The sequence below is a fragment of the Peribacillus alkalitolerans genome (assembly GCF_010882125.1).
Lineage (GTDB): Bacteria > Bacillota > Bacilli > Bacillales > DSM-1321 > Bacillus_BN > Bacillus_BN alkalitolerans.
The window spans coordinates 57,672-115,342 of sequence record NZ_JAAGVZ010000003.1; the positions used below are offsets into that span (position 1 = coordinate 57,672).

The window sequence follows — 57,671 nt, forward strand, 5'->3', positions numbered from 1 at the left end:
CCTTCCACCAAACGAGTGGAAATAAACAGACAATCGCAATCCCCCACCTTAAAGTAGTCAAAGTCATTGGTGAAGCATGTGCTACAAGAGATTTTCCAACTACAAAATTCCCACCCCATAAAAAACTCGTCAATATCAGCAACAACATATAAAAAATCGGCATATTCAAAAACTCCCATTCCAATTTCACTGCTGTTGATTTTGTGAAATTCAAGTATTGTTATATAAATTTTAACACCCACCTTTATTTCACCATATATTATTTTGTATAATATAATTAATTCAAAATAATCAAAAGGAAAATACATAAATCAAGGAATTTTATTCATCCCACCCGCCAAAATCATCTCATTTACCGAATAATCGAAAGGGAGTATATGCTATGGAATCTATAGGAAGCAAAATTTTAGACGAGGTCGATCTTCAAATATTGGATACTCTGCAAAAAGATGCCCAATTAAGCAATGCAGAGCTTGCAAGGAGTGTGAACCTATCCCCTCCAGCTACACATGCCAGGGTTAAACGTCTTGAAATCGAAGGCTATATCGATCGGCAAGTCGCGATCCTGAATCAAGAGAAGCTTGGTTTTGACTTGCTTTGTTTTATATTTATCAACACTAATATCCACCAATCGGACATGCTTGAGGTATTGGAGAAGGCATTAATGGAAATGCCGGAAGTTTTGGAGTGTCACTTGCTGACCGGAGAGTATGACTACCTTTTAAAAGTCGCCAATAAAGATCGTAAGGAATTAGAGAATTTTATTCGAAAGTTAAACCAGCTTGGCATCTCACGAATTCAGACGAGTTTAGCATTAAGAGAAATAAAATACTCAACTGCACTTCCCCTATGAAAAAAATAACCATCTTAATGTTGAGTAAACATTAAAATGGTTTTTTCTCAATAGGAAAATAACTCATGGACCCGTTTTCTAAAGGTCGTATAATTATGTACGGCATCCTCAATAACTAAAAACCTTGTATTTGGAACCTTCTCTTTCAAAATCTCATATACGGCTTGATTGGAAGCTAAAAATTCTCGGTTCACTTCCTCGTTATTTACGGCTTCCTTAGTGCCAGAGTCCATATAAAAACTTTCAATTAAGGACAAATCGGAATTCTGCAATAGTTGTTCGATTTCCTCCTGGTTTCGCCAAAAAGCGGAAGATAGGACAATAATGTTTTTGAAAATGTGTGGATACTGGCAAGCAGCATAAGTAGAAATCAGTCCCCCTAAGGAGATTCCCGCCATGGAGGTCCGGTCCACAATAGTTGGGTACTTATTATCAATAAGTGGCTTCAATTCAGAAACTATAAAGTCTACGTACTGCTTTCCTTTCCCACCAACTGTACTGACTTCACCCAAAATCCTTTTACTGTATTCACCCTGGACCCACGGACAATACTCATTGATTCTTTCCTCACTGTTTTGGTCAATGGCCACCACGATCACTTCCAACTCATTTTGATCCAGGTAGTTCTCTAGATTCAAAGAGACTCCACCAATTGCCCCTTCGTCTTGAAAAACATTTTGACCATCGTGCATATATAAAACGGGATATCTCTTCTCAGTCATTTCATAGTTTTTAGGCAAATAGACTCGAATCATCCGTTCTTTTTTAAATGATGTCATATTGACAGTGAAAATTTCTAACACTTTAATCCCTCCATCTTTTTTAAAAAAATATTACCATAAATTTCATAATAGTTGTTTCGGTAAATTCTGATTCTATAGATAATTACTTCTATGAATTTTAATAGGTAGTTCCGATAAACAATAAAATCAACGCTCAGATTAATAATCTGAGCGTTGATTTATTAATAGATATCCAAGTGTTATTTAATTCGTTCTTTTAGTTTTCCTCTTTATTATCGGAACTATTTAGAATTTCGAGCATCCATTGTTTTATTTATCTTGCAATCTTTTCAAAATGGTAGTGAGAGTTTGGTCCAAGGATCTTAATTCTTCAAGACTCATCGTCATGTTCTCTAATAAATTGGAAGGAATGCATTCCGCTTTATGCTTCATTTCTTCCCCTTTTTTAGTAAGAGTGATGATGACATTTCTTTCATCTTCAGCTGATCTTTTACGCTCAACAAGATGATTGGCTTCCATTCTTTTTAACATAGGTGTTAAAGTGCCCGAATCTAGAAATAACCTCTGACCTAGCTCTTTAACCGTCGCTGAATTTTTCTCCCAAAGGACTAGTAGCACTAAGTATTGAGGATATGTAACATCTAATTCCTCAAGCAATCCTCTATACAATTTCGTGATTTCCCGTTCGGCTGTATAGATTTTAAAACAAATTTGATTTTCGAGTTTTAATTTGTCCATGTCTATTTCCTTTCAACCATTATGTTTCTCCATTATATAACAAGAATCTAGAATTCCAAAAACACAATTCAATTGTACTCAATTTAATTGTTGACTTACAATACACTCTATTGTACCATTCGATTGTACACGATTTAATTTTATAAAATATAAAAAGGGAGAGATATAACATGGAAAAATTATTTACAGCTCGCGCTACAGCACAAGGTGGAAGATTAGGAACGGTTAAAAGTGATGATGGAACTATTGATCTTGCTCTGTCCATGCCAAAATCTTTAGGTGGGCAAGGCTTAGATAATGCAACCAATCCTGAACAACTATTTGCGGCTGGGTATGCATCATGTTTTGATAGTGCTTTAAATTTAGTAGCAAGACAATCAAGAAAGAGAATTGAATCAAAAGTTACGGCAGAAGTTTCCCTTGGAAAAGATACGGATGGAGGTTTCGGATTAGCTGTAGTTTTAAATGTTGCTGTTGATGGAGTTTCATTGGAAGAAGCTGAAGAATTGATCAAACTAGCACATGGTGTTTGCCCATATTCTAAGGCAATAAGAGGAAACATTGAAGTAGAATTGAAAACTAGCTTAATATAATTTGCTTCAACCACTCTTTCAAAGGGTGGTTTTCTTTTTTCGAGTTATTATTTTACGGAATTTCCCTATTGTTATACAATATAGAAAATCAAATCTATTATTTGCAGTATTTACCTTTTTCTACTCTTTTATTTTTAACTAATCAAAAAGGTGAGTGATGAAATGAGTATGGTCTATAATCAAGGCATCGATCTTAAAGAGTATTTTTCAAAAAATAAGCATGATTTTGAAGAGAGGCTTTTGTCAGAGGCTATAACGGTAAGAGAAAAGATTAAAGAGATTCAGCAAATTGGGAACATTAATCTCATAGAGAATGCACACAAATTAGTACTTTACGTCATAAATCAAAATGAAGAAGATTTGGTTTCATTTGCTGCTAACGAAGGCATCGTTTGGGCCAAATATCAAATGACATTATCTTTTAAACTCGAGTGGGTACAGGCGATAAGACGTACTCTTTGGCATTTTCTATATAGTTTTGATAATTTAAGTGAAGTACCTACCAATCGGGAAGAATTTTTCTCAACTGAGAAAACGATCAATCAATATTTCGATCTATTCTTAAACTGCTTTTTTATTAGTTATTCCAAATTTAAAGATGAATTGCTTGATGCGCAGAGAGAATTAGTCGCAAACCTTTCAGTCCCTATTATTCCTATTTCTCCAACAATCTGTATCTTACCGCTAATAGGTGCAATTGATTCTTATCGTTCAACTTCGATTGAAGAAAAAGTTTTGACTGAAATAGGCAAATTACATATCCAAACCTTAATTTTAGACCTTTCCGGAATAGCACAAATGGAAGCGATTGTTATCAATCACTTAAGTAAACTTATTGATGGGGTTTCAATGATGGGCTGCAAAGCAATCATTACAGGATTACGCCCTGAAATCGTAAGAAATATGATTAAACAAGGCTTTTCATTTGAGCAAAAAGCAGAAACGAAAGGCTCATTGCAACAAGCTTTAAAGGAATATGTTACGTTTAATTAAATAACTCGCCCATTGCGATCAAAAGAGTGCTGATGCACTATTACAATTTTCTTTAAATTGGCATTACTGTTAAAAAGGAGGCTGGCATGATTTCTATGCCAGCCTCCTTATCATTTATTTTAAACTCGCCCATTCTTTTTCGAAATTTGTAAATGGGTCATTTTTTCCGATCATATCTGGTTTAGACCATTTTTTATAGACGACATAAAGCGCATAGGCAGCCACTAAACCAATGATAGATGGAACATTCGAAATTGCTGCGATTAACATGATGATCCCGACAGTTGCCCACAGAATTTTCTTCATCGTACTCTCCTTTTTCAAAAACCCCTTTAACGCATAATATGCGATTGCTAATGAAATCACTAATCCAACAATAGGACCAAAGTTTGCCAACAACACAATTGCTGAAATTCCTCCAACAAGCAATAAACCCAATTTCTTCATAAGTTTCGCCCTCCTTTGTTATATTTCTATTTTATCTCGAAGATTGGCTGGCCATAATCGACCTCGGCTATATTTTGTGGTAAGACTGGAGACGTATTTATTGATTTTTTTTTCATAATAAAAAATCAAATGAATAAGGAGCTTTTAGATCAACATTAACATCATCAGAAATTTGTGCCTTGTGGGAACATTAAATGGTTTTTTATCCCATTATAGACAGATGTAATTAAAACTCAATATGTTTTTGAATTAGTCTAATAAAGTCTTCGAAGCATATATTATAGAGAGATGTGGCAAAGCCACCCCTCCTCCCTGACACCTTTACCAACATGAGGTACTGGTAACTTGGTTGCTATTTTCCAAAGGCCACCCCTGTATTATAGGGTGGTTTCTTTGTGTTTTTAAAAAGTTTCAAGATAATACTTTATATAAAATCCTAGTTATCTTATACTCTAACTAACCAACTTTTACCATTTTATACCACGAGGTGATGATTGAATGAATTATGTTAAAGTGACTTCGCTTCTTTTGTTGTCTATTTTACCTTTCTCGTTAATCGGTTATTGGTTTGCGGTAGATCATGAACATCTATTTTTCCTTTATGAAGGGGCACTTCTTTTCATCATACTTGCTACATTCTTCTTTGCAATAAAAGGAGTATCCAAGGATAAGAAAAACAAGTGGACTCTTATTTCCACATTAGGTTTTACTTTTCAAATGGCGATTCTCTTCCTTTTCCTTGGGCCATTTACACACTATGTTTTCATCCTCATCTATTATGTTGCCACAATAGTTGCCGCAATTATGATGATTATGTCCTTAAAAAAGATGCATAAAAATCGTTATTTGCCGATAACTTTTCTTGTCATATCGATTATTTCAACTTTATATGTGATTTTATTAAATAATCTCTGGGGGAGTAATTTAAGTTTTATCTTGTTTTAACCTGTTTTCAAGAAAAATCAAGTAGCTTTCACAAACTATTTAATCCAATGGATTGCCTGATGACCAATCAGAGGCTTTAGTGTCTTAAATATGAAAAGGAGAGTCCCTTTTTCAATAAAATGGGACACTCCTTTTTGGTGCCAGGCACCATCCAAAATATATAAGTAAACCATTCGGGCGAAGGTGACTAATAATGTTGTACATATTGGTAATGCTCTATAGGCAGTTCAAATATTTTTACCGTTCATTCCCTCTCTTGAAGTTCCCGGTCACTTTCGCCAAAATCAATTGTTCCTCTAGTTGATTTGTTGCGCGACCCATGCGTTCAATGAACTTGTCAGCTTCCTTACCTTTCAAGATCTTAATCTGTTTACCATTCCATTCGATGAAGACAGTATTATCTTTTGAAACTCTATAAGTAAAAACCTCATCATTAAACCGGTTTCGTTTATCTATTGGGCTCATGATTCACCTCTTAATTTTGAGTGATTCGAAATAAACCGTGTGGTGACAGGCGCTCCCTTAAGTTTTCAATAATCTCTTGGTTTGTCTGTTTCAATTCATCAGGGAAGTCCTGTAGCACGGAGCGTATGCCGAAATACGCTTTTACTTCTTTGTCCAAGAATAGATGATGGCGTAAAGTGGCATCTTGATTCATTTTCAATAGTTCTTCTATGAATTCAGCATGCGTGATCATATCTTCAGAGGCTAAATGAAAAATGCCTTTTAAATCATTTTCCATAATATAGCGAAGTTGCTTTGCAAGCATCGTATCCATGAGATTATTGAGTTCTAAATTGGTGTACACATCAACAGAATCTTTATTCGCTAGGCTTTCCTTCAGATGATTCAATCGTGGTGAATCAGTTCCCCACATCATGGGAATCCTGATGATTATTGCACGCTCTTGTAATGTGGATTGCAATATTTCTTCACATGCTATTTTGAATTTCCCATAATCCGATTGTGCGACAGGTTGGTCTTTTTCGGTGTGATGCTTCGAATAATCTCCATCGTATACATTGGCCGTAGAGAAGTAATAGACGCGGGATTGAAGGTCCTTCAGTTCATCCGCCAGAACTCTATGAAATTCTAATTGCTCATTAAAGTCGCCTCTTAAACATGAAATCACATAATTGGGTTTAATATTTTGAATCAATTCTTTGATCTTTTCGGTATCTTTCACTTCTAATTGAAACTGCTTATTTTCCGGTAGCGTTGACCCTTTGGAAAAATATGTCCCATATAATTCAAACACATCGCTGCATTCGTTGATAAATGCCTTACCGACTAAACCACTTGCACCTAAAATCAGTACTTTTTTCATACGACGACCTCCTTCTTATGTCCTGCTATCAAAAGAATTCGATATGGAAGCTGTGATTCCTTTTTTATCATCTTTAACTTAATTTATAAATGCCCATACTCCTAATATAATAATGAGTAATCCAGCCAATTTATTCACGAGGGTTAGATGTGGAGTAATTCTACTTCTAAACAAACTTACACCAAAACTTAATATCATCCACCAGCTTGCCCCCCCTAAAAACACTCCACCAACCATTGTTAAAGCCGTTATTCCAGATTGTGAACTGTGGTCAAATCCTAATCCAGCAAACATCGCTACAAAATTTAAAATGGTCACTGGATTGGTAATCATCAAGAAGAACGTGGAAAAATACATAGAAAGTAAACTCTCCCCTTCTAATTTAGCAGCTTGATTAGAAGGTTTTTTCAAAAAAGCTTTAACTCCGATGTAGAATAAAAAGATCCCACCTACTATTCTTAATATGAATTGCTGCTCTAATAAGAAAGCTGATACTACTGAAAAGCCAAATGCTGCAATACTTGCGTAAATCATATTCGCCGATACAGCTCCTAGACCGGTAAGAAAACCTGCTGATTTTCCTCGTGCCAAAGTCCTTTGGATGCACAACAACCCAATCGGACCAACTGGAGCAGAAACGGAAAACCCTAGAATAAAACTCTTAAGCAATAACATGAAACAAATCCCTTTCATGAGAATTTATCGTAACCCATAAAGTGCAAGTACACCAAAAATAACAATAATGAAGCCTGATAGACGATTAATGATTGTTAGGTTTGTGGAATGGATTCGTTTATTAAACCAATGAACACCACTGCTTAACGTCAACCACCACAAAGTAGATCCAATAAACACACCAACTACTAATACCATCGCTGAAACTATATTGGCCTCGGGATTTGAAATTCCTAACCCCGCAAAAATAGCTACAAATGATAGGATGGTCATGGGATTGGTGATGGTAAGTAAAAAAACGGATGAATACGCACCTAGCAAACTCTTCCCCTTACTTTCTGAGGGAGAATAATTCGCTTTTGACAGCAAGGTTCTGACCCCTAAGTAACAAAGAAACAATCCACCAATTAGTTGCAGCCATAACTGTTGTCCAATCAAGAAGTCCGAAACAGCTGTCAATCCAAATCCAGCAACAAGTCCATACATGGCATCAGCGGTCGCAGCCCCAAGCCCTGATGCCATTCCTACCAATCGCCCTTGTGTCAATGTCCTCCTGATGCATAGGACTCCAATCGGACCAACTGGAGCCGCAATTGAAATTCCTATTAGTAAACCCTTTAAAAAGAAAGACAGCATCATAAAACCACTTCCTTATTGTGAAGAAAATTTATCTTGGTTTATGGGAATTTGAAATGTTTCTTTTGAGGTATCCATCACGATGGTGGTCTTTGTCCGTATAACCCCACTTAAACTTTTTATATGATAACTAATGACCCTGTCTAAGTCTTTTGTGTTCCGGCATCGAACCTTTAAAAGATAATCATCTTCCCCGGCGATATGATGGCATTCCTGTACTTCATCTAAATCATTGATCAATTGTAAAAATGGAGATCTGTGCTCTGGCCGTTCCAATGATACCGCTACAAACGCCGTTAATTCACTCCCTACTTTTTCCGCATCTATCAATGCTCCGAAGCTTTTAATCACCCCTTGCTCGACCAATCGATTGACACGTTCTGCGGTCGCAGGTGCAGATAATCCAATCTCTACCGCTAAATCCGCCCATTTAACCCTCGAATTATTCATAATCACTTTAATAATCTTCGAATCGAAAGCATCCACACTACCACACCTTTGTTAATTAAGTATAAATTGATAATAACTTAAGTTAATAAAGTTCATCAACATATTATTCGACAAAAAACGGGTGGTGACAGGCACCCATAAAAAAACAGCGCGATTCTCATTGAACCACACTGCCATTCTTTACTCTATTTAATTTTTTCATATGTTTCTTTATCACAGATTACAAATAGTTTTGTATGATTTGGAATGTTTTCATTCGGCCTTCTGGCAATATCCAGGTTGTTTCCGTCTGATATCAAGATAGCACCCTGTTCAAACAATTCAATCGAGGCATCTTTATAAGTGTTCCACTGAGGCTTTTTCTTTATTTCATATAGGTTTTCGCCGTCCGCTTTGCTTAGCAGCTGTTTGAATAGTTTACTAGATCCCGGATGAATCGCAGCTTGTGCCATCAGTCTAGATACCGATTCGTTGGATAAAATAAATTCATCGACCTTCGCATGCTCGAATAAGGAGATATGTTTTTCCTTCATGATCTCTACGATTGTATAAATGCTTTTATCGTATTTTTTTGAAATGTATTCAACCCTAGAGGCAATCAACAGCGTTTTTCCGTCTGTATATTCAGAAAGAGTAATACTTTCATCCCCGAATACAGATACTGAATTGGATTCAAGGATATTCGCTTTTAACAGCACTTCTTCTTCAGAAGGATCACCACTGATAAAATGGACTCTTTCGTGTTGGATGGGACACTGATTGGAGTTGTCAATAATGACAATTTCACACTTACTTTCATTTGCAATCAGTTCTTCCACGACATTGACTAATTTATCTTTCGAGGAACCAATCAAAATATAATGGCCTTTACCCGAGAATTTCAATTTCCCTTCCTCCTTTAACTTTCGGTACAGACTGAAGCTTTCAAAGATTTTACCGATGATAATTCCCATGACTCCAATTCCTAATGTGTAAAGAAGCAACATCGTAAAGATTCGGCCGAGGTCACTTTTCGGATAAAAATCACCATACCCGACCGTTACCACTGTCGTCATTGTCCACCACAATGCATCTAAATATCGAGGGAATGTCTCTGGCTCCAGCCTGTGCATCGAATAACTACTTAATAGGAGAATAAACATCGTCATTAAGATGACTTGCCATAATTTAATCGTAATGAATTTAGAAAAAAGCCTTTGGAATATCCACATTATGGTCCCTCCTTTTGAATGCCGATGGGCAAATAATAAGAGAGATTATTCGTTATACGATCTCCTACCCTATATCCAAATGCGCCAGGTTTTCCATTCAATAAAAAACTACCAATCAATTGAAAACCTTCTTGTACTCCTTTTTCGCTTTGGAAAGTCACCAGGGGCAATTCTACATATTGCTGGTACACTTGCAAATAGTCACTATAGGATTCTTGTGAATCCTTTAATGTCAATTGGCCAGATTGATTATAGATTTCTACCGTATCTCCTTCTCGGCCAAAGGCAGGCTTCTTCACGAAAGGCAATCCTTTTTCTATGAAAACATCAGGCTCTAAATAAGTAGGTAAAAAATATTCCTCTATCCATTCATGTTCTTTTTCCGAAAAAAAAGGATGATCTTCCTCATGGAGTGACCATATTACTGCCTGAATCGCTTTATTTTGTAGCAAAAAGGCAGAAGGTGGGTTGATGATTGCCAATTGTTTAGATTGCACCAATTCTAGCAGCCAGATCCCTATGTCATTGCCTTGTTCATCCGCATCCAAAAGCAGCGTTTCAATCGGGAATGTTTGGCGGTAAAGTATATCAATCCTTTGCCCCTGGTCATCAAATAACCCTTCTCCCCTTTTAATTTCAAGCTTGTGTAAAGGCACAAACTGTGAAGAGTACCCAGATAATTCCTTTAGATATAAAACCGTGTTTCGGTCTTCCACATGGTCTTCATGGGCAGTGAATACGAGATAAGGATGGTCTTTTCCCAACCACTTTTTGGCTTGTAAAATACTCGTCCTTACCGCATCACCAAGCTTTTTTTCGACCCCTTCATTAGGATCGTTCGCTTGGAACTCTTGTACAACAAGTCGGTTGATCGAGAAAAGCTCCTTTATAAAAGTGGGCGTATCTGCATTGATCTCGATGCATTTATACGTGCTACCGTCATGTACTAAGTCCAGTCGGGAAATTACGCTTTCAACTGGCAACGTTTTTAATCGTAAAAAAGAAAGGGTCTCACTAGGAAACCCCATTTCTAATAACGTACTATCTGGCACCTTTCGCATTAAGCTGCACACTTTGAAAAATACTTGGCCGATTCGATCAGTAGCTTGATGAATGTCTTCAATTTCTTTCCGTGTTGCCATTGAAAGATCGAACAACGCATACTCCTCACCATATAAATCATGCCAGAAATCAGGAATGGCTTCGTAAAATCGTTTTCGACGTTCATGATAAGTTGAAGTATTCATCAAATCCCCTCCTAATCTTCCTCATCTAAATTTTTCACATAAAGTACATACACGCCACGATCTTCATCGATTTCTGTTGATGTGACTGATAGGTTGCCAACACCTGGCACTTCCACTACATCCTTTAACAAGTAACGAATCACTTCAAAATGTGTTTGGCAAGGAATCGCTGTTAAACGTCTGCCCTCTTCTTTATATAGGCGTATTTCAACGTGGATTCCCCTTCCCCTAAAATCGACTTCGTTTGGATAAGGGACATTTTCACCACAATCCTTTAAGACAAGAATTTCTTCATCCTTTACACACTCATTCGAAATCAGTTCATATTGTCGACCCTTCATGATAAAGTACGTACAAAGCTGACGTGCATAAAACTCATCCACTCCAACATGAGGGATGGAATATTCATAAAAAGGTTCGTATTGATCATTTCCTTTATCAATGTAATACGTAAGTGTTTTAATCATTTTGTACTACCTCTTAATATGTTAGACATTTCGCTACAACCCATCCAACTGATAATGACAAACTTAATAGCATGAAGCCAACAGCACGATTATCTTCTTCAATCGCCTGTTGAATGCTAAAACGGATGGTAACCACTTCAGCTAAAATGAAGATAATGATCTGAGCAAGAATACCGATGATTCCCCAAATCACCATATCAAGTAGAGAAACCGAATACTCCGCAGCAGCACCTAATACTATGGCTAGACCAATCATTTTTCCACCTAGAGAAAGCGAGGCCGTAAGATTTTTTTCTGCAATCAACTTAAATTCCTTTATGTTTCTAGTACTGATTTCAAATAAGAATAATCCTAAAATTAATAAGACCACAGCTACTCCTAAATAAGAAGCAAAATTAAAGTATAAATTCAAGTTAGTCCCTCCCTTTTTATTTTTTATCCACCGAAGCTCTTAGATCCACTGCCAAATCCAGAGCTTCCCCCTGATGATGTACCTTGATCCCTTTGCTTGGCAATCACATTATTTTTATAGGATTTATATCCAGGAGCTTTGATCAAACTCGATTTATTGTTGAAGTACTTACCCGCGAAGAAAAGATACCCAAAATAAGGAGACCGGCTATCATCACATTCCCACACTGCATCATCCTCATCCCATTCCCAGTCTGTACAGTTTTGATCATCAGGTACAGGTGTATCTGGAGTCGTTGAATATTCCTCGGTACCACATGCCGCTAAACCAATTAACATAGCAGTTGACGTAACACCTGCCATTACTTTTTTTGTTTTACTCATTGTCTGCTCACCTCCGATATTGCTTATAAAGTACATACGATTAATGAAAGAAAAAGGAGTCAAAAAACAGTAAACTTTTTACTCATTAGCTCTGTTAAACAGTGTTGTTGATTTCCGTTCCACTCCAATCAACTTAGTGGAAAAATCAACAATAAGCTTTAACAGAGCTTACTCTTTAAAAACTCCTTATTAAGTATACACTTACCTATGAACATTTCGAACTTCAATTTACCTACTATAGCAGTTCCGGTTTGAGTCGCATTGCCAACAATCTGCTTGCTTGTTTGGGCTCAATATCAAATATAAGCAATTCCTCTACATTGGGAAGAGCTTTACATAGCCGCTCACCTGATGGGGAAATCAAGGCGGACGTACTATTTTGGTTCTCTAATGAATAATTCACACTGGCAAAGTAAATATTGTTTTCCACACTCCTACAAACCATCGCTGCATCATAGAATTCAGGATTCTCTACCTCTCCTGTGAATTGAGGATGGAATACGATGCTTGCTCCTTGACGTGCTGCCCATCTTACCGTTTCAGGATATCTCCATCCTTCATGGCAGATTACGATTCCAAAATTAACGTCATCAATTTTAAAAATCTGTCTTCCTGTTCCAGGTTGGTAACCGAATTGGTCTTCATCAAGATCGATTTGATTTTTCGTTTGGTACCCTAATATAACTCCTTCTTTTGAAATCACAAAAGCGACTAACTGCATGCCTACTTCATCTTTCCATTCCATTGGTAAAATAACCCCAATATGATTCATTCTTGCTAGTAAGCATACATTTTCCAATGCATGTTCCTGAAACTCATGATTATAAGCTTCCACCTCATATCCAACACCCCTTAAGCCTGGGAGGATGGACTCAGGGAAACAAATGATATCGCAATTTTTTTCAGAAGCTTCCATTATCATTTTCTTAACACTAATTATCCCTTCTGAATGAGTTGCTGGGAATCTTGTCTGAGCTAATCCAATTCTCATTGTAGTTCTCCTTAATTATGAAATTATTCAAATTATAAAGGAAAACAATGGCTATGTAGTCAGAGAATCAAAAAATATTTATTTTGTGTACAAGTAAAAGAAAGTTATATTGGTCACTACAGCCATTATTTTACGATTAGTTATAATAACTCTTAATTTTCTTTTTCGCAGATAGTTAAGTACTTATAACTTATCTATTACTACAGATGACCTCTCTTAAACTCATACATTAATGATAATACGGAAAAAATTAAAACGCCTTCCACAATATTGATGTGCAAGGCATTTTGAATTTGGTTTTATATATTATTGTATAGATACAACATCAATACTCCTCTTCTAGTATTAGATTTTCATACATTTGCCTAATCTTTCATTGGCTACATCCCCTAACAAGGAGCATGATGGATAATGAATCATCCATTTCTGTTTTATGTAATGTTGCCCCTATTGGGGAGCAACTTCTTTATCTACATATCAAATCAATAGTACGGATAACCATAAGGATAGTATGGATCTTGATAGTATGAATATGCTGGGTAACCATAACCATAGCCAGGATAAAGCAAGGTACTGGCTAATAAGCCTCCTGCTAGACCGCCCAAGAATGGACGTCCAAAGCCGAACGGTCTTCCAAAGCTACCGAATGGACGTACAAAGCCTCCTATTCTACCTATCCTACCAAAGCCACCTATTCTTATTCTCTCTTCTGTTTGCATCATTGGACCTCCACGATATTCTTTTTATAATACTATTAAGAATATGCTAATACCCAAATGTTGTTATGTACAAATGACCTAGATTGAGTAATTTATCCAATCATGAATAAGCCCTTTTTCTTTGACTAAATGGCAGGAAAAAACCTACGATTTCCTACATATATTCATGCATAAAATTTTGTTAGAACTTTCAGCAACTTCACAATTCCCAAAATAACCCTATTACCTTTATAATAAACTTAGTTATTTGGGAGGTCCTACCATGGTTAAGATTCTGTTTTTTGAGAATGAAAGAGAAATAGATATAGATAATCAAAAAAACGCCATCACAACTCTAAGAAAAAACATGCCCTTGATGTTGCCACAGGGCATGTATTATTACAACCGGTTAAAACTTGAAAAAACGATATTGAGAATCTATTTAACTAAATTCGCTGATTGAAAAACTGCCGAGCTTATTTGTCTCGGCAGTTTTTGCATACTTTTATGATTTGCTTTGTTTCCGTTTTATGTGGATATAATAATTTGATTCCTGTTTTGCCGCATAAAGGACATACTCCACGTCCTCTTGAAGGAAGATTTAATAATGTTTTCCCTCGATTTCTTTTAGCCATTCCCCATCCATCCTATTCATGTTCGTCCTACTCTTATATAATGATGAACTACGTAAAAGATTGTTGGGTTAATTCACTATTTTTCACCTTAAAATTAAAAGTTGTTCTTAATGAGTTCTAGGTCCGCATTAATATTTTTCCCTATAGTTGGTTCATATACTGAGAGGTCGTCGGTTATACTATTTTAATGGAAGAAATGGTGTAGATGAGAGTACCAGAAAGGTTTAATCGTGATGGTTTCACCTTTCTCCATTTCTTCGAGTTGGTTAAAGAAATTTCCATACCTGCGGCTTCGATGGCCTGCCAGAACCATGTTTTCTTCCTCATCAGGCATGCTTGTGGATTCCATCCAACTGACTGCATTCTTGATTCTTTACTCATTTACTCCCGGAACAATAACAAGGTCAATTCAGGCATGACAATTCCCCCTACCACCCCTTAATGTTTATACAAGATTTGATTGAATAAAAGGGAAAGTTACTTAATTTTATAACCGCCTGATTGGTGGTTTTGTCGAAAAATCGGTAAATCTCGATTTTCGAAAGTATTTATGAAGTTTTCGAATGTATTTTTTAAGTTTCGAATGTATTTTTAAAGTTTCAAAAGTAATTTTCATTTTTCGAAAATAAAAATTTGAAATTATTTTGAAAATCACTCTTATTGTCTAAGAAGTATTGAAGATCAAGCAAGATAGATGGTCGTAAATACTAAAACTCTTTTCCTTTTTCAAAAATAGTTGAAAATTCCAAGTGGACAGCCTATTTACATACTTCACTGTGGACTGGTTTATAAAATTGGATATGGATTTCTTGTGAAGCTGACTAAATTCCAATTGTCACTACTATTTTTAGTCAAATCATTTTTAATGTATAGTTTTCAAGTCTTATATGAAAAAGCTTTTCCAAACAATAGCATAAAACAATTAAATTAAAGAAAGTGAAGGATTACGTTCCTTCACTTTTTTGTCCTCATTTAATTTTTCTAAAATTTCGTATTGCGAAATAAATTCAAAGTATTTAAACTAAAACAAAAACCTCATATTTTTAGGGAGAGCTATGAATCGTAAATTTTTCTTATATGTTAAGGCTTTTTCAGATTTAGGGACGTTTATGGATTTAATTGCAATCAATGTGTTAATGTACGTTGCCACAGGAAGCTCGGCTTGGTTAGCGGCTACGATGGCGTTTCGTACGTTGGGTGGAGTATTATCCAGTTTATTCTCTGGAGTTCTGGCCGATCGATTTGATCGCCGGAAAATCATGATTTACACAGATATTTTTCGTGCCGTCATCATCCTGATGTTAATCCCCTTTCCAAATCCAATTATGATTGTTATTGTGTGCTTCTTAATCGGTTTGACCAGTAGCTTCTTTGCGGTTAGCTATAGTGCTGAAATACCACAAATTTTTGGTGAAGATAATGTGTTGGAAACGAACGCATTGATCTCTAGATTAACCTCGATTAGTTTGGTGTTTGGATTCCTTGGAGCTGGGGTGATTACGGATTTTCTCGGATATCAAGTAACCTTGATCATTGATGCAGCTACGTATCTTATATCTGCCATCGTATTATTAAAAATGAAATGGCCATCTACTATTCCTTTGGGAAGTATGGCTCTATCCAATGGATTTAAAGAGAAACTAATTTCAATTGGAAGGGATTTAAAAGAAGTTTACTCCTATATCTTGTTTGCACCAATGCTTCTCATGGTTAATATCGTTTTCTTAGTTGGTGCTTTCGCTGGTGCTTCACATAATTTAGGGATTCCTTTGTTAGCAGAGCATATTGATGCTACCAAGCAAAGCTTTTATTACGGCTTGATTTGGGGGGTCTGGGGAATTGGTTCCGTGTTAGCCTCTATCATTATTCCAAGGTTGAAACTGCTACAAGGAAGAAGTCTATATTATGCCTGTTTTATTTCTGCGATGCTTATGTCAGTTGGATTCATCACGTTTTTGTCCAATATGAACCTTTGGATTGTACTACCTTTTGCCTTTATCACTGGTATTTTCGATGCCTGTTTTACCACCTTGCATGCTACGATTCTGCAAAAGACTGACAATCAAATCAGAGGAAGGATCTTTGGAGTAGGTATGCTATTAAAATCGTTAGGATTTGCACTCGGATTTGTGGTAGCCCCTATCTTATTAGAGGCTTTATCATTACCGAAGATGGTATGGATATTCCACGGCACCTTAATTACGACTAGTATTTTAATCATGTTATATTCCAGTAGGACCGGAAAAAAGATCCGAGAAATTAATCAAAGTGCGTAATGAATGAGCCCAGCTTGTGCTGGGCTTTTTCGTACTACATACATGAGCTTACCATGTTAGTTAATATACTCGGTCCTAACCTTTGTGTTTTTGAATTTGAAAGACGAACTTGCACTTCCGCATTATCCATTTCAGCTGTAATTAAATCGAATCTTCCAGCCCAAGTTGGAGGATTTTCTTTTGAAGGAAACAGCTTGAATCTCCAACTTATTACATTGGGAATGAATGAAAACCCTTCATAGCTATCATATTCTCCATATGACGATGGCTCAGGAAGGTGAACCGCAAGAATACTTACATTCGTTCGCGCAAAACTAGGAGGATTTAATTGTACTTTATAGATTAATGCTGAACCCTTAGCGTTTCTCAAATCTTTATTGATGGGTTCCAAGGTCATAGTGCATGGCATGGAAAACGCCTTGATTTGGGATGGACTCACTAGAAAAGTTAAAAATAAAATAACCAAAATGAACTTTTTCATAATACACCCCTTGAAAGTTCTTTAGGTTAATTTACCCGACTTATAGACAAAATTATTAGAGATTTTCCACTAGATAAGTTTTGTTCATTTTCAAATTTCAAGCTTTTGAACTTGGGTCGAATCATTTTGGGATTGAACCAACTTTCTTCTAGATAGCTTTTTTTCCCGTACGCCACCCAATTTAAATACAATCACGCCAGCTACTATAATTAGGACACCTAACAACTGCTTAAATGTAAAAGGAATTTGCTCTAGACCTAACCAGCCTAGAGAATCGAACAATAAAGCAAACGTGAGCTGTGATGTCATTACAATTGCAATGGCATACGTTGGTCCGAGGAGCCTTATCCCCTGCACTAGACAAGTTACTACCCCCACACCAATCACTCCACTCACCCAGTACCACGGCTGCATATTTTGTAAGATAAATAATTTTTTGCCTTCAAAAATTAGTCCGATACCTAGAGAAGCTAGGAATCCCATCCCTAAAACTACTGTAGTTGTAGCCCAGGATCCCGCGTGTTCATTTACTTTACTATTGAATATATTTTGCAAGCTAACCAGTGTTCCTGCAATTAGTGCCATGATGAGTCCAAGAATCATTCTCTATACTCTCCCATTTACTCAATTTTCCAGCAGTAAATATGTTTTTACTCATAGATATTATGACCTGCCAATGAGCTTAAACCATCCTTGTCCCTCACAAGAATGAATCCTTTCTGACGTTCAATCAGTCCATCCTGACAAAACTGTTGTAGGACCCGATTTAAATGTCTGTAACTGGTTCCAATCAGGTTCGCTGCATCCTTTAGGCTGGTTGTGCTAATTTGGCCTAAAAATAATGAATTAGATTCATCAAAAGAAACAGACAATAGATAGCTTGCCAATCGCATTTCCACTGGATGCATTAAATTAAAGCTCATTGAATTGGATTTTAAATAAAACTTTTGTGTAATGAGTTCTAGTAAAAATTTCAGAAAAGGAGGATATTCACTACAGTATTTTTTCAACCAACGATGATGAATTCTGATCATCATAACAGGAGAAACGGCCTCAACTGTATTAATAAAATCAATGCCACGAACGTATTCAATATCCCCGATAACGTCTAGTGGATGCTTAAATGATAGGATTAGGGTTTTCCCTTCAACGGAGGTAGTATAGATTTTAACCTTACCCTTGACAAGAATGTACAGATACTGAGAAGGTTCTCCCTGGGAGCAAATAAGTTCTCCTTGATCAAAGCTGACCAATGTTAAATGTTGTTTCAAGGTTTCAGTAAAGATAGAATCTAGTTGAAATTCCTGTAAATAAGATTGTAATGGCTCTTGATCCGTTAATACTTTCATAATTTCCCCACTCCCTTAGGGCACTAATTATCATAAATCATATCATTACCTCATGATCACCACACCTGCTACCATCATCCCGATTCCGATGAAATGTGGCAGCTTCATCTTCTGCTTCGCTACACCAAACCATCCGTTACCATCGACAATGAAGGTCAAACTTAGTTGGGCAATCAGTATAGCGGCTATAGAAAGGGTCACACCAATGTATTGAATGGCTGTGACATTGCTGTAAATAACGACAGCCCCAAAGGCTCCTCCAGTCAAATACAACGGTTTTACTTTAGTAAGCCTTTTCCATTTCCCATCCCGGACGAACATCAGGATGAATAAAGCTGTAACAAATCCGGTTAACTGAGTTATAGTCGCCGCTTGCCAAGTGCCAATGTCCTGGCTAATGCGAGAATTGGCTACGCCTTGCAATGTAATAAAGGCTCCGCCTAATAATGCAAATATACTTCCTTTCATATGTTCACATCCCCATGTTGATCTCTTTTTTATTAAAAGATATCACTCGGTATTTTGGGAAGGACATATGTCCTCAAAATAGGTTTCTATCATATTGGATGGTAATAAATTTATATAATATCCTTTTTTATGGTATAGCACTAGATTCAGACTTGTGTTATCTTATCCTTTGGGAATGAATAATTCTAGCGGAGGATGAAGATGATTTTCTTGTTTCTGACGATAATCCTTCTCGGTCTGATTTATTTGGGAATGAAAATACCTTATGCATCATTTGAGGCTGAAGAAGTGAATTTAAATGAAGTGAATGCATTTATTAATCGACACGGAGGTAATCATGTCTCCCATTTAACCTTTAATAAGGATAAACACGTATTTTGGACTTCAAAGAAACAGGCGATCATCCCTTATCAAAAGGTTGGGAATAAACTCGTTGTTTTAGGAGATCCAATTGGGAAAGAAGAACATATAAAAGATGCGATTCAAGAATTCATTGAATATAGCCATACACAGCAACTTAAGCCAGTATTCTATCAAGTCACGCCTAATTTCTTGCCTGCGTATCTTGAATCAGGCTATCAATTATTCAAATTAGGAGAAGAAGCGAGAGTGCCTTTATCCGACTTTTCTCTAGCAGGAAAAAAAGGGGCTAAACTTCGTACGAGAAAAAATAAGTTTGAAAGAAATGGGTTTGAATTTAAAGTAGTTCAGCCTCCATATACAGAAGAGTTCGTAGGGCAAATTAAAAGGATTTCTGATTCTTGGTTAGATGGTCGTAAGGAAAAAGGGTTTTCAGTAGGTTTTTTCTGTGAACAATATGTTTCCCGCTTTCCACTTGCTCTTCTCATCAACCCAGAAGGTCTGCCTATTGCCTTTGCCACACTTGCCTGTGATGCAAATTCAGAGAATAGGACGATGACCATTGACTTAATGAGATATGTTAAAGAAAGTCCTCATGGAACCATGGACATGCTGTTCATCTCCATTTTTAATTGGTGCAAAGAGAACGGGTACTCTTGGAGTAGTATGGGAATGGCCCCTTTATCGAATCTAGAAACTGATAATAAATCTGGTTACCTTGAAAAAATCGCTCAATTAACGTTCCATCATGGAAATGCCTTTTATAATTTCAAAGGATTATTTGAATACAAAAACAAATTTTTCCCACTTTGGGAACCACGATATTTAGCGTATCCAAAAGGATCACTAGCCATCATACTGATTCAAATTATGTATTTGATTCATAGGAAGAACTTCCGCTCTACAAGAGTAAAAGAAACGACTATTTATAGAAGACTAAGAAAAGTTGGATAATAGTAAAGGGAGGCTTCATATGATGCCTCCCTTATTTATGCTTGTTTGCCCTGTTTTTTTATGATGATTGTGCTTCCCCATATTAAACCTTGTGAGTATTCCTAAATTTCATTTATAAGTAACAATTGGCATTTCTCAGGAAACGGAATCTCATTTACCATATCGTAGGCACATACATAGATGGTATTACTAAAATTATCAATCATATGTTTCGTTTGATTTCTCTTTTTGAAAATAGAGTCATCGATTTGTTAATAGAAAAGTGAAACTCAAGTAAGTACATTTTATTTTCCCTACACGACAGAAATGAATAGTAATAGGAAAAGTAAAAGGCATACACCTATTACAGACCCAAAGGTGTATGCCTTTTAACAATATATATAGATCACTAAAACAAAAGGTTATTCTTTCACTAGACTTGCCCTTAATTTAGTAACACCAAACTCCAAATAACCCTTTAAACAACTCAACATATAAACCCAGCCTTCTTTATTATCGATCAATTTGGCTATTAAATCACCATCATCTTCGTTAAAACCGTCTTCTTTAACTTCAATAATTGTAATCGAGTTATCGACTTCTTTTAGTGTAATCGTAACAATATGAACTTCCTCTGGTGCACCCCACTGGAACACAATTTTCTTATTATCTACGACTTCCAGTACTTCAATATCCCCTTCTGCATTGTACTCTTCATATCTCAAGGTAATCGTCTTACCTTGTTCCCATCTTTCAGAGCTTGATGAAAACCAAAAATTCCCGATTTTAGAAGGATCTACGAAGGCCTCAAATACTTCATTCGCTGGCTTAAATATTTTAAATTTCGTTAAGTTAATCATTCCTTAAATCTTCCCTTTCTTTTTGGTTTGGCTCTGTTATCTATCCTGTTGATTGCAGCGAGAGGCACTCGCTTTCCGTGGGCGGTTCGGGAGCCTCCTCTGCGCATTGCGCACCTGTGGGGTCTCACTTGACCCACTTTTCTAGCAGGAGTCTCGCGCCTTCCGCTCAATCAACATCGTACCTTATCAAATATGAGCATTAACATAACCTTTTGTTTAATAAATAATTGAATCCTATTAAGAGGACCTCATTAATTCTTTTCTCGAATTCAATAACAAATTCCTTTATTTTGATTTAAATAAAGGAATTTGAGTTCCAATCCTTGCATGTATGGTATGGTCAATTCTTTAATTTCATAAACATAAATTGGAAATTTAAAGAGGCGTAAATGTATTTACCAATTTATAAAAATTATATCAATGGGACCCCTTCGGACCTTAATCATGCTTATGTTTCCCTTTCCCTTTTTCTTTTCCTGATTTCTTTTTCTCTTTTCCATGTTTATCTCTACCTTTATTTTCCTTAAAGTCATGTGCCGGTTTTTCTTTGTTACGTCTTGGTTTTGGTGGTACTTCTGCAGAATCGACACCTTTTATATATAGTTCATTATTCACTCTGTAGACACTTTTTGGTTGCTGGAAACTGGATGAATCTGTTCCAAATGTTTGCAGCATCTCTTTAAACATGAGTTGAGCGATTTTTGTCGTATCGCCAATCATATAGTTACCCTGTCCGTTTTGTGTATACCCGGTCCAGACAGCCATTGTGAATTGTGGTGTGTATCCAGCAAACCAGCTATCATTTGTGGCAGTGTCAGGGTATCCATATTTTGCACTGGTTTTTTCATCAAAATTGGTTGTCCCTGTTTTTCCAGCAACATCCAGGCTAGGCACATTTGCTTTTATTCCTGTTCCCTCATCTACAACTGTGCGTAACATATCAGTCACCATATAGGCCGTGTAATCCTTCATAACTCTTTTTGGTTTTGGGACAAAGCTCACATCTTTACCGTCAGGGAAAACAACTTTTTCGACAAAATGCGGTTTATTGTATTCGCCATTATTCCCAAAAGCACTGAAGGCTCCTGCCATCGATAAAGGGTTTACGGTATTGCTTCCAATCGAATAGGATTCATATACTTTGTTATTTTTAAAAGTAATACCTAGTTGTTCTGCAAACTTCTGTGATTTGTCCATCCCTACCTCTCTCATTGTGAGTAGAGCAGGGATATTGTAAGAGTATTGCAGGGCTGTCCGTATCGTTAACATTCCATGGTATCTATGATCCCAATTTGAAATGGGTTGGCCAGTTGAATACGTGGTCTCTTTATCATTGATTAAATGAGCAGTAGACCATTTTAAATGTTCAATCGCAGGACCGTAATCAAAAATGGGCTTAAATGTGGAACCAGGTTGTCGATGCATATCTATCGCAAAGTTGTTACCAAGAAACTGTGCTTTATAATCGTTTCTCCCGCTTCCAATCGCCCTGACTGCACCAGTTTTTGTATCTAAAAAGACGAAAGCCCCTTGGAAATTTGAATTTGGAAAGGCAATGATTTCATTTGTATTCAGCATTTTGTCTGCATAGTCCTGAGCTTTTGGATCCAAGGTAGTATAAATGGATAAACCATCCTTGCTAATATCTACATCCTTAAAACTTCTCTTTACCTCTTTTACAGCTGCATCCAAAAATGCTTCATAAGGCATACTTTGTTGAGAATTTTTTACAATGCCTTCTGTAACTGGAACCTTTGACGCTTCCTGCATTTGTTTTTCCGTAATAAAACCGTGTCTAAGCATCAAGCTTAAGACAAGATTACGACGCTTGGTGGCTGCTTCTTTGTTTTCTGGTTTGGAAGGATCGAAATTATTCGGACTCTGTGGCAAACCTGCTAACATGGCTGCTTGTGCAAGAGTCATTTTTTTTAAATCCTTTTCTTCAATCCCATAATAGTTCTTCGCTGCAGCTGCCACCCCGTAGGAACGGTTGCCAAGGAAGATTTTGTTTAAATACATCATTAAAATATCCTGTTTGGAATACTCTTGTTCCAACTGATACGCCAAGTTCCATTCTTGCACTTTTCGCTTTAACGTTTTTTCAGGAGTCAAAAATGAATTTTTAATAACTTGTTGTGTAATAGTACTACCTCCCTGAGATCCGAAATCTCCAGTTAGGTTCACAAAAATTGCCTTGGTAGTCCTTTTTATGTCGATACCACTATGTTCATAAAATCGGGAATCTTCCGTAGCAATAAACGCTTGTTCCAACACTTTTGGAAGTTGATTATACTCAATTTTTGTCCGCTTTTCCTTCCCGTATTCATAAATGAAGTTTCCGTTTATATCATAAAATTTTGTAGAAAGCGGATCTACCAGTTTAGAAGAATCCAATTTAGGTGCATCCTTGATCATTGAAGCGAACGTAATGGCTCCTGCTCCAGTTGATACAAGCCCAAACACCAAAAAGACAATTAGGATTTTTTTTAACAATGATCCTTTTTGGGGGACTTTATTACTTCTTTGTTGATTTTGTCTAGTTTTTTCAGCTTGTTTTCGTTCCTGACGAGATTTATACGATTCTTCTGTCATTCATCTTCTCTCCCATGTTAAGTTACTCAAAGTTGATTTAATAGTAAGAAGCTATTATCTGTTTTTTTTGCTCCAAAAGCTAACCATTGTACTTTACTTTATAAACATTCGTTAGGAATCTTATATTTATGAGGGACTATGACTTAAATATTCCTCTTCTATTAAGCTACTTTTCGAACATAGAAAAAATAAAAAGAGCTGCCTTAGCAACTCAATAATCATTAATACATCCCATCGTGAGGTGTAATAGGCGGGTCAAGGTAAAACTTTTTGTTAAGGTGTATCTTTGAAATGACATTGGAATAGGTTACTAATCTTTTGATTTCAATGGCTGGTAAATCCATTGAGACACCATTTAAGGATTGTTTATATTTGTGTTTTACAAAAAAGGGGACATTGTTCTGAGCTAATAACACTTGAAGTTCCTTTTGAAATGCAGCATGACTCTCTTCTACTCTTTCTTTTGCTTCCTCTAATGATAAAGAAATTCCTTTCGCTTTGGCTTCTAATACCGCCACTTTAGCTGGTTTTGTTTTGAATTCAATGATAATCGAGACTATATTTTGACTTGAAAGGTCTATGGCAGGATCTAAAAATACAAAAGGGCTCATCAAACTTTCACCACCGTTCTTAGGGTTGCTTACAAAAAGAATCCTTTACAACTTTTAGCAGGTCATTTAAGCATTCCTTAACTAAGCTGAAACTTTTCTTTAATGATATTTGCTACATCTTCAGCACTTAAATGAGTATCGTCGATATAAAGGTAATTCTCCCGAGTGATTTCTTAAACGGAATTTTCCCATCGTCTTTTGCATGTTTCGTTGAGACCATTCGATATTTCTTTTCGTCGGCTTAGCTCTAGCCTATGAGGGGTCTTGTTCTGCACAAGTCGTTCAACAATTCCTTTTAGTATCACAGAAGTATTCTATTGGAAAAAGAGGTTTTTTAGAATCGAAACCGATGTTATAGTTATTAACATCAGTTTATATTAATTTTCCATATTGTATATATATTTAGCACACTAGAACAAACTAACTTACAATCGTATTGAAGAAAAAATCATGTCATTATTTATTAAAAAGGAAGCGCGAAAAAATGATACATACTTATGTGATAACTAAGACACATAATCTACTAACAAATATACCAATAGAAGAAATAAAAAATCATCCGTATAAGTGGTTTTGGATTGATTTCGATAGTCCTTCAGATCCTGAAATTGAAAAACTAACCACCCCACTTAATTTTCATCCACTTGCAATTGAAGATTGTATGCACACTCTACAGAGGCCAAAATTAGATTATTATGATGACTATTCTTTTCTTGTTACTCAAGCTATAAATTGTAGTAACCTAGAAAAGGAAGAAATTAACTTTTTTATTGGTGAAAATTTCATTGTGACATTTCACCATAATCCTTCTGTTGAGATATCTAATGTGCGGGAAAGACTGGGGAAAACTAATAAACTTATAAAATGGGACCATAACCTAGTTCTTTATCATGTATTGGATAATGTAGTGGACAATTATTTTCCTTTAATTTATAGCATGGAAGACACTTTGAATGAGATCGAAGAAAATTCATCTCTCAAATCTGGTGAGGATTTACTAAGAGACTTGTTTGATACCCGGCATAAATTATTATCATTAAGGCATACGGTTACTCCTATGAAAGATTTGTTATACAGAATGCTAAATTCTCAAAGGCTTACTGTATTATTAAGAAAAAAAGAATACTTTGCAGATATTTATGACCACTTATTAAAATTAGCAGAAAAGATTGATACGAATAGAGAAATAACAAATGATTTAAGAGATAGTTACTTATCGATAAACGCTCATCAAACAAATAAAGTAATGAAAGTATTAACGGTCATAACAACTATCTTTATGCCTTTAACATTTATTGCAGGTATATATGGGATGAACTTTGAATATATGCCTGAATTAAAATGGAAATTTGGCTACTTTTTCACTTTATTTCTTATGTTTACTATAGGATGTGGGATGACTTTTTGGTTCTTTAGGAAAGGCTGGTTTAAATAAGTGCCCTCTTGAAGCTGTAGTGAACAATTTGATTCTACTTAGCTACAGAATATACACAGGAAATTAAATTTCACAATAAAAAAGATCAGCCTGCAATGGATGATCTTTTTTCAAGACTGAAAAACGCGGTTTTCGGTTACTTACTCAATTATAGTATCATTTAATAATTTCAACATATCCGCCATATCAAATGGTGCCTCTTGTTTCACGTTTTCGGCAAATTGGGAAACGATGCGCAATGTTTCAATACTTTCAATCGGATGTTCACCTGATGCACTTTCTGCTGAAAGCATAACAGCATTTGTGCCATCCAGAACAGCTTGAAAAACATCCGTCACCTCAGCTCTTGTAGGAATCGTATGGTCAACCATGGATTGAAGCATCTGCGTTGCGGTAATCACATATGTATTGGTACGACTGCACTCATGAATCATCGCTTTTTGCAAAAGTGGAATCCAGTGGTATGGTAATTCTACTCCGAGATCCCCCCTGGCAATCATAATGCCATCAGCTTCCTTACATATAGACTGGAAATTCTGAAGTGCCTCCATTGTTTCAATCTTAGCAATTAATTTGGGTGGAATGAATTGTTTTTGTTGGATAAAGCTGCGAATTTCTCCAATATGAGAAGGTTTACGAACAAATGAACAGGCAATAAAATCAGCTTTCTCTTGTAAAAGAAACTGGATATCCGCTTTATCCTTTTCAGTAATAGCAGGCAAACTTACGGTTGCTCCTGGTAAATTCACTCCTTTACGAGAAGAAATAGTACCTCCTGTTTTGACGACCGTTTCGATTTTTTCATCATCAACTTTTTCAACTGTTAATTCCACTTGGCCATCATTTATGAGAATTCTATTCCCTGCTTTTACATCATGAACTATCCCTGCATAATCTACGTTAGCACTATTTTTGTCTCCTACTATTGGAGTAATATGCAAAGTAAAGTTGTTTCCTGCTTGGAGGGTTATTTCTTTTCCTTCGATTTCACCCAGTCGTATCTTTGGTCCCTGTAAATCACCTAGAATTTTGATGGATCCATCCAAGGATCTCACTAAATCAATTACTTCCTTGTGGCTTTCGTGTGTTCCGTGTGACAGATTAAGCCGGACAATCGTCATTCCGTTTTTTATTAGCTTCGATAATGTATCTTTATTATTACTGGCTGGCCCAATCGTACAAATTCGATTTATTGACATAATTATCACCTTCCATTCCTATAGTACCCATTTAAAATGGAAAAATAATAACTTTCATTCAACTTGTCCTATATAGATTTAGAGTAATTATTAGAATCTTAATACACTTGTAAAATGTGCTTTATATTAATCTAACAAAATTTTGCTATGGTCATAATAAGAATAAATATTGACCATAACAGGTGAGTAAAAATGAATGATGTTAAAAACAGGTATATCGTGAACGCAATCGGTAAAAACGGAGAAACTTACCTAACCCAATGCCAGGATAAGCAAACATTAAAGAAATGGATTTCAGACAATAAGGAAAAATTAATAATGGATGAATTGAAAATCGTCGATAAGAAAAAGCATCCATTATTGAAATTTTTCTCACTTTTTCAGCTGAAACAGCATTAGACGCCAAGAAATGAATGGTGTCTTTTTTTTAGGAAAAGGAATCCTAAGAAAATTGTTCAGTTCCTCTTTATATACTTTTCCATTTTTTAGTATAATCATAATTGAAATAAATTTGAAGGAACATTCTTTTCGATGAATAGAAGATCGGATTAAGAAAGATTTACTCGTCACCTGCTTAATGCACAAAAACATCGAAACTCCCTTCCACTCTTCAAACAAAGGTGTAACTTTTTACTACTGAGGGGAACACAGTTTTTAAGGAATTTGTGGATTATATCTGTAAAATTATAATAAAATTACCTATATAAAAATTCCAATATCCTAATACTAATATTTAGATACTTACATTGAATGGTTCTTCAAAACTTTTCATAAGGAGCACAAAATGAAAAAAGTAACCTTTTTAGACCCACCCAAAATCCTTGTATTAGGATTTAGTGCGATTATTCTTATCGGGGCTTTTATGTTAACCCTCCCCCAATCAACGGTGGATGGGAAAGGGCTGAATTTTTTAAATGCGTTATTTACTTCTACTTCAGCGACGTGCGTAACAGGTCTCGTAGTGGTAGATACAGGAAGTACCTTCACTAAATTTGGCCAAATAGTCATACTATCCCTGATACAAGTTGGTGGTTTAGGGTTTATGACTTTTGCAACCTTTATCGCTTTTTTATTAGGGAAAAGAATATCCTTAAGGGAAAGATTGGTCTTAAGAGAGTCTTTAAATAACATAGACATTGAAGGGATCGTAAGGTTGGCAAAAAGGATATTAATTTTCACAGCTGTTATCGAACTGTTAGGAGCCATTCTTTTATCTTTTCGTTTTGCTTTTGATATGCCACTTGGGAAAGCTATTTATTTTGGAATATTCCATTCCGTTTCGAATTTCAATAACGCTGGATTTGATTTAATGGGAGAGTTTAGAAGCTTAACCCCTTATGTAGATGACCCCATTGTAAGCCTAACCGTCTCTGCCCTTATCATTTTAGGTGGTATTGGTTTTATTGTAATGAACGAAATCTTTGAGTACCGTAAAATAAAGCGACTGTCCATGCATACAAAAGTAGTATTAGTAACAAGTTTCTTGCTAGTCATAATTGGAACCGTTTTAACCCTAATATTTGAATATGGGAACCAAAAAACAATGCAACCTTTATCTTATACAGGTAAAGTATTGGCAGCCTTGTATCAATCCATCACTCCTAGGACTGCAGGGTCTAACACATTGAATATTCCTGATTTAACACAACCAACCTTATTTTTGACTATCATCTTAATGTTTATTGGGGCTTCCCCAGGCTCAACTGGAGGAGGAATAAAAACCACTACCTTTGCAACCTTACTAGGGGCTGTTTGGACACAAATCAAAGGGAAAGAGGATGTCGTCTTTTTTCGTAACAGAGTAACTTTAGAAACGATTCTAAAAGCACTAACTGTCACAGTTAGTGGATTATTCCTTGTTATTACCATTACTATGCTTTTGACTATCACTGAGCCTGGGAAAGAGTTTCTAATGATATTCTTTGAAGCAACTTCTGCATTTGCGACTGTTGGTTTATCAATGGGGTTAACCCCTGAACTTTCCCCTATTGGTCGATTACTAATCATTTTTACGATGTTCGCAGGAAGAGTTGGCCCTTTGACCATTGCTATTGCCATCGCTATGAGAAGAAAAACAGATCCTTATCGTTATCCGAAGGGAAAAATAATGATTGGCTAGGTTGAGGAAATCAAACTCCCTTTAGATTTATGAACAGTTATTATTGGTAGTAAAGAGAATTTAACAAATCTTTGTTTTCATAAAAAATAAACCTAATCTGTCCTGATTAGGTTTATTTTGATGCTTCATTTCAAATTAGACTCTTTATTTCATATCAACAATAATTTTTTCTGCTTCATGGAGAATTTTATCGTTTTCATTCATGACATCACTAGTTTGAATGGTGATTTTTTTTAGATTCTCAGCTTCGCCTTCTTCAAGAATAAATCCAAGGCTCCCTTTTTTATGACCATTAGCATTCAAATCCCCATGTAATTCTTCCAAGTAAATATCCTTTTCCCAATCCGCTTGAAATCCAGTATTGGTTTCTAATAATGAAACCGGGACGAATTTAACAGGTTGATCACCCTGATTTTTGATTTCCACGCTTACTTTAATAAAATCAAATTCTTCGTCATGTGTTTGTGCATGGAAAAAGTCAATCATGCTGTAATCCGGTCTATAATGCAACACCTTTACTTCTTTAATATAGTAATCTACAGTGTCCAGTTTAAAATGCTGGTCTATTTTTTTGAATTCTTTTAACGTGATTTCACCTTTGCGGTCTGAATACGTTTGACCTGGTTTTTCTAACCCAGCATCACTTGTGACCTGTGGACTCTCATAAAAGTCATATAGTACATGCGGTTTTGGTTCAGATTGGGTAGTCTTTGTTTCTCTTGTTTCTTTTGTTTCTTTTGTTTCGTTTTTCACTTCCGAATTCGTTTGAGCATTTGCAGTACAGCCTGCCAATATAATTGAGAAAATTATCATTATAAGTGCATTTTTCAAAGGATTTCCCTCCATTTATAAAAATAATGCTATTTATGGACAATGAATTGGTTAGAACAACTTTACTCAAAATTGAATATTTCAGATATTATCGAACTAGTCCCATTTATGGATCTAGGTCAAGAAAACGGACACTTTGAATTGGTAATATTTTTTGAAAAACATCTACCGCGCTTCGCTTAGTGGCCTGAAGGACTGGTGAGGATTCTATCAAATCCTCACCAGTCCTTCAGGAAAAGGTAATGAAATGGTATATGATCAATTGTTTAGTTTGCCATTGCTTCCATCTCTACTGGAGTCGCATACCCGATACCAGAATGAATCCTTTTGGTGTTATAAAAACAAGTAATGTATTCAAATATACTCATGTATGAATGTTCTCTTGTCGGATAATCTTCTTGATAAATGAGCTCCTTCTTAAGGATACTGTGAAAGGATTCAATACTAGCATTGTCGTAACAGTTTCCTTTTCGACTCATACTTGGCGTTATGTCATACTTCTTTAGTAACTCTTGATATTCGTTTGAAGCATATTGACTTCCCTGGTCAGAATGATGGATTAACCCAGCTCTAGGGGGCTGATTCATGATTGCTCTTTCTAATGCGAGGATAACTAGATCCTTTGTCATTCGATTACTTATATGAAAACCTATAATCCTTCTAGAATATAAATCCATAATAGAAGCTAAGTACACCCATCCTTCTTTCGTATCAATGTAAGTGATGTCAGCTACCCAAACTTCCCCAGGTCCCTGGGTTGTAAATTGTTGATTAAGGATATTAGGATAGACCGGTAGCTTATGGTTTGAATTCGTTGTAGCCTTGAATTTCCTTACGGTTATGGAGACTATACCATTCTCATTCATAATCCGGGCCACCGTTTTCTGTGATACCACGTTCCCCATTTTTTTGAGACTCTCTGTGATTTTTGGACTACCGTACGTTTTTCGAGATTCGTTGTACACCTTTTTAATTTCTTGGGTAAGTGATTCTCTTTTTAGTGCCTGTTTACTTTTGGATCGTCTAAGCCAATCATAAAAACCACTACTTGAAACACCAAGAACTTCACACATCTTCACTACACGAAATTCGTGTTGGTGTTTCTTTATGAAACCATAGATTACTTCTGGTTTCTGGCGAAGATGCCCATAGCTTTTTTTAATATGGCAATCTCTTCTTCAAGCTCTTTGATTCGTTTGTCTTTCTCAGTTAAAGGTAGCTTTTCTGGAGGTGTATAGCCACTTCCTACAAAAGCATCCTCTTTAGAATCTTTATATGCACGAATCCATTTATTCAAGGTACTGTAGGGGACGCCGATGTCTTTAGCCACATCCACTCCTTTATATCCTTCTTCAACGACTAATTTCGCAGCATGCATTTTAAAATGTTTATCATAATGTGCAGCCATACAAACACACCCTCTCGATAGTTCCTATTAGTATATATTCTAACGGAATTACCATTTCAGTGTGTCCGTAATTTAGACTAGCATCATTTATTATCAAAATGAGTCTATATATTATCAAATTGAACCAACTTATTATCAAAACAAGGTACTTTATTATCAAACCAAAAATCACCCATTAAAAAAATCTTCCCGTTGTTATAGAAAACAACGGGACCATTACATTATTTATCGTTAATTACAGTTTTCTTTTTGGAACGCTTTTCAATAATATCAAAGATAATTTTAGCATTGTCTGTATTGTTAATATGGCCTGCAAATCTTGAGCTTTGAGGTCCGTATGCATATACGTTTACATCTTCACCTGTGTGGCCGCCTGTCGTCCAGCCTGTGAAAGTGCGTGCGTCAAAGATTTGTTCAATTGCATTATCAATTTCCTCGACTTTCTTCGTTTCCGTTGCTTTTTGTACAGATTGAATTTCTTCAGCCGTTAAATCCAAGGATATGTACTTCTTCAACGTCACTTCTACGTTCGCCCCGTTCACGATTTCTTGTGCCATGAAGTCTGGTGTACGTTTCGCTGCTTTGATTGGTGCACTGAACCAATTGTATTCACCTTTTGCACCGATGGAAAAGCCACCTGTAGAGTGGTCAGCAGTCGCCACGACCAACGTGTGCTTATCTTTTTTAGCGAATTCAATCGCCGCTTTAAACGCTCTATCAAAGTCTTCCATTTCACTCATCGCACCAACGATATCATTGTCATGTCCTGCCCAATCAACTTGGCTACCTTCAACCATAAGGAAAAATCCGTCTTTATCTGTTTTCAAGCGGTCGATAGCTGATACTGTCATTTGCTCTAATGAAGGTAAATCAGACGTACGGTCAATCATTTTCGGCATTCCGCCTTTTGCGAATAACCCTAGTACTTTTCCATTTTTATCTTTCTTTAAATCATTTACGTTAGTGACATAGCTATAACCAGCTTTTTGGAATTCTTTAGTTAGGTCACGGTCCTTACGAATGAATAAATCAGAACCTCCACCAAGAAGAACATCTACTTTCTGTTTTCCGTTAACCTTCTCATCAAAATAATCATCAGCGATCGCATTCATATTTTTTCTGCTAATATCATGTGCACCAAATGAAGCAGGAGTTGCATGAGTGATTTCAGACGTTGCAACAAGACCCGTTGATTTCCCTTGTTCTTTGGCTGCTTCTAATACCGTTTTTACATTGGATTGATCATTGTCTACAGCTATGGCTGAATTATATGTTTTGACACCTGCTGACATGGCTGTACCAGCAGAAGCAGAGTCCGTAATATTTTGTTTAGTATCTTCCGCGTAAGTCATTTGCTGACCAACTAGATACTGATCTAATACAGAGCGTTCTACTTCTTTTGTATTTGGATTATCCTTCATCATTCTATGTGCAGATGTATAGGAACCTCCCATTCCATCCCCTATTAAAAAGATCACATTCTTGATTTCCGGTGATGCCAGAGGAATAGATTTATGTATTTCTTTTGCCTCTACCTTTGGTAATGCCCCCGCTAGTGCACCAAAAGCAAGTGACGAAACTACTGCAAATGGGATAATTTTCTTACTAAGAGTTTTTTTGATCATTTTACTACCTCCAGAATCGTTTTTCATTACGTTTCCAAGTATAGGTTGGGAATGTTAAGGAACTATCAATCTATCATAAAGATAATGTTAATCAATATTACAATTGTAAAAACAAGAGATTTAACCTAGCTCTTATGGGGCATTCTTTTCCTTAAATCATGCTTGGAGAGGCTATATAAATGAACCAACATAAACAAAAAGGATGGACCATCCAATGGGAAGGACATCATGAGAAAAACTAGAAAGAAAATAAATTTGTCTTAATCGAAAACGAAATGAATCAATTTTTGGTCAACATTTCATTTACTGGTAGTAAGATTGAATATTAAACGATGGTCTCTGAAAATATTGAACTAGATTTTGAAAACAAAATCATTACCGTTAATAGTATCCATGAACCAGATTATGATTTTGAAGAATGATTTATTTTTTGGGGTTTACAAATTACATACCGTAGGGGTAGAATGAAATCCATAAATAAAATATCGGCCTAATCTCAAGACATTGAGAACGGAGGAACCATTTTTATTGGGGTTAATTCTGCACATGTAGAAAGGATGAGAAACTCTTTCGCCATCCTACCCGTCAGCTAACTTCGTCGGCTAAAGCGAAGGAGGTTTAAAGACCACCTTAACAAGGCGTCTTTTTGTGCTTTTTTAGGCAAAAAGAGCAAACGATTTTGGGATGTAGGTCTTTTTATTATGCAATTTTTTTATTTAATAAGGAAAATGGAATGTGTCTTAATGGAGGAAAATAGAAAAACGCTGTAACTTATTCTTTGGTACAACATAACTTATTATTATTCTAGTATAAAGCGACAGAATTAAAATGACTAAGGTGAAAATATGGGGAATTCAAATAATAGATATCTAGTTCAAGCTATAGGGAAAAATGGAGAAACTTTTTTAACACATTGTAAAGATAAACAATCTCTTGATAAGTGGATTGAAGAACACGAGGAAAATTTGGTCATGAATGAATTAAAAATCGTAGATAGAAATAGGCATCCTTTATTAAGATTCTTTTCTTTTAGAAAGTGACCCTTTTCAGGCATCATTCTCATTGGAATGATGTCTTTTTCATGGAAGGAATGGGCAAAGCTAAGCAAAACTAACGATGAGCCCTACTCTACAAAAGCAAGAAAAATCCACCCGAAATAGATTCTAATAAATAAGTTGATAAAATTTGAGGGTAGGTTGATAATAAATAAGCCTATCTTAGGTATTTTCTTAAAATGACTGAAAAAGAGACGAGGATATCAAATGACAGATGGTAGATATAGAAAGAACGTGCAAGCAGGAATCCAGGTGGATATCGTTTTAAAGAAGGATCAGAGAACGGGAATCACAACGCGGGGTGTCGTAAAGGATTTGCTAACGAATTCACAGTTTCATCCACACGGCATCAAAGTCCGTCTTCAAGATGGACAAGTCGGAAGAGTTCATGCGATTGTTGAAAAATAGAGAGACGGGCAAAAAAGATTGCCTGTCTCTCTATTTGTACTTTTAGAATCAGTAAGTTTTCTAATAATACTTCTTTAAAAAGCTTACCATATCTCTATTTACTTGTTCTAATACCATTTCAGAAGAAAAGTGGCCACTCCCGTACAGCTTACTTTCCACTAAATTTGGAATGATTTGATTTGCACGGTGGATGAGCTTTTCTCCTGGAAAGAAGATATCCTTCTCTCCTCCGATAATCATGGTCGGTGCCTTAAAGTTTTGTAACTCCTTCTCCTTCACCAACTTCGGCATATCCTGCTCTAATTTTACACTCCGAAAAACTTCACCCGTTATCTCCGCATCTATGTTTTTCATATAGCCATCAGACATCACTTCTGCTATTTTGACTAATTGCTTTTGTGATCCATTAAACTTCAAAATCAATAAAGGCACTAAGATCTTTTTGATCATTTCCACTTTCGAGCCAAGGATGATTCCTGCAGGTGCAAAAAGGATGGCACTGGCAATTCGTTCAGGGAAATAACTTGCCAATCGAAGGATAATTCCCCCTCCAAATGACGCACCCGCAAAGGCAGCCTTCTCGATTTGAAAGTGATTCATTAAATCAACAATCCAATTCGCAAAACTATCATCCTGTGCAGAAACCCTTGTTTCTGTGCTATATCCAGGATGACCAATTGTATCCGGCGCATAAACTCGATACTCACCCAAGAGTGACGAAAACCAGGATACTGTCATCGGATTGATGCAATTTCCTCCTTGTAAAATAAGCAGGGGCTTACCCTCTTTCGGTCCAGTCACTAATACATGGGTCTTACCGAATCTAGTATCGATATATTTTCTTTCAAAAGGTACGTTCAAAGTTTTTAAGTACGACTCATAATGGTCTTGAAGCCTTTTCTTTCCTGCTTCATTAATATAAATAGTCATCGTTACCTCACGTCAAAATGGATCGTTTGCAAGTAATCCTCTAATTTAGCCTTCATTGAATCCCATTCTTTATCAATTACACTAAAATAGGCACTATCTCGATTGTACCCATTAGGCATGATTCGATCCTGCCTTAAAACCCCTTCAAAGGTCGCACCAATCCTCTGGATTGCCGTTTTTGAGCGCTCATTACGATTATCCGCTTTAAATTGGACACGGACTGTTTCTAGATGTTCCATGCAGTACTTTAATAATAAATACTTGGATTCCGTGTTGACTCTTGTTCTCCATACATCCTTGGAATACCAGGTCCAGCCGATTTCAAGACTACGATTCCCCTTTGAAATATTAAGGAAACGTGTGCTTCCAACAACACTATCACTCTCATTATCTATGACTACAAATGGAAATTCCAAACCTTTTTCCTTTGCTTCCAAAGCTTCCTCGACCAATCGCTCCATATCAGCCAAGGATTTAACTTGGATGGACATATACGTCCAAATCTCTGGACTACTTCCAGCTTTATATAAACCCTCGATATGAGATCGATCCATCGGCACTAGCTTCACTCGTTCACCTATTAACTCGACATATTTAATGTTCATGACCTTCAACCTCTTTTCTGGAATATCTTTCTAAATGAAATTATAAAAGAATTCTGCCCTTTATTAAATGGTCAGTTTTTTATTATTGGATGAGGTCAGTGATTTCAATATATTAGGAATTTATGTTAAAATATATTCAGTAACTTTTATGCAGGATGGTGTCATATATTAAGTGAAAGGAGAGAAAGCGTGAAATCTACTAAATTATCATTATATGTTTCATTATTTGTCTTAGTTGTATTTCCAATAATATTTCTGGTAATTTCTTTGATTACGGGTCAATGGAGATTTCTTACCTATAGTATTATCCCTTCTTTTTTTGCAGGGCTTTCAGGTCTAATGGTATCCATTCAACAAATGAAAAAGGAAAACAGAAAAGCTTAACTTTCTTATTAGATGGAACTTAAAAAAGCTCAGAGCATATCAATATCCTCTGAGCGTCAATATTAATTGAACCCTATTTCCCACAGCACTTCTTATACTTCTTACCACTTCCACACGTACACGGATCGTTTCTTCCTACCTTATTTTCGTTTACGATTGGAAGGACATTAACAGGTACACTATCCTTAGACTCTCGGAAAAACGTCTCATTCTCTAGTGCAATTTCTCTCCAAGATTCAAGCTTTGGATGATTTAAACCCATCACTGTGTAAAACCCATAAGCGACATGCTCACGTTCAACAATATATGACTCGATATCTTTCTTCATATAATCATTGATCTCCGGCAATGTTACTTCGGATAGTTGGTGACAAAGAGGTTCGAATAATACTTCTTGATCCTCGATTTCATTACTATTATTGTAGATATCCCTCAGCGTTTGAACAGCAAAAGGAGTTTTAATGTTCGCCACGATCGAGCTCGCATATATATTAGATTCAGGGTTCCTCAAATACGGAGCAACGGCTTCCACTACTTCATCACTCTGGAAGGAAATCAGCGTATCCGCAACTTCCTCTAGCAAATCATCTTGTTCACGCGTCAATAAGCTTGCGAGAATTGGGATGTATTGCTTTAATTCCATTAGCTTAATGGCGTATACTCCTAAAATGGCATAATCCGAGAAAAAATCCTCACCTAATGAAGAGTTCATGATTTCTGCTACTTCTGTTTCAGGGAACCATTTCTTCTCCACTAGTTTTTTCAATATATGTTTCGCAAGACTAAGATTTGGAGTCTGGCTTTCCGCAAGGTCATGAAGCTCTTGATCCAACACTCCCCATACGTCATCCTCATCTCCTCTTAAAAGGAGATTATAAATTTCTAAGGTTTCCTTAGTCAAATAAGGAGATAGATCTTTTTTAAACTTAACTGCCATCTCAGGTGGAACTCTTTCAAACAACCAAATATAGAAATGTCTCTCATCTGGTTCACATTCATTGACTCCTTGTAAAAGTGCTTTCAAAGCTTCTTCCGTTACCGGTAACTTAAGGATATCCGATAAAATGGTGAACCTGTTTTGTTCCGTGGCGATTTTGACAAACTCTTCTGTCCACTCACCAGGTACATTCGGATAATCTTGTAGCATATGTAACACATAATCCTGAATCAAAGGATCAGGATGTGTAATAAATGGTTTTACTTTTTCTAAAAATGTCATCGTTCACCCTCCATACCCTCACATTACAATAAAGTGATAGGCAGGACAAGTTACGTGGTCACCCTTTTTTTTCTTGGCAGGACATCAAAATTCATAATGATGGTTCCTATAAGTATAGTAAGGACCCCCATCCCCATAACCCAAGTAATAGGTTCATTATAAAAAAGAGCACCCACTACCATGGCAATTAAAGGAGAAATATACAACCATGTGGATGGAAAGTTGGGATTAGTTTTTGAAATCAACCAATAGTAGATGGTATGTCCCCCCATCGATCCTACAAGCATGAGATAAAAAAGCGAACCCATAGCTGGTACAGAAAGAAGAGATTCTATATCAATTCGTTCTGTAAACAAGGATAAAAGGATAAGACTGCCACCTCCATAAATCATTTGTGCTGCATTTAGAACAATGGGTGATGTTCCTTTATGAAACTCAATGATTTTTTTAGAGTAAAGCGTCCCTGAAGCATAGCTTACTTCCCCAATCAAAATGACGATGCACCCTACAAGCCATAACAGACTAGCTTCAAAGGATATACTGGAGAACAATAATAAAAATACTCCTGAAAATCCAATCAAACCACCAACAATAGAACGGTGATTCATGTTCTCCCTTAAGAAAAATCCTTGAATCGCCATGATCATCATCGGTCCAGTTGCAGATAAGACCGCTGCAATTCCAGAACTTACATGCTGCTCTGCCCAATAGAGAGTCGCAAACGTCCCGAACGTCAGTCCTAATCCTGACAAAAACATATCCTTTCGAAATAAAAATCGAATAGTTGTCTTCCTTTGTATCTTCATCACCAAATACAGGATTACACCTGCCAGAAAAAAACGAATCCCAGCAGACATGAACGGCGGCGCCCCACCATCCACTCCAATTTTTATCGCTAAGAATGTCGTCCCAAAAATTATGCACATGATGATATATAAAAACATGACCATGAATGATTCCCCCTTTTCTATCATCATATGACAAGATAAATAGAACAGTTATAACAAAACAGAACAGATGTTGATTCATTCTGTTATCCTAAGAATAACGGGAGGGCATTTTGATGCGGGAAAAGAAATTTGAAGAGGTCTATGATTATATGGTCCATCGAATTAATGGTGGCGATTGGAATGCAGAAGAAAAACTTCCTTCTATTCGTGAGCTTGCGAAGGAGCTTCAAGTTCACCGACTAACTGTCTTCAAAGCGTACCAACGCCTTAAAGAAGAAAAAAAGGTGTTTGTGAAGGATAAGTCAGGGTATTACATCCTCCCCCCATCTAATGGGAGTTCAGATTTTCCATTTATCCAAAGTCATTTATCAGACATTCATCAGCTACAGGTGAAGTACCAATTTTCTCAAGCTGTAATTGATCCAAACCTGCTTCCGAACCATTACTTTTCAGAGTATGTGAAAAAAGTATTTGATATGTACCCTAAGGTATTAGGAACGTATTCTACCGTCCAAGGGGATGCAGAATTAAGGAATGTTCTAACCGATTATTTAATGAAAAGACATCGACTATTTGTTACTGTAGATGAATTATTGATTACATCTGGTGCCCAACAAGCTATCAACTTAATTGCTCAAGCATTCATAAGACCGAGGGATACGGTGTTCATTGAACGTCCAACGTACAGTGCAGCTATCGATATCTTCCGTCACTTACATGCTACCATTGTTCCTATTGATATTCGGTCAAGTGGTTTTGACCTGGATTTGATAGAGGAGCTTATGAAACAACATAAGCCTAGGCTCTTCTATATGAATCCAACCTTTCACAACCCGACGGGCTTTTCAGTGCCTGCAGAACAGCGAAAGCGATTGGTCGAGCTTGCAGAAATCTATAATTGCCTCATAGTTGAGGATGATCCATTTCATGATATCTTTTTTGACAAGGAGCCTCCACCACCCTTTTTCACATATGATTCAGAAGGGTATGTTATATACATCCGAAGCTATAGCAAGTACGTAGCCCCTGGCTTACGTATTGCAGTAGTAGCGAGTCGCCATCCACTTATGAAAGTTCTTTTAACAGCAAAATCGCTATCTGATAATGGATCTCCTTTACTGAATCAAAAAATGTTCCTCCATTACTTCACTTCAGAAAGGATGCAGCTGCATTTGGAAAAACTTCGTACTGCACTGCACATTCGTAAAGAAGTAATGGAGGACACCCTTGCTGATACAGGTTGGGAATGGATAAGCCCAAACGGAGGACTCAACCTATGGGTTAAGCTACCTGAAGGGGTAAATACAAAAACACTCCTAACAAAAAGCTTGGAGCATTCCATATCGTTCGTTCCAGGAACGATTTGTGACCCATCTCAGGAGATGGATTCTTGGATTCGGCTTAGCTATTCTTTTTTGAATGAGAAGCAAATAGTAGAGGGTTTGGAACGGTTAAAGAATGTGGCCAAAGTAAGATAAGGTGCTAAATTTTTCTATTCTTAAATGGTCTAAATTATATGGTGAACATATATTTTATATGAAGGATTATGTGTCACATCCCATATGAAATAGGTGAGAGCCATATGTATGTTGTGTATTACTACGAAAATAAAAACCAGTTATTAAATCAGCTGCTAAAACGAGTTCCTACAGTTGGTGAAAATTTAACGATTAAGGGTCGTAAAGCAAAAGTAACCAGAGTAAATAGTATTGATGAAAGAAAATTTCAAGTGCAGGTAACTCTGGAGCCTATTCAAAAGGCAAAAATTAGCTTAGAGGATCTTAAAAAAAGAAGAAGATAAACAAATAATGGACGTACTCATCATTTTTTACTGAAAGATAAAAAAAGTTAAGTTTGGGTTTTACTCTAGGAATAATGACATGTTGTTTAACAATTATTAAAGAAAAGAAGAGGAGTGGAATATCCACTCCTTTTATCACGAAATGCTTTTGATTTTTTATTACGACAAATTATATTTTAATTGACTCTGATAAAGGATAGTGTTGATTTTTTATCTGTGAAAAAAGCCGGTTGTTATACCGGTTTTTTGATTTTCTTCTTTAACTAAAGCCCCCTTCAACAGCTTGTTTATCTAGAAAGAGAAACGCTTCTAGCCATGGATTGGTCATTGTATCGTTCAAGCTTTCAACACCAAGTTTCTTGGCAAGTTGAACGACATCTGAAATTGTATTCCCAAATATAGAGCGTCCCGCTGCAAATATTTTGCAGCGGGAACTCATTTCATCAAAGTTTAAATCTAATCCCTTGAGCGTATCGTAATTGTGTTAATGTATCGCTCGCGCTAAAGGTTACAGTGACATCTTAATTGACTGAGCCGCTTGGCGCATTGTCCGTTGTCGTAGGCGGTTGTTGATCACTTAATTGCCTTACTTCGTCCTGAGTCAACGGGAGGTCAAATACGCGTACGTCGTCCAGCAGTCCATTGTAACCTTCTGCGCCGGTTTCTGTGGCTCCCAGCACGATTTTATCCGTCACAGTCGGAAGCGGTCCGAGATTCGTTGTATCGCTTGCAACTAAGTTACCGTCGATATAAATCTTCATCCCCGTTGAATGATCGTAGGAAGCCACATAATGATGCCAATTGTTATCGTTGTAGGTCCATGGAAAATACAACGCTTTATAACTGGATGAAGCAATGGGCCAATGGGCCGTGCGAGCTTGACCGCCTGCCAACTGAAGGGCCGTGAAACGATTACTGTTACGGAAAATGCTCGTTGTGTTGGTTGCAGGCTGAGAAGTCTTAAACCAAAACGAAACGGACTCGTCACCTGTTTTATTCAAAGTTGCCGAAGAGTTGAACTCGGCCCTTGATCCGCCGCTGAAAGCAAGCGCTCCGCCGTTGCCCGAATCGGTCCATCTCGGGTTGTTAACCAGATTTCCGGTGTTGCCGTTGCCTGAAGAATCGCCGACGGTTGTACCAGATCCTTCATCGAACTTCCAGTGGGCTACTAGTTCGGCAGCCCTTGCAGATACGCTAATGCTTGTTGTCAATGGAACGCTATTCGGGTTTGTGACTCCAATAGGCAGAGTTACTTTTCCTGTTACCGTGAAGGTCTGCGCCGTCGTGGCAGTTGGATCGTAGCTTGCACTATTTACATCCCAATTCACAGTGGCATCCACATTTCCCCCATCGGTTACAAGGGCTACTTTAGCAGGCAATCCAAGAGCTTCCGCTGTCTTCGCCGTTCCGATGGCCACTGTTACCGGTGCGATCGCAGTGATGCTGTTCAATTTTTTTTCTTGAACCTCTGTCAATTCAAACCAGCGAAAAACCCAAAAAGGTTGAGTTACATTCAGCCTTATTTTATGTGAGCCTTCACTCAGTCTGACCGTTTCGGATTTAATGGCATAGTTGTCCCAATTCCCAGTTGAGAATGAGGTTCTCGTTTGAGGTACTCCATCTACCTCGAATTCAACCTCTCCCGTTCTACCCGGTGCTGTTCCCACCTTGTAATCTAATTGATAGAATCCCGATTTTGCCACATCTACGTTATATTCCATCCAGTCGTCTTTTTCTAAATAATTCACTCGAAATGCGGGTCCGCCATCATTAGTCCCTTGATATCTAAATACTTGACCCTGTTTCTTATTGTAGTTTGCAGCTTCTATCCTTCCTGGCACCGATGCTGAACCAGGCAATTCATCTAAAATATTTACCTTAAAGCTGGCTGTCTTTCCACCTACAGTCACAGTCACTGCCACTCCTTCTTTAAGAGTGGAACTATCAAAGCCGGTAATATGATCACCCGTTACGTTCTCCACTTTTGTTGTTCCATCGCTGTAAGTGCCTGTCACAACCAGCCCATTTAAAAGAAGCGCATCTGCATACAGGTAATTCAACTTTGTTGGCAGATTAGTTATTTCGATGCTTTGCAACTTAACGTTAGAAGTCTCGTTGGCAATTGCCATGATCTGATCGGTAGACAATGCTTGATTGTAAACCCTTACTGCATCAATACGTCCATTGAAGCTTTGTTCGCCTCTACTGTCCGCACCGATATACGTTCCCGTTGTTGGCTTAGAAGGATCTGTTGTATTATTGGTTACCGGGCTGCTCTTGCCATTGATATAAAGCTCCCAGGTGCCGTTTCTTCTTGCCGCAGTAATATTGGTCCATTGTCCTGGAGTCAAAGCAGTCTGCGATCCCAGGATCGTTTGCCCGTCGATCGCGATTGCTACCTTATCTCCCTTGTCATGATCCAGCACGATGGAATAACCGTTGCTAAGGCCATCGCCATTGGATAAGATCTGCTGCGATCCCGAAGTTGCGCCATTCCACTTCACCCAGGCTGTTAGCGTTAAATTGTTCTGTTTGTTGGATACAAGATCTGCACTTGCATAATTACCGTCAGCACCGTTCAGGCTGAGCGAAGCGGAACCTTCCATTTTATCCGTCTTATCATAGGCAGCACTTCCATGCAAAGTTGCATTAATCCCACTCTTGATACTGTCGTTGCCATTGCCGTTAAATCCCCACATATTTTTGGGATCTTTACTATCCATAATTTGGACTTTATCTATGTTCACGCCCGCTGCGTTGCCATCGCTTTGTATGACGATCTTGTTATTTGGACCCGGATTCAGCTCAACAGGTACCGCCAATTCGTTATACAAGCTCATGCTTCCGGTAGTCGGAAAGCTGAGCGTCTGTACTTTGGCCCCATTTACATATATTCCCTTGGTAGCATTGGCAGCATCGGTAGCATACCTTATTTTCAATATTTTATTGCCGCCAGAAGCTCCTCCGTCAACCTTGAGCGACTCGATATATGCTTTTCCATTGTTCATATTCACATACTTGCCGCCGGACGGATTTATGTCGTCGCCAGAGGTTGCATATGCGAACACACTATCCTCGGCTTCATACATGCCGGTTGTATTCGGGTGCAGACTCATAGTACCTTCCCATATGGTTTTTTGTGTAGTTACATCCCTTCCCTTTATATGCACCTTGTCTTTATATACATCAAACATCATAGCTTGACTATTTAAAACGGCACCGTCTCTTAATGCAGTAAATCTATTGGTGTACATGTTGCCTTGTATCTTAACATCGTCGTGAAGATGCCCTGTTGTTAAAATAGCCTGTGGATATTTTTCGAGGATATTTCTGAACTTCTGTTCCTGTATCATATTTTGACCATAATTATCCGAATATGACTTGGATACGGTCTGGTAAATAGGATTATGCGTGAACACAAAAATCGGCTTGTCCGTTTCAGCATTTTCAGCAAGCTTGCTTTCAAACCAGGCTAACTGTTCGTCAGACATATATGCGATATTGGACGGCTTCTTATCAAACCCTAAAAATAAGAAGTCATAGCCTTGTATTTCCCGGTGGTAATACACCTTATTTTCTGGTATTCCTGCCTTTTCTATAAATCTGTTCTTCGCTACATTATAATCCGACTGCCAATCATATTCATGATTTCCCATTGTATAATGCACCGGCGGATGATCTTTTACAGAATCGATAGCATTTCTTATGGCGTCATATTCACCGCTATTCCCGAGATTGGTTATATCTCCGACTAAAACGATTGCACTAGCATTATTATTTTTAGCATCCGTTACAGCTTTAGCCGTTTTACCCGTATCGCTATGCGTGTCCGACATTGACATGAAGCTGAAGATAGGTTCTTCCGTAGTGTTTTCTGTCACTGATGCAGAGCTTTCTGCCGAAGTACTGCCTACTACACCCGTCAGGGCTACATTCACCAGCATGAGTGATAGAAATGGCTTTTTTAACCTTTTAAGAAATAGCATAATTAAACCTCCTGTAATTCTTTGTAATACTCAATATGAAATGGCCTTTTGTCATTTTGCTTAGTCCGTTTTTGTATGTAGAATTTCGTCTGTTGCCTTTTCCATTCCACTCTTTTCATTTTTTCTCCCCTCCTTTTGCCTTTTAATAATTTTGAATAAAAATACGAGGCAATGAACATTGTTTTTTAGTAATGCGGTCGTGTCCCTTGCCAGAAAGAAGCGTATCATGGTTCGAAATATTTAATATATTCCACAAATCTACATACCGTATTAAGTAAAACTTAAAATGACTTATAGATACTACTAGCAATGCAATTTAATCTCTTTGCCCCAGAACCCATTTATGAAACTTTTACATTAGATTTACTCTCTATTAAAATTTGCCACTTACAATTTAGTAAAAAAGGAACGCCACTATTTAAGTAACGGGTTCACTTTTGGGATACAAAATAAAAAATAATACGATAAATCACAGATTAAATCGCAGAATATAAACAAATGAATTCGCAATATAAATCACATCAAAAAAGGCTTGGAGAAATCTCTCCAAGCCTAATTTTTATTGCACATTATTGAAGTCGTTTAATTATCCTTAACATCTATAACTAATGTATCAAATAACTTCCCATCAATATAAACTAAGAGTGCCCATTTCCCTGTTTCTGGTAGAACGACATTTGAAGTTTCATCAGGTGGCTTCTAGCATGAGCACGCTCTTATTAGCACAACTAACTGAGGCTCCTCCTTTTGAGTCAATGATACCAAGGAAATTTGCTTACATGAATGATTTTGGAGTGAAAATAATAGACAAAGAAAGGAATTGGAAAAGATGAGAACTAACAATAGATATTAGAAAAACCAATTCCGACAGCAATGGCGACGGCGACGGCGACAACAATCTCTGTCATCGAACCTGTCAAACCTAAAGTTTCTTCTTCTATCACAATCTCTGTCTCTGTCAAAAATACCAAATACATCATCTCTGTCCCTACGATGACGACAGCATCTAAATCCAAAAAACATATTAATCACTCCGTTATTTTATTATTAATTTCCTAATACTATATGTAGAATAAGGACAAGTTGCTTGAGACATTAACCTAGGCATAATGCATTGTGTATTCGACTAGAATTGTAGTTTTCCGTTCCGAATTCACAATCTAGTTATTCGGCAAATAAATGAACAAAGAAAGACACAGAAGCAATTTATAAAAAGTCGAAAGCCTTTTCCCGGACTTGTACCTGCACTAAACGGTATTGTCCACTTTTTAAAAAAATTTTTACTTCCTCAAAAGTAAATTCATCCTTCGCTTCGGAAGTTAACAATGAAGCCGACCTCTAATTGGGCCGGCATTTTATATAAACATATTAGCAGTACGTTGGATATCCATATGCTGGAGCAATTCCGACTGGACCGCAGCATTCACCACCAACAAAAGCAGCACCTACTATTATTAAAAGAATAAACAAAACAACAATTAAAGCAAAACCACTACTGCCTCGATGATCAAAATCTGACATAAAAAACAGCTCCTTTTAGAAATTAAAGGAAATATTACAATGGGTAAGATTATAATATGCTCGAGATAGGTAAATGACACGAAATAAGGGCTAATCCAAAAGGGGAAAAAACTTTCTTTTCTGTTAAGTTTAAATAATAACAATTGTAGGCTACTTGGAGGTCCTTTTATTAAACTATCTGGCCCGATTATTGAAGAACGTCTTCATGTACTTAGTTTATTCGAGTTTGAATATAACATCTTGTTTGTGAATAATTTCACTTAAACTAAACTGCCCCGTTTGTTAAAGAAGAAACGTGCAGTAACTTTTTGTTTCAGCCAATTTCTTTTTTGCTCTAATTAATGTACTTTTACTCATTCCAGTTAAATCTTCAACTTGCTTATATGAGTGTGATTCTAATAAACCTAGAGCATGTGATATTTGTTTTTTACTGTACACATTTGGTCTTCCCTCTCTAAAATCCTCTCGCTGCTTTGCAATTGCTTTTCCCTCTTGAGATAACGGTAGTTGCAATACACCCTCAACCCCTATGCCATCTATAAATCCTATTTTATTCCCATTCGAAAACCAGATTTATTCGAGGACGAACAATCTTGCACATTTTCTAAAAAACAAAAATCTACTACGACTATATTAATAAAGTGACCTTTTTGAGGTCACCTTAAGTTATTAGTTAGTCTTATTCCATTAAACTCCCCGATTGATTAGTTACAATGATTTCAAAACTTGGTATGTAACTCAATCCTTATTCCATAAAAATGACGCTTTCCTTATTCCTGGAAAGCGCCCTTTATTGGAAGATCGTACACTAATATTCTGCACTGTATTAGAGCTTAAAGATATTGCAGAAAAGCCCCCGATTGCTAATCCCATACCTTGAAATAGAACATTTAAAAAATATAGGTGGCTTCTCATAAATTTATGAAATTCCTAAAACTAAAATCAATGATGGGAAATAATAAAACAGGAATTAGTGGGTCAGACTGTTTTAAAACTAGAACTAGTTTATAAGCTCAAAGACAGAAAACCCTATGAAGTGGTAAGAATTATTTTTGATAAAAGCACTTTTGAAGAAAATGGAATTTATGATTATAGGGAAGAATCCTTATCTGATGAAGGTATTAGGTTTTATCTTACGCATTGAGTAATAGTGATTATCCTTTGCTGATTCCCAAAGCACCTGTACTGCCAACAGATACGGAAAAAAGGGTTCTCAAAGATTACTTTAACCTAAAAACCCTGATTTACTTAAATATGATCCCCATGCTATAGAACTTGCAATAGCAAAAGAAAAAAACGGCATGAGGAAAACTTAAAGAAAAAGAAAGAATCACATAAAAGGAAATCATAACCAATCAAAATAAAACTCTACTATTATTAGTAGAGTTTTTGATTTACTGGATAGCGCACTTTTCTTGAATAAGCCAGAAGCTTGTATATTGGAAAAAGTGAGTTATTAATAGGCTGCGAATCTAGTTAGGCTGCTTGCTAAGATCTCTCTGAGCTCCCCTATAGCTTCCAATAAGATTTTGATATCCAGGAAGCTGGCTAGAAAGTAAAGCGCCAAAACCTTCAACATCATTGCGCCAATCACGTTGTAATTCGCACGCAATGCTAAACCAGTTCAGAAGCTGCACCCCACCATGGGCCATACGCATTAATGCCGCATCCGCTACTTGTTTGCTAAATGTTCCAGAAGCATCAGTAGCAACAAATACTTCATAACCAGCGTTCACAGCGGAAAGGGCAGGAAATGCAACGCAAACATCTGTCACTACGCCAGCGATGATAAGTTGCTTTTTTCCAGTTTCTTCGATTGCTTTGACAAAATCTTCATTATCCCATGCGTTAATTTGTCCAGGACGAGCTATTTTTGGCACGTCAGGAAAAAGTTCTACCAATTCTTGCATGAGTGGTCCGTTTGGCCCATTTTCAAAGCTTGTTGTTAAAATAACTGGTAAATCAAAAAACTTTGCGGTTTTAGCAAGAGCCTTAACATTGTTCTTGAATTCATCAACACCATAGTCACGTACAAGTCCGGAAATAAGGCCGGTTTGATGATCCACTAAAAGAACGGCAGCATCATCTTTGTTAAGACGAGAATAGAAATCAGACATTTTAATGTCCTCCTTTAATTAAAGTTATCGAAGAAGATTCATAGATTGGAAAATGTATGTTAAACTCCTACGTTTGTTCCAATGTAACTGAACTGATTACTGGCATTCGTTTCTATAAACTCATTATGTGTCAGTAGTATTTATAAAAAATAAATGATTAATGAAGCTTAGACTTCTTCAATTAATCTAGAGCTGGATTGTGATCAATCCAATGAATAAATTGGTGTAAATATTGCTGAAGATAACGTTTTGTTTGTTCGTCTGTAAGGACTTTCTGTTCAGAATCAATCTTTTTATGTACTTGGGAAATCAACACTTTTTGAAATGGAAGAACATGAACCTGCATGGCCTCTAGTATTTGTCTGATTTGCAATTGAGCAAAGGCAGTACCTAATCCCCCAGGAGTTGCACCAATTAGACCAACCGGTTTTCTGCTAAGGACAGCGGATTCCCGAGGTCTTGATGCCCAGTCCAATGCATTCTTTAATACGCCTGGAATTCCAGAATTGTACTCTGGACTTAAAATAATGATACCGTCAACGCCCTGGATAGCGGATTTAAATAATGTCACTGTTTCTGGAACGCTTATTTCTAAGTCTTCGTTGAACAAAGGCAGTTCATTAATTTCAATCCAGCGAAATTGATGGGAATCATCCAGCTCTGTTAATGATTGAGCAATGATTCGATTATAGGAGTTTTTACGTAAACTACCACAAATAAGGCCGATGGTTTTGGTCATACAATTCCTCCTCGTTTAAAATCACTTTCATGTTACCACAATATTCCAAAACGTAAGAAGCGACGTTATACCTAATTACAAATTTTTTATTTTAATGAAGTGTTTATTTCAAAAAGGCTAGAATAGTTTTAGGGATTTAAGGATATCTCTTTTGTTTTCTTTTTATTCGGCTTGTGTTTGATAAATTGCTTAACATAATAGCAGGGTTAAAAAAGTACTACATCTAATAAATGATGAATTCTAACAGAATGAAACGAAATGCTTTTAATTATTTAACCAAAACCACCATGTTCCAAAGATATGGCAAATGGTTTATGTCATGTTTATTTAACATTCTAATTTCTGTATATTTCTAGCATACTATAAACTATAAAGAATTGGAGGGAGTGCAGAAATGGAAGAAAAGAAAGTGACGTGGTTAGAGCTCTTTTATGATTTGTTATTTGTGGCGGCGGTTGCGGCTGCGACTCATGTTTTACTTCATGTTGAAGATGGATATATCCATGCAGAGTATTTAGTAAAGTTTGTATTAATTTTTATTCCTATTTGGTGGGCTTGGGTAGGGCAAACCATATTTATTAACCGGTTTGGAAAAGATTTATTTCATCAACGTATCTTTTTGATCTTGCAAATGTTTTTTGTACTAATTATGACATCAAGTTTATCAGTTGATTTTGATCCTTATTATCTTTCTTTTTTAATTGGGTATATTGGCTTAAGAGCAGTGACTGCGATCCAATATCTTATTGTCCAGCGTATAGAAACGGGAGTTCGAAAACAAGCAGCCCTCTTTTTGGGAAGGTATTTTTGGATTGGAATCGTTATTTCATTATTCTCCGTCTTTTTTGATTCTTGGGTTCGATATGCTGTGTTGTATACGGGCATCCTTATTGATATCATTGTTCCGGTGCTTGGACGAAAGTGCTTAGAAAAGGTTCCAACAAATACGGCTCACCTATTAGAGCGATTTGGTTTATTTTCAATTATTCTCTTTGGGGAAGCGCTGATTAGCACTCTTGCGGTCATTCAGCCTACACAAGGAAATTGGTATTCAATAGGCTTTGCGATCATTTCATTTATCCTGATTATATCGATGTGGTGGCAATATTTCGATAACATGGAGAAGAAACTCGACAAGTCTGTACAAACTTCCGGCCAAATCATTATTTACGGTCATCTGTTTATATTAATGTCTTTGAGCATGATCGCAGCATCTATCAGACTATTGTTTTTACATGAAGTCCATTACTCATTTATCTTATTTTTTGTTTTTGGATCTGTATTGCTCTATTTCCTGTCAACTACCTTTGTTTTCCATCAATATAGACATGTGCACCACCGATTAAAAATTTATCATTTAGGGTTATTTTTAGGAATTTTAGCCGTCTTTTTTATTATTAATTTGATTATTGTAGTACCAAATATTTTGATAATAGCTGAATTAACCTTGTTTTTTATTATCTTTACTAAATTAACAATTTCTAATAAAAAGCAACCGTCGACAAATGAGATTCATCCGAGAATATAAAATGTTTAATGTTTAATAGGGGGTTAATACATAAAAAAAACCTTCAATCCTTCTTGGATCAACCCATCTTTAGTTAAAATGGATTATGTCACAATTAATCAAGAGACCCCCCTGCTACTTAAACCAAGCACGTCTCCCCTTTTTCATCAAATCCGTGCTTAAAATCAAATGCAAAGGAGGGGTCCATACTAAATATAATAGTTGTATCTCTTGAAAGCCTCCTCCCACTTTAGTTTCTTTTTCATCCCACCACTTTAACGCTATAAACTACTAAAATATACTATAATAATCACTTCTTGTTCAACTGCCCTTTAGTCAAACAAACAAAAAGACCGCCGCAGCGATCACCCTCATTAACTCTTGCCCCCGTTAGGTCATTAAATACTAGTCAAGTACCATACTACATATTCCTATCTTTTATTTCTCCAAACCATAAATCAAAAATATCATCTGGTAATAATTTATCATCATTTGAATAAACCAAATCATACTTATATCGTCCTGTTAAGCTATTTTCTTTTACCTTGTAATGCAGTTTTATTTCCGTAGGCATTTCTTTATTGAACTCTTCACACTTTTTATGAATTTCTTCTAAATTTTTTAGTCCAATATCTAAAACTGCCTCTTGCCTATCTAATGAAGTATCATACTTTTCCTCTTTATCATTAACTGCAACATTAATATTGTTCTTAAGTATCACATTACCATTAATCTTATAAAATACATCGAAAGCATACATTTCTGGTTCATATGAACCATAGATATAAATATCATCAGCTTGATTATCAACATACTCTAAACAAATAGCTACCATATCTGCTTGTAACTCTGAAAAATAATCTTCAAATACTTTAACCACTCGTATCACCTCAAGTTTTATAATTGTTTTCTTCATCACCATCTATAACATATTTCACTTCAAAACTAGATGGTCTTAAGTTCGTACCTTCATAATTAATTTTAACAGTAAGAGCAACTTGCTCACTTATAACTTTAGTACATTGATTCTCATTCCTTGTTCAACTATTCTGCCATTTAGGGCATTAAAAAAATCGACTATACAGTCGATCATGTTCTGCAACTAAAGCCCCCTTTACTTTAAGTACAATACTTCACAATCTATGTATTGCTCTATAAACTCTCTATAATCTTCAGTTAAATCATTAGGAAAATTATGTATTGAAAATCACTGCATTTTTTCTGACTCGCTATAATCAATCTTCATATCTCCACTTACATCTCTAGTATAATAAACGGCTTTTACCAAATATAATTCGTTACCATTTGGAACTTTTAAGTAGTATTTAGAACCAGAGAATACACTAATTAATTTTAAATTTTGGGTCATGCGAGCAATATCAATCGACGAAAATTTAAATAAACACAGAGGTAAAAAATCTCTGTGTTTATTCGAAAAGTATATTTATTGAGATCTAAAAAGGCTACATTTTAAATTATTCTACTGTTTGAAATGGTTTTGTTTGAATTACTTTCATCATTTTCATACGAGCAAATCGCTCATCTAAATTATTTTCAAGTATCCATTCATGATGTGTTTCGGCAATCATCAGTTATCGTATGATCAGTATTTTCTGTAACGGATAAGTTTTTCGGATAATGTCCGCTTTGTTTTTCTTGATTAGGAATGGTCGCCAACCATTCATTAAATCCTTCTAGTGTAGTAACTTTAGAAGTCGTGCTTAAATCTAACTCAAATTGATCAGCTAATAGTTCTGTGAATTTATCGCTGTTTACAGATGCTGTTTCCATTAAATACACCCAATAATGCATAAATGATTTTGCTCGATTTTCAGCATATGCAGATTGAAATTGTGGATTTTCTATCGTACTTGTTGGTTCTAAATGAACCTTTGTAAAAAGAGGCAATTCGTTATCGCGAAGTTTCAAAATAGTTGAATAATGAATTTTATAACTGTATCTGCTTTGATCTGGACGTATATTTTGGTAAAGAATATCTGCTTCTAACGAAAGCTCCTCGCCGCTTATCTGTTTGACTGTTGTGTTTTGAACATGATGTGCATTTTGCCAACCTTCAAACATTTTTAATCGATCTTCAATCCCTATTTTGCCTTTCGTCGTACCAGCTTGTGATGAGATTTCGACTTCTTCCGCTAAAATATCTAACTGATTGTCAATGCGTGCTTTGGTAAGTGGGACTTCATATACTTGATACCAACGATAGTGCTAAATGATTATTTTGAATGTATTTAAATTTGTCCATGTTTTTTCGCTCCTTTAGGATCTAAATTGATTTTGATCTAAAACTTCAAATTGGGTACCCAAAATTTTTTTCTTATTCTCGTTAAGTACGGATAAATCGGGTCTCTTAATTGGAACTCATACGTTTCACCATTCACAATGCCAACAACCTTTTCGCTATCATAAAGTTCTAACATAAACTCAGCCATTTCTTTCGCCGTATGAAATTTAGGAACTACACCTTCATATCGGAATTCATCTGAATCCAAAGCACGTTTAGCAAATTCAGTTTCAGTTGCAGCAGGAGCTAAAACTTTCACTTTCATGGCCTTTCCTTTTTCTTTCAATTCTTGTGCTAGACCTTCTGAGCCGATTCATACCCAATTCCTGAACTGACCCCCGTTATAACCGTATATTTCATATAAATTCATCCTAAAGTCTATTCAATTCTTCTATTGTGACTGAACTACGAGTTGATTATACTGATTAGAGTAAACTCTAAGTCAAGCAAAGAATTCAATGTGGAGGTTTCCGTAAAACTAGATTATTTCTGCCTTCGTAAATATGTATTCTATATTTATAGCTTCTTCAATGTAGTATGGTGCTTAAGAGAATTTTGATGTTAAATGTCTAAATGATTTTTCATTATTTCAACCAATAAGTTGATAGTTTTCTCCCTTTTAAAGACCCAAGATCAGAACAAAAAAAGAACAGCGTAACTGCTGCTCTATTCTTCAACTATAGTATGCGTTAGTTCAATAACATATTTTCACCACCTTCCTAAAGTTTACGGCTCTTCGGACGTAGCGCCAACGAGGCGAAATTTAGTGCAGCATATGAAAGCGGAAGGATAATAGAAAACCCGTAATCACCATAATCGTTAGCAAACGCATGAGATAAAGCCGCACCAGTCATTAAAAAGAATATACCAGCGTGTACCCATTCTTTAAGACGAGGAAAACCTGGCACGACGAGAGCGATGGCTCCAAGCACTTTCCAAATCCCAAGAATGGTCAAGACGTATAATGGGTAACCAAGATTCGTCACTAACTCGATGTTTCCACCAAGTTGCATAAGTTGCCCGATACCACTTAACATAACAGATGCTGCGAGTAGTAATGTCACTGACCAATAAGCAATCATTTTTCCTCTGGACTGGGTTTCTACTTTCGCGGTTGTTTCTGCAACGATAAATTTACTCATTTGTTACCTCCTCATAAATGTTCAGTGAAACTTATTCAAGTTCCAAACTTTCCCAATTACTAACATCAAGGATACTTATTCAACAATACTGCCAGTTAGAACAATTTAACAAAGACTGCATAAGCAGTCTTCATAATCTTCAACTAACGCCCCCGTTCGTATTATGTGGTTAGCCAGTAATACTGGTTGACCATTTTTTATTTGGTCTTAATATAAACATAGTAGCCGGGGTAGAACGTAAGCCCCCGTGGGATTAGATCCCGTCAACTAAACAGTTCGCCCCCTACTTGTAGAAACATGTTTGTGGCTGGTTGGGACAATGATCTCGTATAACAAGCGAAGCTATGACACTACAAGAAGGATTAGGGGTATCCGGCAAATAAAGAAATTAGGAGGAGATCTAGTATGGATCCAGTCGTAGGTCTGGATGTCTCAAAAGGGGAAAGTGAAGTTCAAGGGTTTTTAGAGAAAGGAAAGCCTTATGGTAAGAGCTTTAGTATTAAACACGATATAGAAGGGTTAGAGATGTTACTTGATTTTCTGAAAGAGATTAAAGAGGTCACTGGTCAACAACCTCCGGTAGTTTTAGAATCTACAGGACACTATCATAAACCAGTTGTTCAGTATTTAGATGAGCGTTTTTATTTATTAATCATTGTTAACCCTCTTATTTCACATAAGGCGAAAGCTTCTAGTTTACGTAAAGTAAAGACAGATGCAGTTGATGCTTACCGTCTATGTGAACTTTACTATAAAGAGGATTTAGAGCCCTATAAAAAACGTGGAATAAGACTATTAAACCTTCGTAATCTTACTAGGCAGCATTCAAATATAACCGAGATGTTTGTTCAAACTAAGTTGCAATTTCAGGCGGTGCTTGATCAGGTATTTCCTGAATATAGAGGAGTCTTTGGTGACCTATATTCAATCGCATCCTTAGCTATCCTACATGAATATCCTTCCTCAGAAGATATTTTAATGGTTAGTGAAGAAAAGTTAGGCACAAGGCTTAAGGAATTATATAAGAAGGGGTCAAAAAAATGGATAGATGAAAAGGTCCAACTTCTTAAAGAAGCGGCAACTCGTAATCCATTTCAAAAGAATTTATATCAGAGCCACCTATTAAGTTTGGATATGTACATTAATATGCTTCTTCAATATAAAGAGCATCTATCAAAGTTAGAAGCAGAGATAGATACCCTCGCAAAAGATATTGAAGAATATAAAATCATCCAATCTATACCCGGAATCGGAGAGAAAATCGCCGCCACGATAATTTCCGAAATTGGTGAAATAGACCGGTTTGATAACCCTAAACAACTAGTTGCATTTGCAGGCATAGATCCTGAAGTGTTTGAATACGGAAAATTTAAAGCTACTCTAGTCCGCATTACAAAACGAGGTTCAAGTAGGTTGAGGCATGCCTTGTACATGGCAGTCCGGTCTGGGATTCGAGACTCACGTAAAAAGAAGACTACTGACGAAATAATCCCTAGAAACAAGAGATTAAGAGAGTTTTACGATAAGAAACGTAGTGAAGGTAAACTCTTTAAAGTAGCTGTAATTGCTTGTGCAAACAAACTTTTACAATGGATATTTGCCCTATTAAAGAACAAAACCACTTTCCAAGATGATGCATAGTTCCTAAACTTATCAAAGCAATGAAAAACCTTCCAAAATCATGATAGAGGAAGGTTATTTGGCATGCCTATTAGTATATCATGCTAGATTTTAAGTTTTCATTGAAAAATGTTGACAAACTATTAGCTGGTTTTGTTTAAGAACATTTCTTCACAAACTTAAATGACTTACTAAGAAAATTCAGTTCATTTGTACGCTTTTCCAATAAGTTTTTGGTCCATTACTTTTCAAAGTTGCATTTTTCGGTACCTGTTTAATTATAAGAAGAAGATTAAGTAAATCAACTGATGATGCCATTGAGTTTAGTATTATCAAGAATTTTAATGTCGTTGTTAATAGTCCAAATAAACTTAATATTAGTGGCATAATTATTGAAATAACTAAGAAAGGAGCGATTGTAATGAAAATGTATCTTGACTTTGAAATCTCTTCTTCGGTTATCACAAAACCCCCGAACAGAGTAAATCCGACATATGTTTTTTCTGATTTAATAAAATTGGGAATAAAAATCAAATGAAGTAATTCGTGAAATATTAAAAGTAAGACTAGCAAAAAAATAATACTTAAATTAATTGTTATTGTTATTGCATTAGGTGTTAGTCCAAAATCTCTCAAGGAAATACTGGAAAAGATATTTATTACCCCAATAGAGATGATTGCAGCGATAATCATTAAAGGGATAGATAACAAAATAGCATTTGTTAAATTCTTAGGTTCTTTCATTGGAATCCATCTATCGTTAATTAATTCTAAATGTAAACTCGGGTTACTTTTCGGCAATTTATTTTGTATTTTCATTTATGTACCTCCTTTATTTAAATACATATTTTACCAATCATATCTTTCTTCAACTTGGATGTATACCCTTTTTCATTAATATGCACGACAATATCATATCCTTCACTCGTTGCTTCTGATTTTATAAAACAAATTAAAAATAGATATGAATAATATTAAATAAGCACTTTCTTCATAAGAAAACACATCATTTTTTAATGTTTCCTAACTTGACCACTTCTTCCACTAAACTGCCCCTTTTGCTCATAATAAAAGCTGTCTATATGACAGCTCTGATCTTCAACCAACGCCACCGTTAGCTTAAGTATAATTCTTCACAAATTTTGAAATTAAATAATTTATTAAATCATTTTCATTTCAACTTTACGTATACCTTTGCCTTTTTTGTATCACCAAGAAATTTCCAAACGCCTTTTTTAATTTGTTGAATTTTTCATTCTACAAATTCTTTCCGAAATAAAGTTGCATCACAGAAATCATCGCAAGTCAAATGATTCAAGCACAAATACTTTCACTTTGTAACGCTGCCACTAAAGTTGAAAATTTGGGAAGTACTATCGCTATCTCCTTTAATTTTCACTGAGTTGATCATGATCGGTGTATCGCCGTCAGCTTTTCGCTTCAACCATTCCGGAAACTTCGTAGCCTCCTACTTATGAAATTGCATTACGCATCCCCTCATAGGAATGGCTCAATTAGTAGGGTAACCAAGAAGACAAAATAAAAAGATTTCACTTCTCGCGCCTTTCCGGTCATATGGTTGGCAATTTTTTCATGTTTTGGGCTACGATTTATTGCAGACGTTGAATAAACCAATAAAATGCTAAAACAAAAATAAGGCAAGATGTTGAGATCATCATTTTACGATACCATGGGAACTTTCGCAGCCATAGCAAGATGGGAAGTAATAAGCTTAGAACCATGAGCTGGCCTGCTTCTACACCTAAATTAAACGTCAGGAGTGAGCCAATCAGATTGCTCTTTGGAAGTCCTGTCTCAGCCAAAGCCCCGGCGAAACCCATGCCGTGAATCAGGCCAAATAAGGTCGTCAAAAGCCACCGCCATTTCGCCTTTTGAACAAATATATTTTCCACTGCCACATAGCAGATCGTCAGGGGAATCAAGGCTTCGACCCAATGCGAACTGACCTGAATACGGTCGGTGGCCACCAAGAACAGTGTAATGCTGTGCGCGATTGTAAAAGCAGTAACAATTTTCAACGCATCCTTGAAGCGAGATGCAATTAATACTAAGGATAACAAAAACAGCAAATGATCGTACCCAATCAAAATGTGTTCGATTCCGAGTACAAAGTATTTCCACAGGACGGAGCCAATCTCGGACTGAGCTCTATGGCCGCAATCGTTGCAGCTTCCGGTAGTTTCCGCTGCGGGAAAGGTGATCTGAATATCTTTTCTATTAATATCAAGAATATCCTCATAGAAAAATTCCCCTGAATGGACCAAGAGTACACTCGTATGAGCAGGCGCATCTTCAAACACCAGATTGTAATGAATATTTAATTGTTCGATCGCTTCATCGGCGGTTAACCTTATTTGAAACACTACGCCTCTT

The 57,671-nt window shown here is 36.4% G+C and carries 58 protein-coding genes, 3 pseudogenes and 1 riboswitch (2 of these 62 cut by a window edge); of the genes and pseudogenes, 16 read left to right on the forward strand and 45 right to left on the reverse strand.

From position 1 onward, the window contains the following. A protein-coding gene (locus G3O09_RS04640; protein WP_163100327.1) for a DMT family transporter crosses the window boundary here: on the reverse strand, window positions 1–163 show its 5' portion. The gene continues 791 nt to the left of window position 1, outside the view; the window shows 163 of its 954 coding nt (coding positions 1–163); the start codon lies at window positions 161–163; its stop codon lies off the left edge, out of view. Between the two features lie 219 nt (window positions 164–382). Between G3O09_RS04640 and G3O09_RS04645 the strand changes: the two genes are divergently transcribed. Further along, on the forward strand, window positions 383–853 hold the full coding sequence (locus G3O09_RS04645) for an Lrp/AsnC family transcriptional regulator (protein WP_163100328.1): 471 nt from the start codon (window positions 383–385) through the stop codon (window positions 851–853). A gap of 47 nt (window positions 854–900) precedes the next feature. Here the strand turns inward: G3O09_RS04645 and G3O09_RS04650 are convergent, their stop codons facing one another. Both G3O09_RS04650 and G3O09_RS04655 read right to left on the reverse strand, forming a co-directional pair. Continuing rightward, complete coding sequence (locus G3O09_RS04650; protein WP_163100329.1) at window positions 901–1,656, reverse strand: alpha/beta hydrolase; 756 nt, start codon at window positions 1,654–1,656, stop codon at window positions 901–903. A gap of 249 nt (window positions 1,657–1,905) precedes the next feature. After that, window positions 1,906–2,334 carry a MarR family winged helix-turn-helix transcriptional regulator gene (locus tag G3O09_RS04655; protein WP_163100330.1) on the reverse strand — a complete coding sequence of 143 codons (429 nt, stop codon included), beginning with the start codon at window positions 2,332–2,334 and terminating at the stop codon, window positions 1,906–1,908. A 170-nt stretch (window positions 2,335–2,504) separates the two neighbouring features. Between G3O09_RS04655 and G3O09_RS04660 the strand changes: the two genes are divergently transcribed. Then, entirely contained in the window at window positions 2,505–2,927 is a 423-nt protein-coding gene (locus G3O09_RS04660) for an organic hydroperoxide resistance protein (RefSeq protein ID WP_163100331.1), read from the forward strand. Between the two features lie 162 nt (window positions 2,928–3,089). After that, the gene (locus G3O09_RS04665; RefSeq protein ID WP_163100332.1) at window positions 3,090–3,920 is read left to right on the forward strand and encodes an STAS domain-containing protein; all 831 of its coding nucleotides are present in this window, start codon (window positions 3,090–3,092) and stop codon (window positions 3,918–3,920) included. A 114-nt stretch (window positions 3,921–4,034) separates the two neighbouring features. Here G3O09_RS04665 and G3O09_RS04670 read toward each other — a convergent pair whose 3' ends face one another. After that, window positions 4,035–4,367 (reverse strand): lmo0954 family membrane protein, encoded by a 333-nt coding sequence (locus G3O09_RS04670; RefSeq protein ID WP_163100333.1) that lies wholly within the window; start codon window positions 4,365–4,367, stop codon window positions 4,035–4,037. 498 nt (window positions 4,368–4,865) lie between these two features. Between G3O09_RS04670 and G3O09_RS04675 the strand changes: the two genes are divergently transcribed. Continuing rightward, window positions 4,866–5,312, forward strand: coding sequence for a hypothetical protein (locus tag G3O09_RS04675; RefSeq protein WP_163100334.1), 447 nt, complete (start codon window positions 4,866–4,868; stop codon window positions 5,310–5,312). A 237-nt stretch (window positions 5,313–5,549) separates the two neighbouring features. On the opposite strand, the gene G3O09_RS04680 is transcribed toward G3O09_RS04675, so the two are convergent. The 12 genes from G3O09_RS04680 to G3O09_RS04735 all read right to left on the reverse strand — a co-directional run bounded on the left by G3O09_RS04680 (window position 5,550) and on the right by G3O09_RS04735 (window position 13,833). After that, window positions 5,550–5,777 carry a hypothetical protein gene (locus G3O09_RS04680; protein ID WP_163100335.1) on the reverse strand — a complete coding sequence of 76 codons (228 nt, stop codon included), beginning with the start codon at window positions 5,775–5,777 and terminating at the stop codon, window positions 5,550–5,552. 10 nt (window positions 5,778–5,787) lie between these two features. After that, a complete protein-coding gene (locus G3O09_RS04685; RefSeq protein WP_163100336.1) occupies window positions 5,788–6,639 on the reverse strand; it encodes a sugar nucleotide-binding protein in 852 nt (283 codons plus the stop codon). A gap of 78 nt (window positions 6,640–6,717) precedes the next feature. After that, the gene (locus G3O09_RS04690; protein WP_163100337.1) at window positions 6,718–7,314 is read right to left on the reverse strand and encodes a LysE family translocator; all 597 of its coding nucleotides are present in this window, start codon (window positions 7,312–7,314) and stop codon (window positions 6,718–6,720) included. 24 nt (window positions 7,315–7,338) lie between these two features. After that, complete coding sequence (locus tag G3O09_RS04695) at window positions 7,339–7,953, reverse strand: LysE family translocator (protein WP_163100338.1); 615 nt, start codon at window positions 7,951–7,953, stop codon at window positions 7,339–7,341. Window positions 7,954–7,965: 12 nt separating this feature from the next. After that, entirely contained in the window at window positions 7,966–8,436 is a 471-nt protein-coding gene (locus tag G3O09_RS04700) for an Lrp/AsnC family transcriptional regulator (RefSeq protein WP_163100339.1), read from the reverse strand. Window positions 8,437–8,585: 149 nt separating this feature from the next. Beyond that, window positions 8,586–9,611: an ion channel gene (locus G3O09_RS04705; protein ID WP_163100340.1), complete on the reverse strand. Its 1,026-nt coding sequence runs from the start codon at window positions 9,609–9,611 to the stop codon at window positions 8,586–8,588. Then, on the reverse strand, window positions 9,611–10,858 hold the full coding sequence (locus tag G3O09_RS04710) for a glutathionylspermidine synthase family protein (protein ID WP_163100341.1): 1,248 nt from the start codon (window positions 10,856–10,858) through the stop codon (window positions 9,611–9,613). The genes G3O09_RS04705 and G3O09_RS04710 overlap by 1 nt, the downstream gene beginning before the upstream one ends. Before the next feature lie 11 nt (window positions 10,859–10,869). Then, window positions 10,870–11,325 (reverse strand): RNA helicase, encoded by a 456-nt coding sequence (locus tag G3O09_RS04715; RefSeq protein ID WP_240338339.1) that lies wholly within the window; start codon window positions 11,323–11,325, stop codon window positions 10,870–10,872. A 13-nt stretch (window positions 11,326–11,338) separates the two neighbouring features. Then, the gene (locus tag G3O09_RS04720) at window positions 11,339–11,737 is read right to left on the reverse strand and encodes a DUF350 domain-containing protein (protein ID WP_163100342.1); all 399 of its coding nucleotides are present in this window, start codon (window positions 11,735–11,737) and stop codon (window positions 11,339–11,341) included. Window positions 11,738–11,760: 23 nt separating this feature from the next. Beyond that, the gene (locus G3O09_RS04725; protein ID WP_163100343.1) at window positions 11,761–12,120 is read right to left on the reverse strand and encodes an aminotransferase yhxA; all 360 of its coding nucleotides are present in this window, start codon (window positions 12,118–12,120) and stop codon (window positions 11,761–11,763) included. A 235-nt stretch (window positions 12,121–12,355) separates the two neighbouring features. After that, entirely contained in the window at window positions 12,356–13,111 is a 756-nt protein-coding gene (locus G3O09_RS04730) for a carbon-nitrogen hydrolase family protein (protein ID WP_163100344.1), read from the reverse strand. 482 nt (window positions 13,112–13,593) lie between these two features. Continuing rightward, window positions 13,594–13,833, reverse strand: a complete 240-nt coding sequence (locus tag G3O09_RS04735) for a spore coat protein (protein WP_163100345.1) — start codon at window positions 13,831–13,833, stop codon at window positions 13,594–13,596. A 259-nt stretch (window positions 13,834–14,092) separates the two neighbouring features. Here G3O09_RS04735 and G3O09_RS04740 point away from each other — a divergent pair, with 259 nt between their 5' ends. Beyond that, window positions 14,093–14,272 (forward strand): hypothetical protein, encoded by a 180-nt coding sequence (locus G3O09_RS04740; RefSeq protein WP_163100346.1) that lies wholly within the window; start codon window positions 14,093–14,095, stop codon window positions 14,270–14,272. Window positions 14,273–14,285: 13 nt separating this feature from the next. Here G3O09_RS04740 and G3O09_RS22110 read toward each other — a convergent pair whose 3' ends face one another. Beyond that, window positions 14,286–14,444, reverse strand: a complete 159-nt coding sequence (locus G3O09_RS22110) for a hypothetical protein (RefSeq protein WP_205439606.1) — start codon at window positions 14,442–14,444, stop codon at window positions 14,286–14,288. Between the two features lie 174 nt (window positions 14,445–14,618). Further along, the gene (locus tag G3O09_RS04745; RefSeq protein WP_240338340.1) at window positions 14,619–14,825 is read right to left on the reverse strand and encodes a hypothetical protein; all 207 of its coding nucleotides are present in this window, start codon (window positions 14,823–14,825) and stop codon (window positions 14,619–14,621) included. A gap of 674 nt (window positions 14,826–15,499) precedes the next feature. Here G3O09_RS04745 and G3O09_RS04750 point away from each other — a divergent pair. Beyond that, window positions 15,500–16,720, forward strand: a complete 1,221-nt coding sequence (locus tag G3O09_RS04750) for an MFS transporter (RefSeq protein WP_163100348.1) — start codon at window positions 15,500–15,502, stop codon at window positions 16,718–16,720. A gap of 34 nt (window positions 16,721–16,754) precedes the next feature. On the opposite strand, the gene G3O09_RS04755 is transcribed toward G3O09_RS04750, so the two are convergent. From G3O09_RS04755 to G3O09_RS04770, 4 genes are all read right to left on the reverse strand, one after another. Then, window positions 16,755–17,201, reverse strand: a complete 447-nt coding sequence (locus G3O09_RS04755) for a YoqH family protein (protein WP_163100349.1) — start codon at window positions 17,199–17,201, stop codon at window positions 16,755–16,757. A gap of 90 nt (window positions 17,202–17,291) precedes the next feature. Continuing rightward, window positions 17,292–17,804, reverse strand: coding sequence for a DMT family transporter (locus G3O09_RS04760; RefSeq protein WP_163100350.1), 513 nt, complete (start codon window positions 17,802–17,804; stop codon window positions 17,292–17,294). Between the two features lie 47 nt (window positions 17,805–17,851). Then, the gene (locus G3O09_RS04765; RefSeq protein WP_163100351.1) at window positions 17,852–18,550 is read right to left on the reverse strand and encodes a Crp/Fnr family transcriptional regulator; all 699 of its coding nucleotides are present in this window, start codon (window positions 18,548–18,550) and stop codon (window positions 17,852–17,854) included. Between the two features lie 45 nt (window positions 18,551–18,595). Beyond that, window positions 18,596–19,018, reverse strand: coding sequence for a DMT family transporter (locus G3O09_RS04770; protein ID WP_163100352.1), 423 nt, complete (start codon window positions 19,016–19,018; stop codon window positions 18,596–18,598). 201 nt (window positions 19,019–19,219) lie between these two features. On the opposite strand from G3O09_RS04770, the gene G3O09_RS04775 reads away from it, so the two are divergent. Further along, the gene (locus G3O09_RS04775; protein WP_163100353.1) at window positions 19,220–20,332 is read left to right on the forward strand and encodes a phosphatidylglycerol lysyltransferase domain-containing protein; all 1,113 of its coding nucleotides are present in this window, start codon (window positions 19,220–19,222) and stop codon (window positions 20,330–20,332) included. A 401-nt stretch (window positions 20,333–20,733) separates the two neighbouring features. On the opposite strand, the gene G3O09_RS04780 is transcribed toward G3O09_RS04775, so the two are convergent. The 3 genes from G3O09_RS04780 to G3O09_RS04790 form a co-directional block, all read right to left on the reverse strand. Then, window positions 20,734–21,171: an SRPBCC family protein gene (locus G3O09_RS04780; protein ID WP_163100354.1), complete on the reverse strand. Its 438-nt coding sequence runs from the start codon at window positions 21,169–21,171 to the stop codon at window positions 20,734–20,736. A 438-nt stretch (window positions 21,172–21,609) separates the two neighbouring features. Continuing rightward, complete coding sequence (locus G3O09_RS04785; RefSeq protein ID WP_163100355.1) at window positions 21,610–23,763, reverse strand: transglycosylase domain-containing protein; 2,154 nt, start codon at window positions 23,761–23,763, stop codon at window positions 21,610–21,612. 221 nt (window positions 23,764–23,984) lie between these two features. Further along, complete coding sequence (locus G3O09_RS04790) at window positions 23,985–24,374, reverse strand: protease inhibitor I9 family protein (RefSeq protein WP_163100356.1); 390 nt, start codon at window positions 24,372–24,374, stop codon at window positions 23,985–23,987. Window positions 24,375–24,858: 484 nt separating this feature from the next. Here G3O09_RS04790 and corA point away from each other — a divergent pair, with 484 nt between their 5' ends. Next, window positions 24,859–25,809, forward strand: a complete 951-nt coding sequence (gene corA / locus G3O09_RS04795; RefSeq protein ID WP_163100357.1) for a magnesium/cobalt transporter CorA — start codon at window positions 24,859–24,861, stop codon at window positions 25,807–25,809. Between the two features lie 140 nt (window positions 25,810–25,949). On the opposite strand, the gene G3O09_RS04800 is transcribed toward corA, so the two are convergent. After that, a complete protein-coding gene (locus G3O09_RS04800) occupies window positions 25,950–27,008 on the reverse strand; it encodes a pyruvate kinase (RefSeq protein WP_163100358.1) in 1,059 nt (352 codons plus the stop codon). A gap of 192 nt (window positions 27,009–27,200) precedes the next feature. Here G3O09_RS04800 and G3O09_RS04805 point away from each other — a divergent pair, with 192 nt between their 5' ends. After that, window positions 27,201–27,407, forward strand: coding sequence for a hypothetical protein (locus G3O09_RS04805; RefSeq protein WP_163100359.1), 207 nt, complete (start codon window positions 27,201–27,203; stop codon window positions 27,405–27,407). 385 nt (window positions 27,408–27,792) lie between these two features. Further along, a complete protein-coding gene (locus G3O09_RS04810) occupies window positions 27,793–29,127 on the forward strand; it encodes a TrkH family potassium uptake protein (RefSeq protein WP_163100360.1) in 1,335 nt (444 codons plus the stop codon). Window positions 29,128–29,271: 144 nt separating this feature from the next. On the opposite strand, the gene G3O09_RS04815 is transcribed toward G3O09_RS04810, so the two are convergent. The 3 genes from G3O09_RS04815 to G3O09_RS04825 all read right to left on the reverse strand — a co-directional run bounded on the left by G3O09_RS04815 (window position 29,272) and on the right by G3O09_RS04825 (window position 32,991). Next, window positions 29,272–29,958 (reverse strand): DUF4352 domain-containing protein, encoded by a 687-nt coding sequence (locus G3O09_RS04815; protein ID WP_163100361.1) that lies wholly within the window; start codon window positions 29,956–29,958, stop codon window positions 29,272–29,274. A gap of 266 nt (window positions 29,959–30,224) precedes the next feature. Next, window positions 30,225–31,366, reverse strand: a protein-coding gene (locus G3O09_RS04820) for an IS3 family transposase (RefSeq protein WP_275898295.1) whose coding sequence is annotated in 2 segments (ribosomal slippage) — window positions 30,225–31,108 and window positions 31,108–31,366 — 1,143 coding nt in all. Because the reading frame shifts where the segments join, the coding sequence is not laid out codon by codon here. Window positions 31,367–31,587: 221 nt separating this feature from the next. Continuing rightward, window positions 31,588–32,991 carry an alkaline phosphatase gene (locus G3O09_RS04825; RefSeq protein ID WP_163100362.1) on the reverse strand — a complete coding sequence of 468 codons (1,404 nt, stop codon included), beginning with the start codon at window positions 32,989–32,991 and terminating at the stop codon, window positions 31,588–31,590. A 477-nt stretch (window positions 32,992–33,468) separates the two neighbouring features. Continuing rightward, window positions 33,469–33,610, forward strand: a riboswitch (cyclic di-AMP (ydaO/yuaA leader). 643 nt (window positions 33,611–34,253) lie between these two features. Between G3O09_RS04825 and G3O09_RS04830 the strand changes: the two genes are divergently transcribed. Then, window positions 34,254–34,454, forward strand: a complete 201-nt coding sequence (locus G3O09_RS04830) for a YwbE family protein (protein WP_163100363.1) — start codon at window positions 34,254–34,256, stop codon at window positions 34,452–34,454. A 60-nt stretch (window positions 34,455–34,514) separates the two neighbouring features. Here the strand turns inward: G3O09_RS04830 and G3O09_RS04835 are convergent, their stop codons facing one another. Next, window positions 34,515–35,384: an alpha/beta fold hydrolase gene (locus G3O09_RS04835; RefSeq protein WP_163100364.1), complete on the reverse strand. Its 870-nt coding sequence runs from the start codon at window positions 35,382–35,384 to the stop codon at window positions 34,515–34,517. Window positions 35,385–35,386: 2 nt separating this feature from the next. Continuing rightward, the gene (locus G3O09_RS04840) at window positions 35,387–35,989 is read right to left on the reverse strand and encodes a GNAT family N-acetyltransferase (protein WP_163100365.1); all 603 of its coding nucleotides are present in this window, start codon (window positions 35,987–35,989) and stop codon (window positions 35,387–35,389) included. 189 nt (window positions 35,990–36,178) lie between these two features. Here G3O09_RS04840 and G3O09_RS04845 point away from each other — a divergent pair, with 189 nt between their 5' ends. Beyond that, entirely contained in the window at window positions 36,179–36,373 is a 195-nt protein-coding gene (locus G3O09_RS04845; protein ID WP_163100366.1) for a hypothetical protein, read from the forward strand. A gap of 73 nt (window positions 36,374–36,446) precedes the next feature. Here G3O09_RS04845 and G3O09_RS22115 read toward each other — a convergent pair whose 3' ends face one another. Continuing rightward, window positions 36,447–37,592: a HEAT repeat domain-containing protein gene (locus G3O09_RS22115; protein ID WP_205439607.1), complete on the reverse strand. Its 1,146-nt coding sequence runs from the start codon at window positions 37,590–37,592 to the stop codon at window positions 36,447–36,449. A gap of 50 nt (window positions 37,593–37,642) precedes the next feature. Beyond that, on the reverse strand, window positions 37,643–38,542 hold the full coding sequence (locus tag G3O09_RS04855; RefSeq protein ID WP_163100367.1) for a DMT family transporter: 900 nt from the start codon (window positions 38,540–38,542) through the stop codon (window positions 37,643–37,645). A 113-nt stretch (window positions 38,543–38,655) separates the two neighbouring features. On the opposite strand from G3O09_RS04855, the gene G3O09_RS04860 reads away from it, so the two are divergent. Together G3O09_RS04860 and G3O09_RS04865 are read left to right on the forward strand one after the other, a co-directional pair. Then, the gene (locus tag G3O09_RS04860) at window positions 38,656–40,020 is read left to right on the forward strand and encodes an aminotransferase-like domain-containing protein (protein ID WP_163100368.1); all 1,365 of its coding nucleotides are present in this window, start codon (window positions 38,656–38,658) and stop codon (window positions 40,018–40,020) included. A gap of 104 nt (window positions 40,021–40,124) precedes the next feature. Then, window positions 40,125–40,343, forward strand: a complete 219-nt coding sequence (locus G3O09_RS04865) for a hypothetical protein (RefSeq protein ID WP_163100369.1) — start codon at window positions 40,125–40,127, stop codon at window positions 40,341–40,343. Between the two features lie 521 nt (window positions 40,344–40,864). Here the strand turns inward: G3O09_RS04865 and G3O09_RS04875 are convergent. The 6 genes and pseudogenes from G3O09_RS04875 to G3O09_RS04900 all read right to left on the reverse strand — a co-directional run bounded on the left by G3O09_RS04875 (window position 40,865) and on the right by G3O09_RS04900 (window position 48,706). Next, window positions 40,865–44,329: a LamG-like jellyroll fold domain-containing protein gene (locus G3O09_RS04875; protein WP_163100371.1), complete on the reverse strand. Its 3,465-nt coding sequence runs from the start codon at window positions 44,327–44,329 to the stop codon at window positions 40,865–40,867. An 836-nt stretch (window positions 44,330–45,165) separates the two neighbouring features. After that, window positions 45,166–45,345, reverse strand: coding sequence for a hypothetical protein (locus G3O09_RS04880; RefSeq protein ID WP_163100372.1), 180 nt, complete (start codon window positions 45,343–45,345; stop codon window positions 45,166–45,168). A gap of 409 nt (window positions 45,346–45,754) precedes the next feature. Next, window positions 45,755–45,850 (reverse strand): annotated as a pseudogene (locus tag G3O09_RS22975) (YjcZ family sporulation protein); the annotation flags it as partial. 282 nt (window positions 45,851–46,132) lie between these two features. After that, window positions 46,133–46,348: pseudogene (locus G3O09_RS04890) on the reverse strand (recombinase family protein); the annotation flags it as partial. A gap of 974 nt (window positions 46,349–47,322) precedes the next feature. Continuing rightward, the gene (ycaC, locus tag G3O09_RS04895) at window positions 47,323–47,967 is read right to left on the reverse strand and encodes an isochorismate family cysteine hydrolase YcaC (protein ID WP_163100374.1); all 645 of its coding nucleotides are present in this window, start codon (window positions 47,965–47,967) and stop codon (window positions 47,323–47,325) included. A 181-nt stretch (window positions 47,968–48,148) separates the two neighbouring features. After that, window positions 48,149–48,706, reverse strand: coding sequence for an NADPH-dependent FMN reductase (locus G3O09_RS04900; protein ID WP_163100375.1), 558 nt, complete (start codon window positions 48,704–48,706; stop codon window positions 48,149–48,151). Window positions 48,707–49,100: 394 nt separating this feature from the next. Between G3O09_RS04900 and G3O09_RS04905 the strand changes: the two genes are divergently transcribed. Beyond that, window positions 49,101–50,234, forward strand: coding sequence for a low temperature requirement protein A (locus G3O09_RS04905; RefSeq protein WP_163100376.1), 1,134 nt, complete (start codon window positions 49,101–49,103; stop codon window positions 50,232–50,234). A gap of 400 nt (window positions 50,235–50,634) precedes the next feature. Here the strand turns inward: G3O09_RS04905 and G3O09_RS04910 are convergent, their stop codons facing one another. The 4 genes and pseudogenes from G3O09_RS04910 to G3O09_RS04925 all read right to left on the reverse strand — a co-directional run bounded on the left by G3O09_RS04910 (window position 50,635) and on the right by G3O09_RS04925 (window position 53,657). Further along, window positions 50,635–51,093, reverse strand: coding sequence for a DUF600 domain-containing protein (locus G3O09_RS04910; RefSeq protein WP_240338341.1), 459 nt, complete (start codon window positions 51,091–51,093; stop codon window positions 50,635–50,637). Between the two features lie 686 nt (window positions 51,094–51,779). Continuing rightward, window positions 51,780–52,295 (reverse strand): hypothetical protein, encoded by a 516-nt coding sequence (locus G3O09_RS04915; protein ID WP_240338342.1) that lies wholly within the window; start codon window positions 52,293–52,295, stop codon window positions 51,780–51,782. A gap of 218 nt (window positions 52,296–52,513) precedes the next feature. Continuing rightward, window positions 52,514–52,822 (reverse strand): annotated as a pseudogene (locus G3O09_RS04920) (SDR family NAD(P)-dependent oxidoreductase); the annotation flags it as partial. 412 nt (window positions 52,823–53,234) lie between these two features. Continuing rightward, a complete protein-coding gene (locus G3O09_RS04925) occupies window positions 53,235–53,657 on the reverse strand; it encodes a DoxX family protein (RefSeq protein ID WP_163100378.1) in 423 nt (140 codons plus the stop codon). Between the two features lie 405 nt (window positions 53,658–54,062). On the opposite strand from G3O09_RS04925, the gene G3O09_RS04930 reads away from it, so the two are divergent. Then, window positions 54,063–55,298: an IS110 family RNA-guided transposase gene (locus G3O09_RS04930; protein ID WP_163100379.1), complete on the forward strand. Its 1,236-nt coding sequence runs from the start codon at window positions 54,063–54,065 to the stop codon at window positions 55,296–55,298. A 180-nt stretch (window positions 55,299–55,478) separates the two neighbouring features. Here G3O09_RS04930 and G3O09_RS04935 read toward each other — a convergent pair whose 3' ends face one another. Both G3O09_RS04935 and G3O09_RS04940 read right to left on the reverse strand, forming a co-directional pair. After that, complete coding sequence (locus tag G3O09_RS04935) at window positions 55,479–56,096, reverse strand: DUF3267 domain-containing protein (protein ID WP_163100380.1); 618 nt, start codon at window positions 56,094–56,096, stop codon at window positions 55,479–55,481. A gap of 791 nt (window positions 56,097–56,887) precedes the next feature. Continuing rightward, a protein-coding gene (locus G3O09_RS04940) for a HupE/UreJ family protein (RefSeq protein ID WP_163100381.1) crosses the window boundary here: on the reverse strand, window positions 56,888–57,671 show its 3' portion. Its footprint extends 323 nt past the window's final position; only the last 784 of its 1,107 coding nucleotides appear in the window; its start codon lies beyond the right edge, outside the window; its stop codon occupies window positions 56,888–56,890.

Excerpts from the sequence above, each read along its gene's own strand:
- G3O09_RS04645 (WP_163100328.1), top strand. The coding sequence starts at position 383 with ATGGAATCTATAGGAAGCAAAATTTTAGACGAGGTCGATCTTCAAATA.
- G3O09_RS04655 (WP_163100330.1), bottom strand. The coding sequence starts at position 2,334 with ATGGACAAATTAAAACTCGAAAATCAAATTTGTTTTAAAATCTATACA.
- G3O09_RS04660 (WP_163100331.1), top strand. The coding sequence starts at position 2,505 with ATGGAAAAATTATTTACAGCTCGCGCTACAGCACAAGGTGGAAGATTA.
- G3O09_RS04665 (WP_163100332.1), top strand. The coding sequence starts at position 3,090 with ATGAGTATGGTCTATAATCAAGGCATCGATCTTAAAGAGTATTTTTCA.
- G3O09_RS04670 (WP_163100333.1), bottom strand. The coding sequence starts at position 4,367 with ATGAAGAAATTGGGTTTATTGCTTGTTGGAGGAATTTCAGCAATTGTG.
- G3O09_RS04675 (WP_163100334.1), top strand. The coding sequence starts at position 4,866 with ATGAATTATGTTAAAGTGACTTCGCTTCTTTTGTTGTCTATTTTACCT.
- G3O09_RS04680 (WP_163100335.1), bottom strand. The coding sequence starts at position 5,777 with ATGAGCCCAATAGATAAACGAAACCGGTTTAATGATGAGGTTTTTACT.
- G3O09_RS04685 (WP_163100336.1), bottom strand. The coding sequence starts at position 6,639 with ATGAAAAAAGTACTGATTTTAGGTGCAAGTGGTTTAGTCGGTAAGGCA.
- G3O09_RS04690 (WP_163100337.1), bottom strand. The coding sequence starts at position 7,314 with ATGTTATTGCTTAAGAGTTTTATTCTAGGGTTTTCCGTTTCTGCTCCA.
- G3O09_RS04695 (WP_163100338.1), bottom strand. The coding sequence starts at position 7,953 with ATGATGCTGTCTTTCTTTTTAAAGGGTTTACTAATAGGAATTTCAATT.
- G3O09_RS04705 (WP_163100340.1), bottom strand. The coding sequence starts at position 9,611 with ATGTGGATATTCCAAAGGCTTTTTTCTAAATTCATTACGATTAAATTA.
- G3O09_RS04710 (WP_163100341.1), bottom strand. The coding sequence starts at position 10,858 with ATGAATACTTCAACTTATCATGAACGTCGAAAACGATTTTACGAAGCC.
- G3O09_RS04715 (WP_240338339.1), bottom strand. The coding sequence starts at position 11,325 with ATGATTAAAACACTTACGTATTACATTGATAAAGGAAATGATCAATAC.
- G3O09_RS04725 (WP_163100343.1), bottom strand. The coding sequence starts at position 12,120 with ATGAGTAAAACAAAAAAAGTAATGGCAGGTGTTACGTCAACTGCTATG.
- G3O09_RS04730 (WP_163100344.1), bottom strand. The coding sequence starts at position 13,111 with ATGAGAATTGGATTAGCTCAGACAAGATTCCCAGCAACTCATTCAGAA.
- G3O09_RS04735 (WP_163100345.1), bottom strand. The coding sequence starts at position 13,833 with ATGATGCAAACAGAAGAGAGAATAAGAATAGGTGGCTTTGGTAGGATA.
- G3O09_RS04740 (WP_163100346.1), top strand. The coding sequence starts at position 14,093 with ATGGTTAAGATTCTGTTTTTTGAGAATGAAAGAGAAATAGATATAGAT.
- G3O09_RS22110 (WP_205439606.1), bottom strand. The coding sequence starts at position 14,444 with ATGGCTAAAAGAAATCGAGGGAAAACATTATTAAATCTTCCTTCAAGA.
- G3O09_RS04745 (WP_240338340.1), bottom strand. The coding sequence starts at position 14,825 with ATGAGTAAAGAATCAAGAATGCAGTCAGTTGGATGGAATCCACAAGCA.
- G3O09_RS04750 (WP_163100348.1), top strand. The coding sequence starts at position 15,500 with ATGAATCGTAAATTTTTCTTATATGTTAAGGCTTTTTCAGATTTAGGG.
- G3O09_RS04755 (WP_163100349.1), bottom strand. The coding sequence starts at position 17,201 with ATGAAAAAGTTCATTTTGGTTATTTTATTTTTAACTTTTCTAGTGAGT.
- G3O09_RS04760 (WP_163100350.1), bottom strand. The coding sequence starts at position 17,804 with ATGATTCTTGGACTCATCATGGCACTAATTGCAGGAACACTGGTTAGC.
- G3O09_RS04765 (WP_163100351.1), bottom strand. The coding sequence starts at position 18,550 with ATGAAAGTATTAACGGATCAAGAGCCATTACAATCTTATTTACAGGAA.
- G3O09_RS04770 (WP_163100352.1), bottom strand. The coding sequence starts at position 19,018 with ATGAAAGGAAGTATATTTGCATTATTAGGCGGAGCCTTTATTACATTG.
- G3O09_RS04775 (WP_163100353.1), top strand. The coding sequence starts at position 19,220 with ATGATTTTCTTGTTTCTGACGATAATCCTTCTCGGTCTGATTTATTTG.
- G3O09_RS04780 (WP_163100354.1), bottom strand. The coding sequence starts at position 21,171 with ATGATTAACTTAACGAAATTTAAAATATTTAAGCCAGCGAATGAAGTA.
- G3O09_RS04785 (WP_163100355.1), bottom strand. The coding sequence starts at position 23,763 with ATGACAGAAGAATCGTATAAATCTCGTCAGGAACGAAAACAAGCTGAA.
- G3O09_RS04790 (WP_163100356.1), bottom strand. The coding sequence starts at position 24,374 with ATGAGCCCTTTTGTATTTTTAGATCCTGCCATAGACCTTTCAAGTCAA.
- corA (WP_163100357.1), top strand. The coding sequence starts at position 24,859 with ATGATACATACTTATGTGATAACTAAGACACATAATCTACTAACAAAT.
- G3O09_RS04800 (WP_163100358.1), bottom strand. The coding sequence starts at position 27,008 with ATGTCAATAAATCGAATTTGTACGATTGGGCCAGCCAGTAATAATAAA.
- G3O09_RS04805 (WP_163100359.1), top strand. The coding sequence starts at position 27,201 with ATGAATGATGTTAAAAACAGGTATATCGTGAACGCAATCGGTAAAAAC.
- G3O09_RS04810 (WP_163100360.1), top strand. The coding sequence starts at position 27,793 with ATGAAAAAAGTAACCTTTTTAGACCCACCCAAAATCCTTGTATTAGGA.
- G3O09_RS04825 (WP_163100362.1), bottom strand. The coding sequence starts at position 32,991 with ATGATCAAAAAAACTCTTAGTAAGAAAATTATCCCATTTGCAGTAGTT.
- G3O09_RS04830 (WP_163100363.1), top strand. The coding sequence starts at position 34,254 with ATGACAGATGGTAGATATAGAAAGAACGTGCAAGCAGGAATCCAGGTG.
- G3O09_RS04835 (WP_163100364.1), bottom strand. The coding sequence starts at position 35,384 with ATGACTATTTATATTAATGAAGCAGGAAAGAAAAGGCTTCAAGACCAT.
- G3O09_RS04840 (WP_163100365.1), bottom strand. The coding sequence starts at position 35,989 with ATGAACATTAAATATGTCGAGTTAATAGGTGAACGAGTGAAGCTAGTG.
- G3O09_RS22115 (WP_205439607.1), bottom strand. The coding sequence starts at position 37,592 with ATGACATTTTTAGAAAAAGTAAAACCATTTATTACACATCCTGATCCT.
- G3O09_RS04855 (WP_163100367.1), bottom strand. The coding sequence starts at position 38,542 with ATGGTCATGTTTTTATATATCATCATGTGCATAATTTTTGGGACGACA.
- G3O09_RS04860 (WP_163100368.1), top strand. The coding sequence starts at position 38,656 with ATGCGGGAAAAGAAATTTGAAGAGGTCTATGATTATATGGTCCATCGA.
- G3O09_RS04865 (WP_163100369.1), top strand. The coding sequence starts at position 40,125 with ATGTATGTTGTGTATTACTACGAAAATAAAAACCAGTTATTAAATCAG.
- G3O09_RS04875 (WP_163100371.1), bottom strand. The coding sequence starts at position 44,329 with ATGCTATTTCTTAAAAGGTTAAAAAAGCCATTTCTATCACTCATGCTG.
- ycaC (WP_163100374.1), bottom strand. The coding sequence starts at position 47,967 with ATGTCTGATTTCTATTCTCGTCTTAACAAAGATGATGCTGCCGTTCTT.
- G3O09_RS04900 (WP_163100375.1), bottom strand. The coding sequence starts at position 48,706 with ATGACCAAAACCATCGGCCTTATTTGTGGTAGTTTACGTAAAAACTCC.
- G3O09_RS04905 (WP_163100376.1), top strand. The coding sequence starts at position 49,101 with ATGGAAGAAAAGAAAGTGACGTGGTTAGAGCTCTTTTATGATTTGTTA.
- G3O09_RS04915 (WP_240338342.1), bottom strand. The coding sequence starts at position 52,295 with ATGTTTGAAGGTTGGCAAAATGCACATCATGTTCAAAACACAACAGTC.
- G3O09_RS04925 (WP_163100378.1), bottom strand. The coding sequence starts at position 53,657 with ATGAGTAAATTTATCGTTGCAGAAACAACCGCGAAAGTAGAAACCCAG.
- G3O09_RS04930 (WP_163100379.1), top strand. The coding sequence starts at position 54,063 with ATGGATCCAGTCGTAGGTCTGGATGTCTCAAAAGGGGAAAGTGAAGTT.
- G3O09_RS04935 (WP_163100380.1), bottom strand. The coding sequence starts at position 56,096 with ATGAAAATACAAAATAAATTGCCGAAAAGTAACCCGAGTTTACATTTA.